Origin of the sequence: Arthrobacter cryoconiti (genome assembly GCF_020905375.1) — a bacterium.
GTDB classification, from domain to species: domain Bacteria; phylum Actinomycetota; class Actinomycetes; order Actinomycetales; family Micrococcaceae; genus Specibacter; species Specibacter cryoconiti.
On the sequence record NZ_JAJJBU010000003.1, the window covers coordinates 170471 to 228141 of the forward strand.

Consider the following 57671-nt stretch of genomic DNA (forward strand, 5'->3'; position numbering starts at 1 on the left):
GCTCCCGGACTAGCGCCAAAGCGAGAGAGATGAAGCTCGATCACTCCTTCAAGATCATTAGTGTCCAGATTGGTGTGGTGAATGACTACATCGGCAAAGACGAGGCCATGGTGGCTCGGGCCTTGGAGACCATTGACATCACTGCCTGCAATGGCCGGGGCATGATCAACCCGGACTGGGAAGCGCAAGAAGCAAAGATGGATGCGGCGATGGAGAAGAAGAACGCCGGGCGCAACGCCGGGCAAGCCTCTTCCCGGGAACCGAATGCTGGAGCGGGCGCCACCGCACCCGAGGAGCCCGTGTCCGGCGTCGTTCTTGACTAACGCTGGGAGTGAACTGGACGGGAAAAGGGTAAGGTGGAGCAAGTGAGCAATGCTACGAAAAATGGTCATCTGCGGATCGCCAGTGTCAATGTCAACGGCATCCGAGCCGCCTACAAGAACGGTATGGCGACTTGGCTTGCCGCGCGTGATGTGGACATTTTGTGTCTGCAGGAAGTCAGGGCGCCAGACGCGATCGTCGAAGGCTTCCTGGCTGACGACTGGCATTTAGTACATGCCGAGGCGGAAGCGAAAGGGCGGGCCGGGGTTCTTATCGCGACTCGCAAAGACTCGTTAGCGCCGGTGGCCACGCGTGTTGGCATTGGCGATGACTACTTCGCCACCACCGGACGCTGGGTCGAAGCCGACTACACTCTAAACGGCGCCGACGGCAAGGCAACCACGCTGACCGTTGTCAGTGCCTATGTGCACTCCGGCGAAGTAGGCACGCCGAAACAGGATGATAAATTCCGGTTCTTAGACACCATGATGACCAAACTGCCGCAGCTGGCCACCAGCAGCGAGCACGCATTGGTGGTTGGTGATTTGAATGTAGGGCACACCACCTTGGACATCAAAAACTGGAAAGGCAACGTCAAACGCGCAGGTTTCCTGCCCGAAGAACGTGCCTATTTTGACAAGTTCTTCAGCGAGGAGATCGGCTTCAAGGACGTTGCCCGGGAAATGGCAGGGGACGTCGAAGGGCCGTATACATGGTGGTCCAACCGCGGCCAGGCGTTCACGAACGACACTGGTTGGCGAATTGATTACCACATGGCAACCCCGGCTCTGGCTGCTTTGGCTCAGAGCTGCGTGGTAGACCGCGCGGACTCCTACGAAGCCCGTTTCTCCGATCACGCACCGCTGGTCGTCGACTACAAGTTCTAAAGGACTCTTGATTCCCCATGAGTGAGACCACTTCCCGTCCCCGCGTTCTCTCTGGCATGCAGCCTTCGGGGAACTCCCTGCATCTTGGCAACTATCTGGGCGCGCTGGTTAATTGGGTCAAAACGCAACACGACTACCAGACGCTGTTCTTCATCCCGGATATGCACGCCATCACAGTAGCTCAGGACCCTGCACAGTTGCGGGAACGAACACGCAAGACTGCCGCGCAGTACATTGCTGGTGGTATCGACGTTGATAAATCCATCCTATTTGTCCAGTCGCATGTCCCTGAGCACGCTCAATTAGCTTGGGTCCTGAACTGCATCACAGGCTTCGGTGAGGCATCTCGGATGACTCAGTTTAAGGATAAATCCGCTAAGGGCGGTGCGGAGGCGGCCAGCGTTGGATTGTTTACGTACCCCGTGCTGATGGCGGCCGACATTCTTTTGTACCGCCCACAGGGCGTTCCTGTTGGCGACGATCAGCGCCAACATGTAGAACTTGCCCGCGATCTGGCGAAGCGTTTTAACCACCGTTTTGGTGAGACGTTCACGGTGCCAGAAGCCTTCATCCAGAAGGAAGGGGCCCGCATCTATGATTTGCAAAATCCAACAGCCAAAATGTCCAAATCAGCATCTGGGCCCAACGGGTTGATCAACTTGATGGACGACCCAAAGGTGACCGCCAAACGCATTAAGTCTGCGGTGACAGACGCGGACACGGTGATTGCGCACGACCGTGAGAACAAGCCAGGAGTGACAAACTTACTGGAAATCCTCTCGACGCTGACCGAAAAACCAATTCAGTCCTTGGTAGCGGACTACGAGGGCAAGATGTACGGGCACCTCAAAGCCGATGTTTCCGAGGCTGTGGTGGCGCGGATCGAGCCGATTCGTTCTCGTACTCTGGAACTGCTGGATGATCCGGGCGAGCTTGACCGTCTGCTGGCTCAGGGGGCTGCGAAGGCCCGCGGCATTGCCGCTGAGACGCTAGCAGACGTCTACGCAAAGGTAGGGTTCCTTCCTCCCATGGGGACGGTCGTCTAACGATGCCGGGCATTGGACAGAGCGGGGCGTCTCCTGCGCCCCAGCACGACAGCGTGGGAGTCATCATCACGATGCCCCCTGACTTGGCTGATGAGCTGGGCCGTTGGCGCAGCCGCTACGCGAAGCAAGATGCCGTCGCCGTCCCTGCCCACATCACGCTCGTGTCCGGTCGGGCGCTTGCGCACTGGGCGGATGCTGCGCACCACGTCCGCGAAGTTGCTCGCAGTACCACCCCGTTCAACGTTTCACTGCGGGGTACTGGGACTTTTCTGCCGGTGTCACCCGTAGTGTTCTTGAACTTGGTGGATGGCGTACAGGAGTGCCGGGACCTCCATGAGATGCTGCTGGAAGGGCCGGTGGAGCATCTACTGGATTTCGGCTTCTATCCGCATCTGACGATTGCCCATGATCTAGACGCTGAGACTATGGCGCGCGCCCAAATTGAAATGGCGGCCTTCGCGGCAGACTTCGAGGTAGATAGCATTGGGCTTTACGATTATGCCGACGACGGCTGGGTATTGCGTGAGGAGCTGAGTCTTGGGGGAGGAACCAAACCAAAAGGGTAGGCGCGAGCACGGCCACTCTCTCGGCGCCGGGCCAGTCGGAATTCGTGCCCAGAGGCCGCTTGCCGCCCCGCCCAAGCCGCCACCTAGTCCGCTGGATCGCGCGGCTCTGAAGAAGTGGTCGGGGGCTCAGCATGCCGCTTTCGTGGCAGCGAACGACGGCGGCAGCGTTGTTGGGCGTGTATCTGCTGGCTTCGTCTGGGCGAATGCATGGCTCGGGACACTGCTGCCCATACGCGTTTGGAATCTCTACACACGTCGTCGTGGCCCCTTGATGGCCGCCGGTAACGCTTACCTGATGTTTTTCTCCGTGGGCGCGATGTTGGTGGCGGGTTTCGCCATTTTCACCATGACGACTGCGGATAATGCAGTATTGCGTGAAGCCGTTATTAACACTGTTGCTGAAAGCACCCCGGGTCTGATCGACACCGGCAATGGGGGGCTGGCGTCACCTGAACAGCTCCTGGGTGGGAGCGACTTCGGGCTGACTCTGATCATCTCCCTCTTAGCACTATTGGTGACTGCCATGGGGTGGATCAACGGACTCCGTGAGGGGATCCGGTCTGTTGTGGGTCTATCCCGGGACCGGACCAACCCCGTCTTGTCGAAGGTGCGCGACGCCGGCACACTGCTCGTCCTAGCCGTGGCCTTAGTGCTGACCAGCGCCTTGGGTGTGTTGAACACGGCCGCCCTAGCGAGTATTGGTAGTGCTTTCGGGTGGGGTGAGTTCTGGACTGGCATAACTGCGCGTATTGGTTCGATCGTGGTGATGTTCTTGTTGGACACTGCGGTGGCCATGGTCATGTTCAGCATTGCCGCGCGGGTTCGGATGCCGATTCGGGTGCTGCTGTTTGCAGCTATATTCTCCGGAGCGGGGGCCACCGTGCTCCGCTTCTTCAGTACGGTGCTGCTCAACGGGATCACGAATAACGCTCTGCTAGCGCCGTTTGCAGTCATCCTGGGCTTGTTCGTGTGGTTCTTCCTCCTAAGCCAGGTGTACTTGGTTGCAGCGGCGATAGCCGCCGTCCGGGCGGCGGATCTGCGCGCCTAGGCTGCGCCGTCGAGCCTTCCGAGGCCGACGGAGCGTTTCGAGATAGCCGCTGCGCCTCGTCTGTGTCGGCGGTTTCCGTCAGACTCGGCGCAGGAGCGTCGTCATTTCGCCAGCGCAGCGAGGATGCGTAACTTAAAGCCAGCTTCATTGAAGAGGTCTTTCCATTGCACACGGATGAGCGTCCATCCCGCCTCAATGAGTGCGGTCTCACGCTTACGCTCTTGAAAAAGGGCTTCGTCGGTGGGCCTGTAGTTGAAGTATTTGCCTTTGCCATCAAATTCAAGCACTACGCGCTTTGCAATCCAGGCGAAGTCCACCCGATGGCGGCCAACGCGGGTGGCAATCCACACTTGGGGCGTGGGAGGCTCGATTAACAGTTTCCGCATTAAGTCTCGGGTCAACGTTTCGCCGGGCGATTCCGAGCGGGGATCAGCATTGAGGAGCACCTTGCGCAGGGTTCGAATCCCGCGATGGGAAGAGAGCCGATCAGCCGCTGCCATCAAGGTGGGCAGTGAAACGCCCATGCGGAGGGCATGATCGGCAATGATGAGCGCTTGTCTGTACGGCAGCGTTAAGGCGCAATCGATCACGGTGCGCAGGAGCGAGGTGACTCGTAGACGGCGAATGACAACGATGTCCTCATCATCGAGGGGGCTGCGATGAATCCTCGTGTCCGGGCCGGCGCCTATGCTAGAGGGCTTCTTCGGCTGCGTAATGTGAATAAAGTCATCCACATTCCATAGGAATAGGCCGTGGAGGATTGCGGCAGAGGTGTGGCTGTAAACAAATCCCGTGGCAGAGGACGTGAGAGTCGCAAATGCATGCAGGAGCACCCTATTGAGGCGGCGGGCATCCAACGACAAACCATTCCACCACGCGGCCCGTACGTAGCAGCCATACCGGAGTCGTGCCAAGATTCCCTGCTCTAAAAGACGGCGGATGGCACGGTCGCCGAAACCCGCCTCACGCAGTTGGGCCGTCCGCCACACAATCCGCTTCACCGCGAATGCTGCTTCGAAGCGCGCGACCAGAGGGCGGAAACTCGCTGCCTTGCTGTTGCCGGGTCCAGTGTCATGGAGCAGTGCGCTCGAGGATGCTGCGCCGTCGTGCTCGGAAAATGCGTTCATCCCTCAATCGTGGAACAGAAATGGGGGAACGGACGGGGCATAACTGTATCTGTGGATAACTAGCGGGCTACCGAATGTGCCGAGGAAGACGGAACGTTGCGAGAGAGTCGTTGCGCTACGTCTGCGTGGGCGCGCTCCGTCAGACTCGGCGGAAAGAAGGCGCCGCACCCCAAGGGGGAGCGGCGCCTTCGAAAGTGCTAGAACCTAGACCTGACGGGACAAAATGGCCTGCTTGACTTCAGCGATGGCCTGCGTGATCTGGATGCCGCGGGGGCATGCCTCGGTGCAGTTGAAGGTAGTGCGGCAACGCCACACACCCTCTTTATCGTTGAGGATCTCCAGGCGCATATCTCCAGCGTCATCGCGCGAATCAAAGATGAATCGGTGGGCGTTGACGATGGCTGCGGGACCGAAGTACTGGCCGTCGGTCCAGAACACGGGGCAAGATGACGTGCACGCAGCGCAGAGGATGCACTTGGTGGTGTCGTCAAAACGCGCGCGCTCTTCAGCGGACTGCAGACGCTCCTTTGAAGGGGAGTGGCCTCGGTTGATCAAAAACGGCATGACTTCTCGGTAGGACTGGAAGAACGGCTCCATGTCCACGATCAAGTCCTTCTCCACCGGCAAACCCTTCAGGGGTTCGACGAGAATGGGCTTTGACGTGTCCAAATCCTTGAGCAGCGTCTTGCAGGCCAAACGATTGCGGCCATTGATGCGCATGGCATCCGAGCCACACACGCCGTGTGCACAAGAGCGGCGGAAGGACAGCGAACCGTCCTGCTCCCATTTGACCTTGTGTAGGGCGTCGAGCACACGGTCGGTGCCGTACATGGTCATGGTGAAGTCTTCCCACTTCGATTCCTCGGAAAACTCAGGATCGTAGCGGCGCACACGCAAGGTGACGTCAAAGGTGGGTATTTCGCCGCCGCCGCCCAAATGGGCGGGCAGTTCAATCTTTGATGCCGGCTCCGGAGCGGTTTCGGCAGTTTCTATGGGACTCATTAGTACTTCCTTACCATCGGCTGGTAGCGCGTGACGACAACAGGCTTGGTGCCTAGACGGATGCCAGCAATGTGTTCCTGCGAGCTATCAGCCGTAACCTCAGCGTCTTTGTAAGCCATGGAGTGCTTCATGAAATTCTCGTCATCACGCTCCGGGAAGTCTTCGCGGTAGTGTCCGCCGCGAGATTCCTGGCGGTGAAGGGCTGCAACTGTCATGACCTTGGCGAGTTCCAGCAAGAAGCCCAATTCAACGGCTTCGAGCAGATCCAAATTGAAGCGCTTGCCCTTGTCCTGGACGGTGATGCGTGAATAGCGTTCCTCGAAGGATGCGATGTCCGCGAGGACCTTATCGATCGACTCGGCCGTGCGGAACACCTGCATGTTGGCATCCATGGTGTCCTGGAGTTCCTTGCGGATCGCCGCCACCTTTTCGCCGCCGTCGGAGATACGGACGTGCTCCAAGAGGGCTATGGTGCCAGCTTCAGGGTTTTCCGGAAGGTCGACAAAATCGGCGCGCTGGGCATACGCGGCAGCGGCAACCCCGGCACGTTTGCCGAATACGTTGATGTCCAGCAATGAGTTGGTACCCAAACGGTTGGAACCATGGACGGAGACACAGGCAACTTCACCGGCCGCGAACAGGCCAGGAATGATGGTGTCGTTGTCCTGGAGTACCTCGGTTGAGACGTTGGTGGGTACTCCACCCATTGCGTAGTGAGCCGTCGGGAAGACCGGTACCGGTTCCGTGTACGGTTCCACACCCAAATACGTGCGAGCGAACTCGGTGATATCCGGGAGTTTGGCATCAATATGAGCTGGTTCCAGGTGAGTCAAATCCAGAAGGACGTAGTCCTTGTTCGGGCCACAACCGCGGCCCTCACGGACCTCATTCGCCATGGAGCGGGCCACGATGTCACGAGGCGCCAAGTCCTTGATCGTGGGGGCGTAACGCTCCATGAAGCGTTCGCCCTCGGAGTTACGCAAAATGGCACCTTCACCGCGGGCGGCTTCGGAAAGCAGAATGCCCAAACCGGCCAGTCCCGTTGGATGGAACTGGAAGAATTCCATGTCTTCTAGGGGTATGCCGCGGCGGAACGCGATGCCCATGCCATCACCGGTCAGGGTGTGTGCGTTGGACGTGGTTTTGAAAACCTTGCCAGCCCCACCCGTTGCCAAGATCACGGATTTAGCCTGGAATACGTGCAGTTCGCCAGTGGCCAGATCATAGGAGACGACGCCGGCAATGCGCTTTTGCTTGTACGGGGTGCCATCCTCGCGGGTGGCGTCCTCCTCAACAGTGAGTAGATCTAAAACGTAGTACTCGTTGTAGAACTCAACGTTGTGCTTGACGCAGTTCTGATACAGGGTCTGCAAAATCATATGGCCCGTGCGGTCAGCGGCGTAGCAGGACCGGCGAACCGGTGCCTTGCCGTGGTCACGGGTGTGCCCGCCAAAGCGGCGCTGGTCAATACGGCCTTCGGGTGTGCGGTTGAACGGCAAACCCATCTTTTCCAGGTCGATCACGGCATCGATGGCTTCCTTAGCCATAATCTCTGCCGCGTCCTGGTCAACTAGGTAGTCACCGCCCTTGACGGTGTCAAAGGTGTGCCACTCCCAGTTGTCTTCCTCCACGTTGGCCAAAGCGGCGCACATGCCGCCCTGGGCTGCACCCGTGTGTGAGCGGGTGGGGTAGAGCTTGGTCAGCACTGCCGTACGGACATTCTGGCCGGCTTCAATGGCGGCACGCATTCCTGCGCCACCGGCCCCGACGATAATGACGTCGTATTTGTGGACCTGCATACTGGATGCTCTTTCTCTCTTTACTGCATTCAAATTGCCTGTGTTCACTTCAGTTCCCGGGCGGATGGTACCGGGAATTAGCCGATCCTTAGGGAACGGGACAGAAGGAGGGAAGGTCGATGACTGCACCGGCCGGGCACGGATCAAAGGTGAAAATCACCAAGGTACCTAGAACAATGATGACGCCGGCGGCAACGTACAGAACCGTCTTGAGCGTCATACGGGTCCCGTTACGCTCCGCGTAGTCGTTGATGATGGTGCGGACACCGTTGGTGCCGTGCAACATAGCCAGCCACAGCATGGCCAGGTCCCAGACCTGCCAGAACGGACTGGACCATTTGCCTGCAACGAAACCGAAGTCGATGGCGTGGATGCCCTCGCCAACTAGGAGGTTGACGAACAGGTGCCCGAAGATCAGGACAATGAGCACCACTCCGGAGAGGCGCATGAATAACCAGGCGAACATCTCAAAGCTGGAGTGTGATGCCTTGTTGCGCTTGTATTGCGGAGACTGCGCGCTGTTGGAGCGAGGCGATGCGATCATGTTGGAACTCATTTAGTGCCCCCCGAAGAAATTTGAGAAGACAATGGTGAGGTGGCGGATCAAGAACGGAATCATGACCACAACCCAAGCGATCAAAACGGTCCAGAGCATTTGGCGCTGGTACTTGGGGCCTTTCTTCCAGAAGTCAATGGCAATGATGCGCAAGCCATTAAAGGCGTGGAACACGATTGCGGCAACTAGGGCTGCTTCACCCAAGCCCATGATGGGGTTCTTATATGCCCCAATAACTGCTGTGTACGCTTCCGGGGACACTCGCACCAAGGAGGTGTCCAGAACGTGCACCAACAGGAAAACGAAAATCACTACACCGGTAATCCGATGTCCCACCCAGGACCACATGCCTTCTCGGCCGCGGTACAGAGTGCCAGCTGGTTTTGTCGGCACTGAATAAACCTTCCTGCATCACCGTGACGCTGGCGTGGTTCCACGCGGGGAAACGCACACGGCGTGAGCACTCATAACTCAGCCTAAACTTAGGCTTCGCTTACAGCATATTCAACTTAGGCACTCCTTGCCCTATGGGACAAATCACAGTCTTGTCACAAAGTTCCCTTATGGGCGGGAGAAATCGCTGAGGTAGTCCATGGGCAATAGTTGTCGGGTTACACAGTCAGCGGTCATCCCCAAGGCTGATCTTTGCCCGTTTCAAGCCCAGAAGCCCGGGTTCAAGAGGTCAATCGTTTAGAGTTGAGGCGATGAACACTGAAAATTTGGCCCATGTAGCCCCCGCCGGGCGAGGCCCTCTGGAGAAATTCTTTGCGGTTATTCCTGCCGGGGGTGTCGGCACCCGCTTGTGGCCGCTATCCCGGGCCGCTGCGCCAAAGTTTTTACATGATCTTACTGGCAGTGGCAGCACGCTTATCCGCGCCACGTATGACCGTCTGGAACCGATTAGCGGCAACCGTATCCTCCTTGTTACGGGCGAAGCGCATCGCGACGCCGTCTGTCGCCAACTTCCGGAGCTAGCGGACGACGATCTGGTGTTGGAATCAGAGCCTAAGGATTCCGGTGCTGCGATCGGCCTTGCGGCAGCCATCTTGTTCACCCGCGATCCGGAAACCATCATGGGCTCCTTCGCCGCTGATCAAGTGATCAGCCCGGACGAAAAATTCCAAGAGGCCGTTCGCGAGGCTATCTACACTGCAGCAACGGGCAAGATCGTCACCATCGGCATCAAGCCCACACATCCTTCCACCGGGTTTGGGTATATCAAGATGGGTGCCGCGTTGGAGATTGAGGGCGCCCCGCATGCCTGTGACGTCGCCGAGTTTGTGGAAAAGCCCAGCGAAGAGGTTGCTGAAAAGTATTTGGAAAGCGGCGCCTACAGCTGGAACGCAGGGATGTTCGTGGCCCCCGTTGAGCTGATGTTGCGTCACCTGAAGGCCAACGAGCCGCTTCTCTACGACGGGCTTATGGAAATTGCGTTGGCTTGGGACACCCCGGAACGCGTGGCGGTGAAGAAGCGGGTGTGGCCCACTTTGCCCAAGATCGCGATCGACTACGCTGTGGCCGAACCCGCTGCCGCCGCGGGTGATGTGGCGATGATCCCCGCTGACTTTAGCTGGGACGACGTCGGCGATTTCGCGGCGATCGCCCGTCTGAGCAGTGCCAAAGAAGTTAAAGATGTGAAGGTCATCGGTGAGTCTCCACGGGTCTTCACTGAGGACAGCACCGGAATAGTGGTCACCGACACCAAACGGGTCATTGCCTTAATTGGTATCCAGGACGTGGTGGTCGTGGATACCCCGGATGCGCTTCTGGTGACCACGAGGGCCCATGCCCAGCTGGTCAAGAAGGCGGTTGATGGCTTGAAGCTCAACGGAGACCTCGACGTCTTGTAGCAGCAACCGCTTGAAGCAACCCGGTGTAATGTGCCGTTGCTAATTCCGTGCGGGAGCAACGACGTGGTTAGAGTTTGAACTGTGCGCAATTACTCACTGGAAATAGAACCAACCGAACTGGTGGGCCCCTGGCTGGAACCTTTACTGGCGGAACTCATCGAGTTTCGCCGGGACCTGCATGCCCATCCCGAGTTATCTTTCCAAGAGCACCGCACCACCGCGAAGATTTATGACCGGCTGATAGCGGCAGGGTTATCGCCGCGTCGCTTAGAGGGCACCGGCGTCATCGTTGATATTGGGGACGGCCCTATCGCCACGGCCCTGCGCGGTGACATCGACGCCCTGCCGATCGTTGAGGAGACGGGACTGCCGTTCGCTTCCCATAACCATGGCGTCACGCATGGTTGTGGCCATGACTTCCACACGGCCAGCATGCTGGGCATTGCCCTGGTATTGGCCCGCATGCACGCGCATACACCGCTTGGTGGGAGCGTGCGCATCATCTTTCAACCGGCGGAAGAAACCCTCCCCGGGGGAGCGTTGGCCTGCATTGACCAGGGTGCATTGGACGGGGTGCCTCGCATCATGGCGCTGCATTGCGATCCGCGTATAGAGGTGGGGTCGATCGGAACACGGATCGGTCCCATAACGAGCGCCTCGGACACCATCAGAATTGAACTTTCCGGCCGGGGCGGGCACAGTTCCCGACCTCATCTGACCGAAGATCTGGTTTTTGCGTTGGCCCAGATTGCCATCAACGTGCCCGCAGTCCTCTCCCGCCGTGTTGACGTGCGTAGCGGGGTATCCATGGTGTGGGGTCAGATCAGCGCTGGGCAGGCACCCAATGCCATCCCTAGCCACGGCGTTATGAGTGGGACAATGCGTTGCCTGGATCGGGAAGCTTGGCATGCGGCCGGGGAATTGCTTGATGACGTGGTCTCGCAAGTGGCGGCGCCCTACGGCGTCGACGTCCACCTTGAACACACCCGGGGGGTCCCTCCCGTGGTCAACGCGGAACACGAAACGGCTCTGATCGAGGCGGCCGCCCGCGCGGAGCTGGGAGAATCTTCAGTGGTCCTGGCCCCGCAATCCATGGGTGGAGAAGACTTTGCGTGGTTCCTGCAAGGGGTGCCAGGCTCGCTGATGCGGCTTGGTACGCATGTTCCCGGTGGTGAGGAATTTGATCTGCACCGCGGCGATTACGTGGTGGATGAACGGGCGCTTTCCGTGGGTATCCGCGTGCTGTGTGCTGCAGCTCTCCGCGCCCTCCGTACTCTCTGACCCTGCAGGTAGAAATGGCTGAACTCCAAATACTTGGCGAAGTTCAATCCAAAAGATTGTGCACAATGAAGTTGCGAACAATTTAAAAGAGGGCTAGGCTCTTTCCATGGGTGATCGAACTATTCTCAAGCACCAAGTGTGTTTCTCCTTGTACGCGGCGTCCCGAGCGGCAACGGCGGTCTACCGTCCGCTGCTGGCACAGCTGGGCCTGACGTATCCGCAATATCTGCTCATGCTCCTCCTCTGGGAGCGCGACGGCGTGTCCGTCAAGGAGCTAGGGGAAGAGTTGGAGTTGGATTCGGGTACCTTGTCCCCACTGCTCAAGCGCCTTGAAGCTGCGGGTTTCCTAGAACGACGGCGTCAGCTTGAGGACGAACGAAAACTTCAAGTACACCTCACTGCGCGCGGGGAAGAACTCCGGAGCCAAGCGGAGCAAATCCCACAACAAATAGCTCGAGCGGCTGGCTTGAGCGCGGCCGATTTAGCACAGTTGAACGAAACGTTGGCTAAGGTCACCGGCGCCCTGCATGCAGCGCTGACCCCTAATGCAGCGCTGACCCCTAATGCAGCGCCAAATTCATTAACAGCATCTATGAAGGAGCATTCATGAAGGTCCTCTACACCGCATCCGCGACAGCAACCGGCGATGGCCGGGACGGCTCGGCACGCAGCGACGATGGAAAACTCGTTGTTGATTTGGCCTCACCCGTTGAAATGGGTGGGGACGGTAATGGCACCAACCCGGAGCAATTGTTTGCCGCCGGTTATGCTGCCTGCTTCCATTCGGCACTGCGAATCGTCGCTCGCCGAGCCAAGGCGGACGTTACGGGCTCTGTCGTGAGTGCCGAAGTTGACCTCGGCGCCGTCGGCGATGGTGCCTTCGGGATAGGCGTGCGCTTAGAGATCTCACTGCCGCAGCTGGGAGCCCAAGAGGCGAAGGAGCTAGTGGATGCAGCTCATCTGGTCTGCCCCTACTCCAACGCCACGCGCGGCAACGTGGACGTCCAGCTTACGCTCGCCCCTACGGAGGTTGCGGCATGAGTGAGGAATTGATAGCACGCGAAATTCAGTTGGTCTCGCGGCCTCAGGGCTGGCCTGTTCCGGAGAATTTCCGGCTGGTCGAAAATCCTGTGCCGGAGCTGGCTGAAGGGGAAATCCTGGTCCGCAATCTGGCCATGAGCGTTGACCCATATATGCGCGGGCGGATGAATGATGTGAAGTCTTACAGCGCGCCCTTTGCTCTGGATGCAGCGCTCGACGGCGGTGCCGTCGGTGAGGTGGTCTCCTCCCGCAGCGCTGAGCGCAAGGAGGGCGACGTCGTCGTGCATGGACTGGGATGGCGGGACTATGCCGTGTTGCCGGCGTCGTCTTCCAAAAAAGTCGATCCCTCCCTGGGGTCCCCCACGGCGTTCCTGGGAGCACTGGGTATGACGGGTCTGACGGCCTATGCCGGCCTGACGCGGGTGGCGGATTTCAAGCCGGGGGACACGGTTTTCGTATCTGGTGCCGCAGGTGCTGTGGGCTCACTGGTGGGTCAGATTGCCAAGGCGTTGGGGGCATCGCGTGTCATCGGCAGCGCTGGTTCACCGGAAAAGGTGGCTCATCTGCTGGAGCTCGGCTTTGACGCCGCCTTTAATTATCATGATGGTCCGGCGAAGGATTTGCTTCGTGCGGCATTGGGGGCAAGTTCTGGGATTGACGTCTACTTTGACAACGTGGGCGGAGAGCAGCTTGAGGCGGCCATCTCATTGGCCAACCCGTTTGCCCGCTTTGCCCTGTGTGGAGCAATTTCCGTCTACAACAGCACGCAAGCGCCCGTGGGGATCAGAAATCTCCCGCTGGCTATTGGCAAACAGCTCACGCTGCGCGGATTCCTGGTGGGTGCTCATCAAGATTTGAGCGATGAATTCGCCACCCGAATGAAGCGTTGGATGGCTGATGGAGACGTGCATTTTGATGAGACGGTGGTGGCGGGACTGGAAAATGCCCCTCAGGCATTCATCGATCTGATGCGTGGCGCCAATACCGGAAAAATGGTCGTCACCCTCCCGTAGCGAAGGGGTAAATGGTAACGGTTCCCCAACAATGCTCCGCGGGTAGGCCAATCCGGCTACCCGCGGGTAGCGTCCACCATTAGTGTGTTGTGTAACATCGTGATGCGGGAATGGGGATACCGCGCACGGATTGACACCTTATGGAGGAATCTTGAAAAACAACATCACGGGCACGTTCAAACGCGGGGCTACCGTAGGTACGGTGACCCTGGGGGCAATGGCGCTCCTGCTCACAGGCTGTGGCCAGGCCCCGGCCCCCTCAGGTGGCAACGCCAGCGGAAACGCTGGTGCGGCGGATTACCTGGGTTGCATCGTCTCTGACTCCGGTGGATTCGATGACCAGTCCTTCAACCAGTCTTCCTACGAAGGCTTGAAGAAGACTGTCGCGGATACGGGTATCAAGATGAAGGAAGCCCAGTCCACCACCAAGGCTGACTTTGAGCCGAACCTGAACCAGATGACCAACGCCGGATGTAACTTGACGTTCACCGTCGGTTTCTTGCTGGCAGATGCTACCAAGAAGGTGGCTACAGCGGACCCCAAGTCGCACTTTGCCATCATTGACGACAGCTCGATCGATCTGCCCAACGTCAAGCCGATAGTTTATGACACGGCGCAGGCTGCCTTCTTAGCCGGCTACACGGCCGCTTCCGCTTCCAAGACGGGCAAGGTAGGCACGTTCGGTGGCATCAACATCCCCACAGTGACCGTCTTCATGGACGGTTTCGCTGAGGGCGTGGCTTACTACAACGAAAAAAACAGCAAGGACGTCAAGGTTAGCGGTTGGGACGTAGCATCCCAGCAGGGCGTGTTCACCAACACCTTCGACATCATCCAAGAAGGTACCAAGGCGACCAATAACCTCATCAATGATGGCGCAGACGTCATCATGCCCGTTGCCGGACCGCTTGGTAAGGGTGCCGGCGACGCGATCCTGGCAGCGAACAAGAACGGCAAGGACGTCAAGCTCGTATGGGTTGACTCCGACGGCTACTTGACGGCCCCCACCTACAAGTCCATCCTGCTGACCTCGGTTATCAAGACCATGGGTGACGCAGTAGAATCGATCGTCAAGGACGACCTGGCGGGCAAGTACTCCGCGACGCCGTACATTGGTACTTTGGCAAATGGTGGCGTTGCACTAGCACCGTTCCACGACTTGGATTCGGCCGTTAGCGCGGACACCAAGACTCAGCTAGAAACCATCAAGAAGGGCATCATCGACGGTTCCATCAAGGTGGAGTCGAAGTCCAGCCCCAAGAAGTAAATTTTTTCGAACTCTGATGCGCCGTACCGCCAGCCTTCGGGCTGGCGGTGCGGCGCACAGTCGGTTAGGCACAAGTGCGGAGCGCAAAATCCGCACACTATTTCCACAAGACGGGTTAAAACCTTGAAACTTGAACTCAAGGGCATCACCAAAAGCTTTGGTGCCCTCGTAGCTAACGACCACATTGACCTGGTGGTTGAATCGGGTGAGATTCACAGCCTCCTCGGCGAAAACGGCGCCGGCAAGTCCACGCTCATGAATGTTCTCTACGGGCTGTATGAACCCACTTTCGGTGAAATCCTCATTGACGATCAACCCGTAAAGTTCTCCGGCCCCGCCGACGCAATGGCGGCCGGAATCGGCATGGTGCACCAACACTTCATGTTGGTTCCTGTGTTCACTGTGGCAGAGAATGTGGCCCTTGGCGGCGAAAGCACCACGTTTGGCGGCATCTTGAATCTCAATGACACCCGGGCTAAGGTGCGTGAGGTTTCCGCCCGCTTTGGTTTCAATGTGGACCCCGACGCGCTCGTTGAAGATCTTCCAGTGGGAGTTCAACAGCGCGTGGAAATCATTAAGGCTCTAGTGCGTGAAGCCAAGATCTTGATTCTGGACGAGCCCACGGCTGTGCTGACGCCGCAAGAAACGGATGAGCTCATGGAGATCATGCGCCAGCTCAAAGCCAATGGGACCTCCATTGTGTTCATTTCGCACAAGCTGCGCGAGGTCAAAGCCATCTCGGACACCATCACGGTGATTCGTCGTGGCAAAGTGGTGGGTTCGGCCGAACCGGGTACCTCCACCACGGAACTGGCCTCTTTGATGGTGGGCCGCGCCGTTAACCTGACTTTGGACAAGGCCGCGGCCACGCCCGGGGACCTCACGTTCAAGGTCAGCAATCTGACCGTTATGAGCGACGCCGGGCAGAGGCTGTTGGACGATATCTCCTTCTCCGTGGCAGACGGCGAGATTCTTGCCGTGGCAGGTGTTCAGGGCAACGGGCAGACCGAGCTGACCGAGGCCGTTCTGGGACTTCATAAGCACATCAGTGGCTCCATCATGCTCGATGGCAATGAACTCGTTGGCCGCAGTGTGCGTCAGGTCCTCGACGCCGGCGTCGGCTTTGTGCCCGAGGACCGTCAGGATGACGGTCTGGTGGGCGAATTCTCCATTGCCGAAAACCTTGTTCTGGACCTGTACACCAAGGAACCCTATTCGCGGTGGGGGTCCATGAACCGGGCAGTCATCGGCAAGAACGCCGAGGAAAAGGTTGCGGAGTTCGATGTACGCACGCAATCCGCACAAGACGCAGCCGACACCCTCTCCGGCGGAAACCAGCAAAAAGTTGTGCTGGCCCGTGAACTTTCGCGGCCGCTGAAGCTATTCATCGCCTCTCAGCCCACCCGCGGTGTGGACGTGGGTTCGATCGAGTTCTTACACAAACGCATTGTGGCCGAGCGTGACGCCGGCACACCCGTCATCATTGTCTCCACCGAGCTCGATGAGATTTTGGAACTTGGGGACCGTATTGCTGTCCTTTTCGCTGGCAAGCTCATGGGCATTGTGCCCGGAAAATCCAGCCGCGAACTGCTGGGCCTGATGATGGCTGGCCTGCCTGCCAACGAAGCACAGGCACAGCTTGACGGCAACGCAGCAACCATGGAAGGAGAGCGCTCATGAGTCAACAGATCGAAACCGCTAAAACCCCCAGCCCGCCGGCGAAGGAGAGCGAAGGAACACACCTAGTTCGAGAGATCATGAGCGGCAATGCTGTGATCTCCGTGCTCGCCGTCGTCGTGGCCTTGGTCATTGGTGGCATTCTGATCGCTGTCACAGACCCCCGTGTCAGCGCAGCGTCCGGCTATTTCTTTGCCGATCCCATGGCCACGCTGTCCGCCATCTGGTCTTCAATTTCTGAAGCGTACGGTGCCTTATGGCGCGGGGCGACTTACGACCCCACAGCCCGCACTTGGCAAGGACAGTTGGGAATCTTTGAAACGTTGACCTTCGCCACACCACTTATTTTCTCCGGGCTAGCCGTCACCTTGGCATTTCGTGCCGGGCTGTTCAACATCGGAGCACAGGGACAGATCATTCTTGGCGCCACGTTTGCTGGTGCCGTAGGGTTCGGGATGCACTTGCCTCCCGTCGTGCACTTGCTAGTCGTTATTTTGGCTGGGGCGCTTGGTGGCGCTATTTGGGGTGGGATTGCTGGATTCCTGAAGGCAAAAACAGGTGCGCACGAGGTGATCGTGACGATCATGCTCAACTACATCGCCATCTCATTAGTGCTGTACCTGCTGAAAAATCAGCTCAAGGACCCTAACAGCAGCAACCCCATCAGCCCGCAGATGGATGCCAACGCCCTGTTCCCGCTCTTGTTGGGTCCCAACTTCCGTGTCCACGCAGGCCTGATTTTGGCTATCTTGGCGGTAATCGGTGTTGCGTGGCTCTTGAACCGTTCTACTCTTGGGTTTGAATACCGGGCCATCGGGGCAAATCCAAAAGCGGCCCGCACCGCCGGTATGCTCGTCTCCCGCGGATACATCACCGTCATGTTGATTTCCGGTGCACTAGCCGGGTTGGCTGGCGTGGCACAGATCGCTGGTACGGAGAAGTCTTTGGACTCTGAGATTGCCGGGAGCATTGGCTTTGACGCGATCACAGTAGCGCTGCTGGGCCGCTCCAAACCCTGGGGGACGTTCTTTGCCGCGCTGTTGTTTGGCGCGTTCAAGGCCGGCGGTACTTCCATGGCCGTCAATGCCGACGTTTCCATTGACATCGTTGCGGTGGTGCAGTCACTGATTGTGCTGTTCATTGCCGCCCCACCCTTGATTCGGTCCATTTTTAGAATCAAGGAATCCCGCCGTGAAGGAGTCAGCGCATGAGCGTCACAGCAAAGCTTTCGCCGTCTATTGCGGCGGACCGTGTTGCCATACGTAGCTGGCGCACGCCCATTATGTTTGGCGTACTGGCAGTATTTGCCGTCGTCGTCTTCGTCCTGTTGGGCCCTGACGGGCATGCAACTTTCCGTCTCTCCCAAGACGGTGATGCCTGGCAGGTGCCCAATCTAGTGGTTCCGGCCAAAATATTTGGCATCGTCGTAGCCGTTGGAGCTCTGGCGTTGGCTGCCCGGTCTTACCAGCAGATGAAAAATGAGGGACGTATTTCCAAATGGGTGACGATGACGTTTGCGGTGCTTTTCGTCATGGGTTTGTTGGTGTGGATCATCGGCGGTACAAATACGCAGAACATCACGTTGGTAGGTCTGTTTACCGGCGCCATGCTGATCACCACTCCGCTGGTGTTCGGTTCGTTATCGGGTGTGCTGTGTGAGCGATCCGGTGTTGTCAACATCGCCATTGAGGGCCAGCTGTTGGCTGGCGCTTTCACGGCATCACTGGTCTCCTCCATCACACACAACGCGTTTGCCGGCCTATTTGCGGCCGCCGTCGCTGGTATGTTCGTCTCCTTCTTGCTGGCGGTCTTCAGCATCAAGTACGTGGTCAACCAGATCATCGTGGGAGTGGTCTTGAACGTGTTGATTTCCGGACTTACGGGCTTCCTGTTTGAAAAAATCATGAAGACCAAGGTCGACGGCGTTACGATTTTCAACCAGCCGACCCAACTGCCCAACCTGCCCATTCCAGTGCTCTCTGAGATCCCCGTGATCGGTCCGACTCTGTTCCGCCAGTCCATCATCGGCTACTTCATGCTGGTATTGATCGTTGTCATCTGGTTCGGGCTTTTCCGCACACGGTGGGGCTTGCGAATCCGGGCCGTGGGCGAGCACCCCAAGGCTGCCGACACTGTGGGTATCAACGTCAACCGGACTCGTTTTCTGAACGTGATCGCTGGCGGTGCAGTGGCTGGCGTGGGAGGTGCCTACTTCACTTTGGTGGCCGTGAGCAGTTTCAGCAAGGATATGACCGGCGGACTGGGCTTCATCGCCTTGGCAGCCCTGATCTTTGGACGTTGGAACCCGATTGGTGCGGCTCTGGCAGCTTTGCTGTTCGGTGTGGCAGGAAACTTGCAGAGCATCTTGTCTTTGGCCGGTACGCCGATCGATGGACAGTTCCTGGCCATGTTGCCTTATGCGCTGACGATCCTGGCGGTATCCGGTTTTGTTGGTAAATCCAGGGCGCCAGCCGCCGACGGTGAACCGTACATCAAGGGATAGGAAGTCTGTTGGAAAGCATTGATTGGGACGTCCTGCACGCTGCCGCCACGGCCGCGATGACTAACGCCTATGTACCTTACTCAAAGTTCCCGGTAGGGGCCGCTGCATTGCTCACCGATGGGCGGGTTGTGAGTGGCTGCAACGTGGAAAACGCCAGCTATGGGCTGACCTTGTGCGCCGAGTGCACCATGGTAGGAGCCATGGCCATGGGTGGCGGTGGGCGGATCCGCGCGTTTTACTGCGTCGATGCGGCTGGTTCCGTGCTGATGCCGTGCGGACGCTGCCGCCAACTGCTCTATGAGTTCCGTTCTGAAGAAATGGTCCTGATGACCAGCCACGGAATCAAAACCATAAATGATGTACTACCCGACGCCTTTGGTCCCGAAAATCTGGAGAAAAACCCATGAGTGGCTTTAGCGAGCGAGCCTTCGACGCCGTAGATATCATTGCGACCAAGCGTGATCGCGGAACGCTCAGCGCAGCACAAATTGCTTGGACGATCGATGCGTACACGCGAGGAATAATCGCTGACGAGCAGATGGCGGCCCTGAACATGGCGATCTTGCTCAATGGGATGGACCGGGCTGAGATCTCGCAGTGGACGACAGCCATGATTACCTCGGGGGAGCGGATGGACTTCTCCACTTTGCGAACCCCGGCAGGCGCGCCCATGGCTACCAGTGACAAGCACTCCACCGGCGGGGTTGGGGATAAAATCACGCTCCCGTTGGCTCCCCTCGTGGCCGTTTTTGGTGTCGCCGTACCCCAGCTTTCCGGTCGCGGGCTAGGCCATACCGGTGGCACATTGGACAAGCTCGAGTCCATTCCTGGGTGGCGTGCTGATCTCAGCAATGAAGCAATGATGCGCCAGCTCTCCGAGGTCGGCGCAGTTATTTGTGCCGCTGGCGCGGGCCTGGCGCCGGCTGATAAAAAGCTCTATGCCTTGCGCGATGTCACCGGCACTGTGGAGTCGATCGCGCTGATCGCCTCCTCCATCATGAGCAAGAAGATCGCCGAAGGCACCGGAGCATTAGTGCTGGATGTCAAAGTGGGCTCCGGTGCGTTTATGAAGAGTGTGGACATGGCCAGGGAATTGGCGCAGACCATGGTGGATCTGGGCAAGGACGCTGGGGTCAACACCGTTGCACTGCTGACGGATATGTCCACCCCATTGGGCCTGACGGCGGGGAACGCCATCGAGGTTCAAGAGTCGGTGGAGGTGCTGGCCGGAGGTGGCCCGAGCGACGTCGTCGAACTGACCGTGAAGCTTGCGCAGGAGATGCTCGTGTGCGCTGGCGTTCACGACGCCGACCCGGCCGCCGCGCTCAAGGATGGCAGGGCGATGGATGTGTGGCGGCGGATGATTCGCGCCCAGGGTGGAGACCCTGAGGCCACATTGCCGGTGGCACGGGAATCCGAGACCATCTACGCGGCGAAGGACGGCGTGCTGGTCGAACTGGATGCTCTGAGTGTGGGAATAGCCGCTTGGCGTTTGGGCGCCGGGAGGGCACGCAAGGAAGACGTGGTCCAGGCCGGGGCTGGGGTGCGTATGCACGCCAAACCGGGTGCCGTAGTGCGGGCCGGCGATCCACTGATGACGCTGCTAACGGATACCCCGGAACAGTTTGAGCGGGCCCGGGAAGCACTTGAGGGAGCCGTGCGGATTGCTCCACAGGGCTCCGCGCAGGGGAAGAAGCTCATCATTGACCGTATCTGCTAGCAACGCTCGGTTACTTTAGGGGCACTTTTGCACAACGCTCCCGCACCGAGCGTCGGTGAAATGGACCTAAAAGTCACCATAAGTATGGTGGGCTCATCCCATAGGTGGAGTAGCGCAGTGAAATGTCGGCCGCAAGGCGGATACCGACATGCGGGCCAGCGTGGGAAACTAATGAGTGACACCCCGCCAGAGGAGAGGAACCATCCCCGGTGGATTTTTTACACATCATCGATCAGATCAATGTCGGTATTGCCCATTCGTCAGCACAGTGGTGGATCATCCCACTGGTTGCTCTGTTTTGCCTGATCGACGGTTTCTTCCTGTTCCTGCCGAGTGAGACGGCCATTGTGGCGCTGTCTTCCATCTCTGCGCGCACAGGGTCCCCCAATATTTGGCTGCTGATTATGGGCGCCTCGATTGGCGCCATCATAGGCGATAACATTGCCTATTTTCTTGGCAGGAAACTTGGCACTGACAGATTCAAATGGATGCGCAAGCCAAAGGGTGCCAAGGCATTCGCCTGGGCGGGACGTGAGCTGGAAAAGCGCGGTGCCATCTTGATTTTCACTGCCCGCTACATCCCCGTGGGCAGAGTTGCGGTGAACTTCACAGCGGGGGCCACACATTTCCCTTGGCGACGATTCGTTGTCCTGGACGGGATAGCCGTAGTGACTTGGGCCGGCTATTCGGTGGCGATTGGCACCTTTGCGGGCCGATGGGTGCACCATAACCCGCTTCTGGGTGTCGGGATTGCCATTGCTTTTGCCATTGTGATCGGCTTCCTGGTGGACCACGCTATGAAGATTCTGCACCACCACTTGGAAAAGCGCGGAAAACTAGAACCGCGCCCGGAACCAGGTTTGAAGGCTGCCCAGCTCGCTGCAGAGGCCAGAAGGCGGGCGGCCGAACACGCGAACCATACCGGAGATGCGAGCCATTTTGGACACGCTGATACCGCTGTTCCCTCGGAGCAGCCAGATCACGCCGCTGAAACTACGCAGCTTCTGCAAGAAGCAGATGACTCGGCGCTTCCACCCAGCGATACGCCCATAGCGCACGGCACAGCCAAGAACTAGCGTAGGAACGCCCTGCTCCCTAGAGTGGAGCTTGTGACTAACCTAACGAAGGACCAATACACCGATTTCACTCCGGCAATTGGCATTAAAAATCTGCCGAAGGTCTCCTTGCACGACCACCTTGACGGAGGCCTGCGTCCGACAACCATCATTGAGCTGGCAGCGCAGATCGGCCATGAATTGCCAGCCACCGATCCTGATGAACTGCGCGCGTGGTTCCTAGATTCGGCGGATTCGGGCTCACTTGGGCGTTACCTGGAAACCTTTGAGCACACGGTTGCCGTGATGCAGACCCATGACGCTTTGGTACGGGTGGCTCGGGAATTTGTTGAAGACCTAGCCGATGACGGCGTGGTGTACGGCGAGGTGCGTTGGGCGCCGGAGCAGCACCTCACGGCCGGACTCTCTCTTGATGACGCCGTTGAAGCCATCCAGGAAGGCCTTGAGGCCGGAATGGACGACGTCGACGAGGCCGGCGGCTACATTGAGGTCAGCCAGATTCTCACAGCCATGCGCCATACGGACAATGGCGCCGAAATCGCACAGCTTGCCGTCCGTCATCGTGACAACGGTGTGGTGGGCTTCGACATTGCCGGAGCAGAAGAGGGCTTCCTGCCCTCGCGTTTCACTGAGGCGTTTACGTTTTTGGCAGAAAACAATTTCCCTACCACCGTCCATGCCGGAGAGGCCGCCGGACTTGAAAGCATCCAGGATGCGCTGGTTCACGGCCGTGCGCTTCGCCTGGGTCATGGGGTGCAGATCGCCGCGGACATCCACCTAGACGTTGCGCAGGAGGACGGGCACGACGTCGGAACTCTTACCTTGGGGGACCTGGCGCAGTGGGTGCGTGACCGGGAGATTCCGCTGGAACTGTGCCCATCGTCGAATCTTCAGACAGGTGCGATCGCCGCATTCGGCACCACGATTTCCGAGCACCCGATTGACCTGTTGCACCAGCTTGGTTTCAATGTCACCGTCAACACGGATAACCGACTCATGAGCGGTGTGACTCTCACCGGAGAGCTGGAACTACTCGCGGACACGTTCGGTTACGGACTTGAGACGATTCTGGAGCTTCAGCTCAACGCCGTGCATGCTGCCTTCTTGCCGATCGAGGCGCGCGAGCAGTTGGCCGATTACATCATCGAGTGCTTCGAGGACGTTATGGATGATCAAGAGGCCAGCGAGCTCGACGACTCCGACGACTCCGACGACTCTGATGACGAAGCTGGCAGTGCAGATGAGGACAATGCCGGGAGCTAACCTGGCCGACGGCGGCGCCCTTGAGCCAGTCGAAACTGGGGGAGCCGCCGTCGAACGCCTCGCTGAGGTCATCGCCGCACTGCGTGAACACTGTGCGTGGACTGCGGCTTTGACGCACGAGTCGCTGATCAGCTATCTCCTTGAAGAGGCCCATGAGCTGACCGGAGTCGTCGAGGCGCCTGGCCCACTGGACACGGCAGAACTGGTGGGGGAGCTAGGGGATGTTTTGTATCAGGTCATGCTCCACGCACTGTTGGCGCAAGAAGCTGGCGCCTTCACACTCGCCGACGTCGCACAGACCCTGCATGCAAAGCTGATCCGACGCAACCCGCATGTTTTTCATCCAGACGGCACACTGGCAGACCATTTTCCGGACAGCATCGCCGAAATTGAGCGGAGCTATGAGGCAGCAAAATCTGCTGAGCCGGCAGCTGCCATGGGTACCTTTGGCTCGATCCCTCCCACGCTGCCAGCGCTCTCGTTGGCGGCGAAGACTCTTGACCGGCTCTGGGGTCGCGGGGTGGAACAACCCCTGCCAGCCGGTCATCCGCAGACTGAAGAAGAGTTGGGAAAGGTGCTTTTCGACGTCGTTCGGGGAGCCCGCACCCAAGGTCTAGATGCCGAACGCGCCTTGCGCGCGGAGGTACGCCGCGTCCAAAACGGTTCGGGGACCGCCTAGCGACCGGGCGAGAATAAAGAGAATAACAAGGCACAGTCAGCTAACCGTTGCGGGCCGCTGGTGCATCATCGGTGCAAGTTCATGCAAACTTGCCCTACCCGCGCAAGTTCCGGACGTAGCAATGAGCATCCCGTCAGCGGAACCCGTTAGGATTGTGCCGACAGCGAGGTCGACTTTTATCCGCTCGAAGCTCAAAAAAGGAGCAATACGTGGCACTTATTGAAGCCATTCACGCACGCGAAATCTTGGATTCCCGGGGGAACCCAACCGTTGAGGTTGAGGTCCTCCTAGCTGACGGTTCCGTAGGCCGCGCAGGCGTCCCTTCCGGAGCCTCCACCGGAGCCTTTGAGGCAGTGGAGCGTCGGGACGGTGACAAATCCCGATACCAGGGCAAGGGAGTTTTGCAGGCAGTGGAAGCTGTCCTTGAAGCTATCGCCCCGGAGATCGAGGGAATCGATGCCACTGAGCAGCGCCTGATCGACTCCATGATGCTGGAATTGGATGGCACACCCAACAAGGCGAAACTGGGAGCAAACGCCATTTTGGGTGTCTCTCTGGCCGTTGCCAGTGCTGCTGCCGTCTCTGCAGACTTGCCGCTGTACCGCTACTTGGGTGGTCCGAATGCCCACGTTTTGCCGGTTCCGCTGATGAATATCCTCAACGGCGGCTCCCACGCTGACTCCGACGTCGACATCCAAGAATTCATGGTCGTCCCGTTGGGTGCCTCCACGTTCTCTGAGGGTCTGCGTTGGGGCGTTGAGGTCTATCACAACCTCAAAGCTGTGCTTGCGGAAAAGGGTCTTTCTACCGGTCTTGGCGACGAAGGCGGCTTCGCGCCGAATCTGCCCTCCAACCGAGCAGCGCTGGATCTGATCCTAGAAGCCATCAAGCGTGCCGGCTACGAGCCGGGCAAGGACGTGGCTTTGGCACTGGACGTTGCCTCCTCCGAGTTCTTCAAGGACGGCGCTTACCAGTTCGAAGGAAAAGCTCTTTCTGCGGCTCAGATGAGTGCCTACTACACCGAACTCGTCGCCGACTACCCGCTCGTCTCCATTGAGGATCCTTTAGACGAAGACGATTGGGAGGGCTGGAAGACCTTAACAGATGCACTGGGTGACAAGGTTCAGATCGTCGGCGATGATTTGTTCGTGACCAACCCCGAGCGTCTTTCCCGTGGCATCGAATCAAAGACTGCCAACTCACTGCTCGTGAAGGTGAACCAGATCGGTACACTGACCGAGACCTTGGACGCCGTCTCCATGGCCCAACGCGCCGGCTACACCACCATCACCTCGCACCGCTCTGGCGAGACTGAGGACACCACCATCGCTGACATCTGCGTGGCAACTAATGCCGGTCAGATCAAGACGGGAGCCCCGGCACGCTCGGAGCGCGTGGCCAAATACAACCAGCTCTTGCGCATCGAAGAAGACCTTGAAGATGCAGCACGCTATGCCGGACGCAGCGCTTTCCCGCGTTTCCAAGGCTAATCAGCGCGCCATTGGTGCCGAAGGGACCGGCGACTGGCTAAGGTGGAATACACCAAAGTCCGTTGTCGGTCCTTTCGGCGTTAGTTACGTCTTTTGGCTTCCAACGGCAGTAGCAGAGGTATCAGGAGAGTCATGGCAACGCGTCGTCCCAAAGTGCCACACGCACAGCACAACTCCGGGACTAAGACCGAGCCGGCTCCGCTTACCGTGGACACGCAAGATGGTACGGCTCCAACCCGCCAGCGCAAAGAACATCGCGTGCCTGTCTCATCAGCGGAAACAGCCCGCGGCCATGGAAAATCGCAGAACGCCCGAAGTGGCCAGGCGCGTCCTGGGGGCAGCACCAAGAACAATGGCACAGGCCCGGGAAAGAGTGAAGGGGTTATCCGTTCGGATAACGACGGCGTGGTTCCGGCCCGCACGTTCAACGGTCGTCTAGTGGTTATTGGCGTGGCCATGGCAACACTCACGCTGATTCTGGCACCCAATGTGCACACGTTCTTGGAGCAACGCGCCGAAATTTCTGCCTTGCAGGCGGACATTGCCGCCAAAACAAGTCAGCAGAGCACGTTTAAAACCGAGCTCGCTCGCTGGGATGACCCCGAATACGTCAAGCAGCAAGCCCGCGACCGTGTCAGTATGTTGCTGCCCGGGGAGACGGGCTACTGGGTGTATGGGGCCAACGCGAGTACGTCCGACGCCGGAAAGACGGCCGCAGCTGGGAATCCAGGATCGGTTGACTTATCTGCCAACAATGCCACCACAGTCACCGATAAACCATGGGTGGACGGACTGTGGCAATCAATCCAGAAGTCCGCCGACCCACAAGTCGCACCCGCCCCGGCTGACAAGACACCCGCTGTGCCAGCGCCCGCAGAGCAGCCTCCCGCAGAGCAGCCTCCCGCAGAGCAGCCTCCCGCAGTGCAGGCTCCCGCCGCTGGCAACTAAATCCATTGACGGACCCTGTCGCGGAAATGGGGCGAAGCCGGCTTCACGGTGAATTATTGAGTTAGCACCCAGTGCGGATCAGGCACTGTAAAATAGATGATTGAACCCAAGGTGCCTGCGCCTTGCAACCGTAATCGTACCGTTCACCGGAGGGACCGGAGCGGTATCGCGAAAAACCAAGGAAGGCCGTCGGTGCCAGCATCAACCAGCCCCGCGACAAGCGGACGCACCCCCACCCAACACGACCTGGATACTCTCAGCCGTCAGCTCAACCGTCCTGTACGCGACGTAGTCGAAATCCCCGCGCGTTGTGTCTGCGGGAATCCGCTCGTGGCGGCTACAGCCCCGCGGCTAAGTAACGGAATTCCCTTTCCCACAACGTTTTACCTGACACACCCGGTCATCACGGCAGCCGCATCCCGATTGGAAGCTGCTGGTCTGATGAACGAAATGAGTGAGCGGCTGACCACCGATGCGGCACTAGCCAGCGCTTATCAAGGATCCCACGAGGCCTATATTCGTGCCCGCGCCGAGATCGGGGAACGCTCTGGAACGGGACCAGTGCCCGAAATTGACGGTGTCTCCGCTGGTGGCATGCCCACCCGTGTGAAGTGTCTGCACGCCCTCGTCGGTCACGCACTTTCTGCCGGACCTGGCGTGAACCCATTGGGAGACGAGACGATTGCGGCCTTGGCTCCATGGTGGACGCCGGACGTATGCCATTGTGCTGGCGCGTGGGATGATTTTGCCCCGGTTCCCCATAAAGACCTCAGCCGCCACGTCAAGCATCTGAACCAAGCGTCTGAATCCAGCATCTGAACTAGGCTGGAGGAGTGCTCGTTGCGAGTCTGCCCACCAGTGGGTCTTCTTTTCGCTCTGCCAAAACCACCCCGTACCAGAAAGGCTTGACCATGCGCGTAGCCGCCATTGATTGCGGGACTAACTCAATCCGTCTGCTCATCGCAGATGTATCCAATTCCGCCGCGGGTGTGGCCACATTGACGGATGTTCACCGTGAAATGCGGGTGGTGCGATTAGGGCAAGGCGTCGATGCCACCGGCATGCTCGCTCCGGAAGCCTTGGCACGGACTTTTGCGGCAGCAGAGGATTACGCTGCGCTGATACGAGACTGCGCGCTGGACGGTACAGCCGTGGAGCGCATCAGGTTTGTTGCCACAAGCGCAACGCGCGACGCCGGTAACCGGGATGTGTTCGTTGCGGGCATCAAGGCCCGCCTTGGTGTGGAACCTGAAGTGGCCACCGGGGATCAAGAAGCCGCATTGTCCTTTACCGGAGCCACAAGTGTACTGCCCGCACTTGAAAACGAACTTGTCCTGGTCGTTGACCTAGGCGGTGGCAGCACCGAGTTCGTGGTGGGAAACGCCCACGGTGTGCAGGCTTCTGTGAGCACAGATATGGGCTGCGTACGATTCACCGAACGCTACCTGAAAAGCGACCCACCCACAGCCCTGGAAATCGCAACGGCAGAGGCTGCGGTGGAGGTCAAACTGGTCGAGGTACTTTCTACTGTGCCTCTCGCTAACGTGACGAAAGTAGTCGGGGTGGCTGGAACCGTCACGACCATCACAGCTCAGGCCTTGGGGCTTGAACGCTATGAGCCGGAGAAGATCCATGCCGCCGTCGTGCCCTTAGAAACTGCGGAAGCCGCAGCTAGCGCCCTACTGGGCATGAGTCGGGCAGAACGCGCCGAATTGGGCTTCATGCATCCGGGGCGTGTTGATGTCATTGGTGCCGGCTCACTGATCTGGCGCACCGTCTTACTGCGGCTCGCGGTGCTCACGGGAGGACGCATTGAATCGGAAACCACCAGTGAACACGATATTCTAGACGGAATCGCCCTTGGTACGGCTAGGGGAATCAGCTGACATTTTTTGGCCGCATCCACTGGAAACGAGTTTTTATGCCGGTATCGCCCCAGCCACTGCGCAGAAACCTGCGCAGATCGGCTGCCGCAGCGCTGGCGCTCGCCCTTTTTTCCGGGATAGCGTTAGCACCCGCTGCGTCCGCGGATGACATCCGCAACCGCGAATATTGGCTGGATCAATACGGCATCACGGCGGCTTGGGACACCTCCCAAGGTGAAGGTGTCAAGGTTGCCATCATCGACAGCGGTGTGGACTCCAGCCATAAGGATTTAGCCGGCGCGGTAGTCGGCGGGGTAGACATGTCCGGTTCCGGAAACGGAAACGGCACCAAGGGTGTCGGTTCCGAACCGGAGCACGGAACCCTTGTGGCGACTATGTTGGCTGGACGCGGACATACTGACCCCTCCTCCAGCCCAGTTGGCCCCTCAACGCCCCCTGGAGTGAAGGCCGGGGCTGGACCTGACGGAGTGGTGGGCGTTGCTCCCAAAGCAGAGCTGTTGAGTATCTCCGTCTGGCTCGGCAGCGAAAACCCGTCCGGGAAAACCGTGGACGATCAGATTCCTGCTGCCGTCAAATGGGCTGTGGACCACGGTGCAAGGGTCATCAACATGTCGCTGGGAAGCACTTCCACTGCCTGGCCGGAAAGTTGGGACGACGCATTTTCTTACGCTGAGTCCAAAGACGTCGTGATTGTAGCGGCCGCCGGAAACCGGGCCTCGGGAAGCGAGCAGGTGGGTGCTCCGGCGACCATTCCTGGTGTACTGGCAGTGGGTGGGCTGGATAAGAACGGTGCGGCCAGCAACGATTCTTCCTCACAGGGAATCAGCATTGGGGTCAGTGCTCCGGCCGAAGACTTGGCAGGCGGATTACCCGGAGGCGGTTACGCGCGGTGGAGCGGCACCAGTGGAGCCGCGCCGATCGTGGCAGGGGTCGCTGCGCTGATTAGATCAAAGTACCCGGACATGTCAGCAGCGCAGGTCATAAATAGAATTATTTCCTCCGCCAAGCCGAAGGGTGACGGCGTTCCCAACGCAATTTATGGCTATGGGCTTGTGGACGCAAACGCTGCGCTCACAGCTGACATCCCCGTCGTGGAGGCCAATCCTTTGGGTAGCATCGCCGATTGGATTCGTGTTCACCGCCGGGTGGCAGTATCCGCGCCCACGGCAGGCGCCACTGTCTCAGCAGAACCCGTGCCTGGTCCAACCGTCGCAGACCGGCCTGCCCCGCGCGCTGCGCGCGCGACTGAGCTTTCCGGCGCTGCGCCGACTGCGATTGTTTTTGGCTTTGGCGGACTCTTACTGCTCATCGTCGCGGCGGGCAGCACGCACTTACTTGTGGTGCGTCGAAAACTGAATATGCCTGGTTCCTCGAGTTCCACCGGCGTGGGTACCGCTGAGCCCATTGACTCAGATTCTGCTGAGCCTACCGACTTAGACACTGCGGACTCCAAGGACAGCTCGGTGCAGGTCAAAGGCAGCCACCAGCGCTGAGACGGGTTATAGCGGCGGCGGTGCCCGGCGTCGTACTGTGTCAAAAAAACGTGAGCTTGGGGTGCGTTACGCCATAGCGAGAAACGTATTAGTGAATATTTTCACAATCGTTGTATCATGGAGATATGGCACTCACACCCACATTTTCATCCCGTCCCCGCGTTCTGGTGGTTGGCGGCGGTTACGTTGGCCTCTACACTGCATTGAAACTTCAGAAGAAGATCGCCAAGTCCGGTGGCATTCTCACCCTGGTTGATCCGCTGCCGTACATGACGTACCAGCCGTTCCTTCCCGAAGTGGCCGGAGGCAATATTGAGCCCCGCCACGCGGTTGTTTCACACCGAAAGCACCTACAGGAAACTGAGCTGCTGCAGGGGTCAGTGACCAGCATTGACCACGCAAATCGCACAGCCATGGTCGCCCCGGCCGACGGCGGCGCACCGTTTGAACTGCCCTACCATGACGTAGTTCTGGCGGCAGGTGCCGTAACCCGCACGTTCCCCATCAAGGGCCTGGCGCAGTCCGGAATCGGACTCAAGTCCATCGAGGAGGCTGTCGCCCTGCGCGATCAGGTGCTCTCCCTTATTGAAGAAGCTGGCACCGAAAAAGATCCGGCGACCCGTAAGCGTGCGCTGACGTTTGTTGTAGTTGGTGGTGGTTTCGCAGGAATCGAAACCATCGCAGAGCTAGAGGACATGGCCCGTGCCGCAGTCAAGCTCAACCCGTTGGTGGACCAATCTGAACTGCGCTTTGTGCTCGTTGAAGCTATGGGACGCATCATGCCCGAAGTTACGCAGTCTCAAGCCCTCTGGGTTGTGGAGCACTTGCGCAGCCGTGGCGTTGAAGTCCTTCTTAATACGTCGTTGGACAACGCGGAAGAGCACAACCTCAAGCTCATCAACTTGCCCGATAAGTCTCTTGCTCAGCAGTTCGATGCAGATACTCTGATCTGGACCGCCGGTGTCATGGCGAACCCGATGGTTCGCTCCACAGACTTCCCGATCGAACCCCGTGGCCGCGTCTCCGTCAATACGAACCTGCAGATCACTGGCGAGTTCGGCGTCATCCCGAACGCCTGGGCTGCTGGCGACGTTGCAGCCGTGCCTGATGTTACCGGCGGCTTGCCCGACGGAACCTGTGTCCCTAATGCTCAGCACGCCCTGCGCCAAGCCAAACGCCTGGCCAAAAACCTGTGGGCCAGCCGTTTCAACAAGACGATGACCGGCTACAAGCACAAGAACTTGGGTGCGGTTGCCGGGTTTGGACAGTGGAAGGGTGTTGCCAAGATTATGGGCATCCAACTAAAGGGCGCACCGGCTTGGTTGGCGCACCGTGGCTACCATGGCCTGGCTATGCCGACAGTCGAACGCAAATACCGCGTCATCACTGACTGGTTTGTCGCCATGGTTGCTGGCCGCGACCTTTCCCAGCTGCTGAACTTGGACAACCCCCGCAAGACATTCGTCGAGGCTGCCACCCCGAAGCCGAAGCCCGCCGCTGCGGCTCCTGCGCAGGCGCCTGCGGAAGAAGCAAAAGCGCCAGAGTCAGCTGATGCTAAAGAAAAAGCGCCGGCTGCTAAGTAGTTCAAACTCGTAGTGTCAGTGCCTTAGCGTCGCTGAGTTTAGTGAGGCTGAGTTGAGTGGCACTGCCTCGACGTCTCACTGTGCGGCGGTGACCCTCCCACTGCGGGAGGATCGCCGTCGCACTTTATTGTGTACTTACCGCCTCCCCTGCGCGCATCCTCAAGGTAGTAGAGAAGGCGCGTCTGAGCTGCCCCATAGACTGGCCCCATGATCATTAGGCGCGAACGTGCTCCGGACCGGCCGGAGATCCAAGCCGTGATCGAGGCTGCGTTTTCGAGCAAAGTGGAAGCGCGGCTATTGCGTGAATTATTTGCCGCACGTGAATATCTGCCGGAGTACTCTTTGGTGGCTGAATCGGAGTCAGGCGAGATTCGCGGGTACGTCATCAGCACCCGTGGCCGGATCGGCACTGCGCCTGCATTGGGATTGGGGCCCATTGGTGTGCTGGAAAAATATCAGCGCCAAGGTATTGGAGCCATGCTGATAAATGCTACCGTCACGACCGCGAATGCGGCCGGGGAGAATGCCATAGTGCTCTTAGGGAGTGTGGATTATTTTCCGCGCCTTGGCTTCTTGCCGGCAGACTCCTTGGGTATTGCTTCACCGGATCGATCCTGGGGTTCGCACTTCATGGCGCTCCCGTTGTCCGGATACGGCGCTGATACACGCGGTCAGTTCCGCTATGCGGAACCTTTTAACCGTTTGTCAAAATAGTTTTGCGCGAATTTGCTGTCTCCACACTGAACACTGTGAGCTGGTTTATTTTGGGCGAGCATTATCCAGTAGTGTTAAGATCGCAATGCATTCGTAGATTTTTTACGCCCCAGTAGCCCAATGGCAGAGGCAGTGGACTTAAAATCCATTCAGTGTCGGTTCGAGTCCGACCTGGGGTACAAATTTTTTGCTTTTCATAGAGTCGTGCATCACGATACGGCTCCGCCGGGAACTTGTTGGCGTTCCTGCGCGTCTTACTTGGTAGACTTGAAACATAATTTACCCCCCTATTTCGGAGGAATCAGCGCCATGGCACTTGGTGGAAATCCGGTATTTGCCAATAACAAGAACTTCAAGGACGTGCCTGCTGGACAGCGCGGCTACGCCAATGGGGCCGCCACCATCGGTGCGCAGCAGACCCAGCTTTCCGCAGAGCAGCTTCAGCAGATGTACAGCAAGCCCTCAGCTACTGCTCAGCAGACTGGCCGGATGAGCTACGACGACGTCATCATGAAGACCGTGGGAACGTTGGCCATGGTCTTGGCCGGCGCCGCATTAGGCTGGATTTTCCCTATCCTGATGCTCCCGGGCATGATCGTCGGGCTCGTCCTGGGACTGGTCAACTCCTTCAAGAAGCAGCCTTCGCCAGCGTTGATCCTTTGCTACGCCGCATTTGAGGGAATGTTCCTCGGTGGTATCTCGCAGTTTCTCGAACAGGCTTACCCCGGGATTGTCGTTCAGGCAGTTCTTGGCACGCTCAGCGTGTTCGCAGTGACCTTGGTGCTGTTCCGCAATGCCAAGGTCCGCGCCACCCCGAAAATGACCCGGTTCTTCATCATCGCCTTGGCCGGGTATGCCTTGTTCTCTCTCATCAACTTGGGCTTGATGGTGTTCGGGGGAACGTCCAGTCCCTGGGGCATCAATAGCATGCACATCCCCGGCACCAATATTCCGTTCGGTTTAATCCTGGGCGTTTTTGCCATCGGCTTGGCCGCGTTCTCGCTGATTGTCGATTTCACGTCCATTGAGAAGGGTGTCCAGAACGGGCTCCCCGCAAAGTACTCATGGACAGCGGCCTTCGGGCTGACCGTCACCTTGGTCTGGCTCTATGTGGAGATCCTGCGCCTGCTAGCAATCCTGCGGGGCAACGACTAAGGCCAGCTGTCCCCGGTAAAAATCAACTCAGCACTCTCATATTTCAATAAAGCGTCCGCCCGGTCTTCGTAGGATCGGGCGGACGTTGCTGTTTCGTTCATCCGCTAACATCACGTGGTGCTCAGCGTCGCTATAGGTGGCAACGATCTGTCGCTCTCCGTGGATTCAATCCCTGCTCCTAGACGTTCTGCCGGTCCGGGACGAACCAGCTTCCCGGATCAGTTGCTTCAGTTGCTTCGGAGCTAAAGGATGCGGCGGGCTCCGGGACCGGGGGAGACGGTGAAGAAGTCCGGTGCTTGCCAGTTAGCCTTCGCAAACGCACGGTCGACGGCGTCGCGAACCTTTAGTTCTTCGGCTTCCGGGATGAGTGCGATCGCGCAGCCGCCAAAGCCGCCGCCCGTCATGCGCGCACCAAGGGCGCCATTCTCCAAGGCGGTGGCGACGGCTAGGTCCAGTTCGGCGCAGGAGATTTCAAAGTCATCGCGCATGGAGGAGTGGCTGGCGGTGAGAAGGGCACCAATCGCTGTGGGACCGGCGTCGTCCAGAACCACTACCGTGTCCAAAACTCGCTGATTCTCTGTGACAATGTGCCGCACCCGACGGTAGGTTACTGCGTCCAGGCGCAGAGCGGCCTCCGGCAACTGGGCCGCTGTGAGTTCACGCAGTGACGGGACGTCGAGCATTTGTGCACCCAGCTCGCAGGAAGCCCGCCGTTCGGCATAACCACCGGTCGCGTGGGCATGGGTGACTTTGGTGTCCACGACCAGAATCCGCAGAGCGGCACCGGAGAGATCCAAAGGAACCAAATGTGACTCGCGGGTGCGGCAATCCAAAAAAACGGCATGGCCGTCAGAGGCGAGCAAAGACGCCGATTGGTCCAAGATCCCGGTGGGAGCACCAACGACCTCATTCTCGGTGCGCTGGCCAATAAGTACCAGCTCCTTGGGCGAAAACTGGGCACCGTAAAGATCGTTAAGCGCTGTGGATACTGCGCACTCAATAGCTGCGGAGGAGGACAATCCAGCTCCTGACGGGACCGTGGAATGCAGATAGAGATCAAAACCGCCAACTTCCACGCCCATTTGGGCCAACACCCACACAACGCCGAGGGGATAAGCAGTCCACCCTGTCATGGTGCCGTGGGAGAGCGTGGAGATGTCAACTTCCACCATCTTTTTATCTCCGTAACTGGATATGAGCCGAGCGGTCTGGTCCGCACGCAGACGCACCGCCACCGTGGCCTCACGGTCAATGGCAAAAGGCAGCACGAACCCGTCGTTGTAGTCGGTATGCTCACCTATCAGGTTCACGCGGCCAGGAGCCACCCACACACCATCAGGGGGATAGCCAAACACTGTGGCGAAAGTGTCTGCCACGTTTTGTGCGCTGATGGGCTGGGTCGCGGATGCGTTCATAGTGCGTGGACTTTCGCGGTGGTGGGGACATTGAGGCCGCGCAGAACTGCTGCTGTTTGTTCGGGAGTTGTGTCATTGATGAAGGCGCCCATGGCTGCCTCTGACCCGGCCAGGAACTTTAGTTTGTCCGCTGCCCTGCGCGGTGAGGTCAATTGCAAATGTAGACGGCCCGCCGCACGCAGCGAAGGGACCAGAGGCGCCTGATGCCAGGCCGCAATGTAGGGCGTGGGGCTCTCATACAGGGCGTCCACACGGCGCAGCACATCAAGGTACATGACTGCCAGTTCGTCCCGTTCGGCGTCGTTCAGCGAGGCGAAATCAGGGACGTGGCGGTGTGGGGTTAGATGGATTTCAAGAGGCATGTGGGCGGCAAACGGAACATAGGCGCTAAAGTGTTCGCCTTGGGCTACCATTCGTTCACCCGATTTCACTTCGCTGGCAACAATGGAACCCAGAAGCGACTCGCGGCCGTCGTGCGCTTCATAGAACGCTTGTGCCGCATTAGCCATGACCGCGCTGCGGGGCGGAACATAGGAATACGCGTAAATCTGTCCGTGCGGATGATGAAGTGTCACTCCGATGTCCTGGCCGCGGTTTTCGAACGGGAACACTTGCTTGATGCCCGGTAGTGAGCTCAGGGCTTCTGTGCGGTGCGCCCAGGCATCAATTACTGTACGTGCGCGCTGGGGCGACAATCCGCCAAAGGACCCTGTGTGTTGGGAGGTGAAGGCCACTACTTCGCACCGGCCAAATGCCTTACCCGTACTTCCCCAGGCCGGGTGCTCGGGAGTTAGCCCCAAAGCGGGGCCCAAAGAAGGGAATCGGTTTTCAAAAACCGCTACGTCGTAGGCTGCGTCTGGGATTTCGGAAAGATTGGCGCCGGTGCTCGGACACAACGGGCACTGGTCTGCCGGGGGCAGATAGGTGCGGCTCTGCCGGTGCGCGGCGATGGCGACCCAGTCATTCGTGAGCGCATCGAAACGGAGTTCGCCGGTATCGGCATCCGAGCGGGGCTCCAAAGGACGGGTATCTGCGCCCGTGTGGTGGTGTGCCACAGGGCCTTCGTCAAAGTAGATCAGTTCCCGGCCGTCGGCCAAAAGAGTGCTGGTGGCGGTGGTCATGAGGACTTCCTGCTCTGTTTGGTGGGGGATTCGGGTATGGCAGGTGCCATCGTGAAGGTTGGCACCAGCGCCGCAAAAGCATCGCGCACGGCAGGCTCGAGACCGCCGTCGCTCAAAATGGTGTCCACTGCGGACAAAGGAGCGATCGTGGCGAGGGAGCGGACCCCAAACTTGCTGCTGTCCGCCAGCACCACCAATCGACTGGTTGATTCGATGAAGGCAGCGTTAGTTTCAGCTTCTAGGAGGTTCGGGCTACTCAGACCCCTTTTGGTATCCAGCCCGTGGACACCCATGAAACACATGTCTGTGTTGAGACTGTTAATGGCCAGGCGAGCAACGGGACCCACCAAAGCCTCCGACGGCGTCCGTTCTCCGCCCGTAACAATCACTTTGCAGTAGGAAGAACCGTGCCGCTGATAGAGCAGATCGGCAACCTTGAGCGAATTTGTCACAACCGTCAGGTTCTGAATTCGCTCTAGTTCCGCCGCGAGATGGACGGCAAACTGGTACGTTGTGGTGCCGCCTGTCAGCGCCAATGTCATGCCGGGCTGGACCAGGGCTACGCCCTGGATGGCGATAGAAATTTTGGCGTCCAGCTCCTTGTCCACATTGAGTAGAAAACCCGGTTCTAGGGCGCTAAGCCGGGCAAGCCGCATGGCGCCACCATGGATTTTACGTACCAGTCCACTGTGGTCCAGGGATTCGATGTCACGGCGGATAGTCATTTCGCTGACGTTCAAAACCGCGGCGACATCCACTACCCGGACGGCCTCATGGAGTTGGAGTTGTTTGAGAATACGTGCCTGGCGTTCAGGTGCCAGCATTGAGTCCCCGTCCTGTGCAGGAGAAAAACAAATAGTTTCAAACAAAATATTACATTATCGACTTAGTTTTCACAGAGCTAGTGACGAATTCGGAATATCCGGGCGGTCACGAGGTACCGTGGCTGCATGACTACACTCTCCGGAGAACGCTCCGCCGCCCCGGCCACGGGCCCTCAATACACTTTGCAGCGCGGGGGATCCCGGGCCGTCGTCGTCTCCTTGGCTGCGGGGCTTCGTGAGTATGTTCGCGATGGTGTGGAACTTGTGGAAAGCTACGGCGTTGGCTCAATCGCGCCCGGCGCGTCAGGCATCACTCTGGCACCCTTTGCCAACCGTATTGCTGATGGCCGCTGGATGCTCGACGGCGATCCCCAGCAGCTAGATATTACGGAAGTGGCTATGCACAATGCTATCCACGGATTGTTGCGTAATACCGGCTATACGGCACTTGAGTCCTCCTCGAGTCACGTGGTACTTGAAGCGCCCATTCACCCCCAGCATGGCTATCCGTTCCTGGCCCGCCACCGTGTCCATTACGAACTCACCGAAACAGGTGCGCTCCGGGTGCGACAAACGCTCATTAACGATTCCAGCCGCCTTGCCCCTTTCGTGCTCGGCGCACACCCGTATTTTCGATTGGGTAGCGCTGCGCCGCAGACGCTATCCGTCACCGTCAAAGCGGCCACTTATCTTGCCAGCGACGAACGTATGATCCCCACCCAGGCCCTTCCCGTGGATGGCCGCCACGACCTCCGCGAGGGCAGGCTATTAGGAGAGGGAGAGATGGATACGGCGTTCACGGATCTTCTCACTGACAACGGAGAAGCCCAGCACACGCTCTCCGCCCCCGACGGACGCAGTGTGTCGCTCTGGCATGACGGAAGTGTTTCTCATGTTCATGTGTTCATCACTTCGGCATTCCCCGGTAGGCCACTAGCGGTTGCCATGGAACCAATGACCGGACCGGCCAACGCTTTCAACTCCGGAGATGGCCTGCGGTGGCTGGAACCCGGAGCGGAATTTAGTATGAATTGGGGGATTGACGCCGTTCTCTAGCTACTGCGTGAGTTCCGCCCCTTCACAAAAATGGACGCCGGTTTACGTATTTTTGCTGGATAGGGAATTATTGGTCTATGACGCCCCTACAGCAACAACCAGAGCGCGATACCCACAGTGAAGACCCCACTGTCCCCTTTGCCCTGAAAGTTGCCGGCGACTGGGCTTGGCGCCTCGCCCTGGTCCTGATCGTGGGGGCCATGCTCATCTGGCTTCTGGGCAAGATCTCAATTCTGGTGATCCCTTTGATGGTCGCCACGCTTTTTGCCGCCCTATTACGCCCAGCGATGATGGGACTGCGCAAAATTGGTGTTCCCCGCGGTCTTTCCGTCGCCATCACGGAAGTTGGGCTTTTGGTTCTGGTGGTGGGTGGATTGTTCCTTGTGGGACGCCAGATGGTGAGCGGAATTGCCGAGCTCAGCAAACAGGCCGTCACTGGCCTAATCCAGATCCAGGCGTGGCTAACCACGGGACCGCTGTCGTTGAGCAACGACCAAATTGAGAATTATCTTCAAGACGCACTTGATGCCTTGCAAAATAATAGCTCTACCATTGCGAGTAAAGCACTGGGTATTGGTAGCGGATTTGGCCATTTCGCCGCCGGGCTGTTGCTGACTTTGTTCATTTTGATCTTCTTCTTGTTGGAAGGGGAGCGGATTTGGGCATTTTTGGTGCGGTTCTTTCCCCGACGCGCGCGGCCAGCCATTGATGGTGCCGGGCGTCGTGGATGGACCTCACTAGGAAGCTATGTTCGGGTCCAGATCCTGGTGGCAGCCGTGGACGCTGTAGGAATTGGTGCCGGTGCCGCCATCATCCAAGTTCCGCTGGCCCTGCCTCTGGGCGTACTGGTCTTTGTAGGATCATTTATCCCCGTGGTGGGTGCTCTTGTCACCGGAGCTGTGGCAGTCCTGCTGGCTCTGGTCGCTAACGGCTGGGTGAATGCGTTGATCATGCTGGCCATCGTGCTCGCTGTTCAGCAGCTTGAAAGTCACCTACTTCAGCCGTTCATTATGGGTCGGGCAGTCTCCTTGCACCCAGTTGCTGTGATTTTGGCTGTGGCCGCGGGGTCCAGCGTCTCAGGAATCCTTGGGGCCTTGTTTGCCGTGCCGCTTCTGGCTGTTGCGAACTCCAGCATCCGCTACATTGCCGAACGGGCCTGGGAGAGGGATCCTGCCCTCGCAGCGGAGTACGGCTACGTCACCGCAGAGATACCCGCGTCCATAGCGAGTGGTGGGCAAGGCCAAGGACCCGGCACGACGGCGTCCACGCTCACGGAGCAACAGCAAGATCCCGGCCGCAGCCCGGAGGAACCTGGCCCGATCCTCTAGATTCGTAAATCACATAGATTTTAAACGCACTGATCACCCTGAGAAAGAGATAAGCACCGTGAACGCAAGCAGCGATTTGCCCGTAACCCTCGCCGATGTTCAAGCCGCACGGGAATTGCTGCAGGAAATTATTGCCAACACTCCCATTGAAAGCTCCCGTGCCCTGGGACGAATGACCGGCTCCGAGGTTTTCCTCAAGTGTGAAAATTTGCAGCGAGCGGGTTCCTTCAAAGTCCGTGGGGCCTATACGCGCATGGCTCGTCTCTCCGCTGAAGAACGGGCACGCGGAGTGGTGGCGGCATCGGCAGGAAACCATGCCCAAGGCGTGGCGGTCGCTGCTAAGGCGCTCGGTATCAAGTCGCGTATTTATATGCCCGTCGGGGTAGCGCTACCGAAGCTGGCGGCCACGCGCGGCCATGGAGCCGAGGTAGTGCTGCACGGCTATAACGTGGATGAGTCATTAGCGGAGGCTGAAAAGTATGCCACTGAAACGGGCGCAGTCTTTGTCCACCCCTTTAACAACAAGGACGTCATCTCCGGGCAGGGGACCATAGGTCTGGAGATTCTAGATCAGGTCCCCAACGTCGACACCATCATTATGGGTGTTGGCGGTGGGGGGCTGCTGGCCGGGGTATCCGTGGCCGTTAAAGCGAGGGCCAAAGAACTGGGCCGGGAAATCAGGGTCATTGGTGTTCAGGCGGAGAATGCCGCAGCCTACCCGCCTTCTCTGGCAGCCGATGCCTTGGTTCCGCTGAAGAAACTGTCCACAATGGCTGACGGAATAGCTGTGGGCCGGCCCGGTCAACTGCCATTCTCGATCATCCGCGAACTTGTGGACGACGTCGTCACAGTGAGTGAAGACGCGTTGGCACGCGCACTGATCTTCCTCTTAGAACGTTCCAAGATGGTGGTTGAACCGGCAGGAGCCGTGGGCGTTGCGGCGCTCATGGAAGGTAAAATTGAGAATCCCGGCACCACAGTTGTGGTGTTGACGGGAGGCAACATTGACCCGATGCTCATGCTTAAGGTCATCCAGCGAGGCCTGTCTGCGGCCGGGCGTTTCCTCACGGTACGGATCATGCTTAACGACCGCCCTGGCGCTCTGGCAACCATTTCACGCATCATCGCCGAAAACGACGCCAACGTTACTGGCGTGGACCATACCCGCGTAGGTGGGTCTATCTCCATGGGCGATGTTTCCATCACAGTTAATTTGGAAACCAAGGGCCACGAGCATTGTGAACTGGTTCTGACGGCGCTGCGTACCGAGGGCTTCCAACCGATCGTGGTCCACTAGCCCGCGCAAACGGGCAGCCCTCATCGACTGTATTAAAACAACTAACCCGCAGTAGTTGCACAAAAACGGACGTTTTCGTGCAACTACTGCGGGTTAGTTGCTGGGTGCACTAAATTGTTGGGTGCACTGCGCTGGCAGGCGTGCTGTGTCTATCCTTGGTATGGCTTGGCGGAGATGATCTCCACCTCAATCGTTTTGCCATTGGGTGCCAAGTAGCTGACGGACTCGCCCATTTTATGACCCATGATGGAGGCACCAAGCGGAGAGCGTTCACTAAACACTTCAACCTTGGCGGTGCCAACTTCACGGCTACCCAGCAAGAATGTGGTCTCTTCGCCGCCAATGATTGCTACCACGAGCATGCCCTGTTCGACGATGCCGTCGTCGGCAGGTGCATCACCCACATGGGCGTAGCGCAGAAGTTCACTGAGCTGGCGAATACGGGCTTCAATCTTGCCTTGTTCGTCCTTAGCTGCGTGGTAGCCGCCGTTTTCCTTCAGGTCGCCTTCCTGGCGGGCCTGCTCAATCTTGCTGACGATTTCGGCGCGTCCCGGACCGGAGAGCTGAGTCAGCTCTGCTTGGAGGCGGTCAAAAGCTTCCTGAGTCAGCCAGGCAGCAGGGGCGCTGTTAGTGGTAGGCACGAGTTTCTCCTTGAATGTACAAAAAGCAAAGACCCCGCGTGGGCCGTTTCCATGGTGGTTTACGGCTGGCACAGTCACTGGTTAGTGAACGCACCAAGGCACGGAATCAAACAACTGAATCAACCATGGATGACCTAGCGGGGCAAAGGTATTATTCCCAGTTTAGTCAATGAGCCAGATAAACCCAAGAATGGCGCGCGGGCCAGTCATCAGACAGTCTTCAAAGTGGGCTTTACGACACGATCCAACAATTATCTACCACGCCCGTCACGGCTAGCGAGTCGGTGCGAACTTCTCCTCGAACCGTGGTGGTCCGGCCATTTTCACTACCGACGTCGGTGCTGTTTGGGCCGACAGTAATGACGTTCCAGCCCACTATCGCGAACGTGGAATTCAGTGCTTTGACAGCGCATCGGGCAGTGTCCGCAGAGTCTTTAGTGACAGCGATATCCACGGTGACCTGCGTGGAGTCCACCACGTTGTAGCTGAGGATCTTTTGTGTCACGGTCGGTCCGCCGCCGAAGACGACCCACAGTATCCACACTAAGGCTAGGGTGCTGGCAATAACTGTGAGAAGCAGCTTTGCTCTTTTAGACAGTGCTCGCTTGGGTGAGCCATAGCGGTTCGTTACGCTAGAAGCTACTGGAGAATCAGATTTTGTCACTGCATCCACTGGTGTCTTGATCCGCGGTTGCGCCGCGGGCCGGCTGCCCCGCTAGGGGCGTAAGGACATCACAAGTTTAGCGTTTATTCTGGTACTAGATTCCTCTACTTAAATTGCATCAAGAATCGAAGGTAACCACCGTGAGTACTCCTGAAGGGCAGCGAGCCGAGCCTCTGCGTTTGCTGGCCATCCACGCCCACCCCGACGACGAAGCTAGCAAGGGTGCCGCCACAATGGCCTCCTATGCGGCATCGGGTGTGCGCGTCATGGTGGCCACGTGCACAGGGGGTGAACTCGGTGGGATTCAAAATCCTGCAATGATCGGTGACGCGCATTCCGGGCGTGACATGGGAGGTGCCCGCCGAATTGAAATGGCGCGAGCTGCCGCCATTTTGGGAATCGAGCACCAATGGCTCGGTTTTACTGACTCTGGTTTGCCTGAAGGTGACCCACTGCCGGAGCTGCCAGCAAATTGCTTTGCCCTGAAGCCGCTGGAAATTGCAGCAGCACCCCTGGTGCGTTTGGTGCGTCGCTTCCGGCCGCACGTGATTGTGTCCTATGACGAGAACGGTGGTTATCCACACCCGGATCACATCATGGCGCACAAGGTCAGTGTGGAGGCATTCAACGCGGCAGGGGACCCTGCCGCGTACCCCGGCACGGGGGAGGCCTGGACGCCGCAGAAGCTCTACTACGACTTAGCCTTCAACCCCCAGCGATTCAGGGCTCTGCATTACGCTCTTGAGGAAGCGGGCCTAGCCTCACCTTACGCACAACGATTGGCGGCTTGGCTGGAAGCGGACACGGAAGGCCACACGCCGCCAGCAGCAACGAACCCGGCAACCACCAGGGTGGACTGCGGGGACTTCTTTGAAAAGCGCGACGACGCCCTGCGCGCGCACGCAACTCAGGTGGACCCTGAAGGCTTCTTCTTTGCCGTCAGCCCGCAAATGCAACGTAAAGTATGGCCGTGGGAGGACTACTCGTTGGTGAAGTCACACGTTCCCATGAATGTCCCAGAGAACGATCTGTTTGCTGGCCTACGATAGCTAGTGAAAGTCTCCCGCGTGCACCTGGCCCGCGGGGATGAAATGAAAGACGAATTGTGCACTCTTTGATTTTGCTTGCCGAGACGGTTTCCCCGAATCCGCAAATACCTACGCTGCGCCCCGGGCTTTCCGAGGACCAGATCACCCCCGGGCTTTTGGGCTTCGTGATCACGTTTTCCATTGTGATCGTGATGTTCTTTTTGATCCGCGACATGATCAGGCGCGTCCGCCGGGTCCGCTACCGTGCACAGGTGAGCGACGGCGGCGGATCGCACGGCCCACGCGCTGACTATATAGACATCCCGATTATGTCTGATGAGGCAGTGCGAGCCGCGGGTTTCGCGGTTGAAGAAAATTCTCTCCCGAGCAGTAAAAAGCAGGCAGACGCGGGGGATCAGCCAAGCGGGCAAGAGAATGCTAGGCCGACAACCACCGGAACGGGCGCCTCGTCCGGGGACGCCACGCAGAAGAACTAGGGGTTCTTAGATGAATCGGCTTGCTAGCGAACCCAGTGCGTACCTGCGCCAACACGCCAGCAACCCGGTGGACTGGCACCCTTTCGGTGCGGCTGCTTTCGCGCAAGCGCGCGAACGCAATGTCCCCGTCTTCCTTTCAATTGGCTACGCCGCCTGCCATTGGTGCCATGTCATGGCCCGCGAATCCTTTGAAGACCCGCAGGTCGGCGCCTACCTGAGGGAGCACTTTGTCTCCATCAAGGTAGATCGGGAAGAACGCCCCGATGTGGACGACGCGTACATGGCTGCGACCCAGGCCCTGACCGGCCAAGGCGGCTGGCCCATGAGCGTTTTTTTGACCCCATCCGGCCAAGCCTTTTATGCGGGTACTTACTTTCCGCCCCAAGCGAGTCCCGCCAGACCGTCGTTTAGGCAGGTGCTGGCGGCAGTGACCGAGGCTTGGACGGAACGCCCGGAAGAGGTCATGAGCACCGCGAATGCCGTATCGGCAGCGCTTGCGAACCCTGTGTGGAGAGTTCAAAGCGGACACGGACTGACACCCAAGGCCGATCCGGTCATCGATTTTTCCGCGGGTTTAGGTGCCGGGCTTGCCTCGTGTACCAGTGCGGCAGTGCTCGCCATGGCTGATGCCGAGGATCGCCTGCACGGAGGTTTAGGCACTGCCCCGAAATTCCCTCCGACCCCGGCGCTTGAATTCCTAATCCGTCATGCCGCGACGCAGGCGCCGACCGCAGCGGTGGCTCGTGGCCTGGCTGGCAGGACTCTTGGCGCCATGGTGGGCTCAGCATTGTTTGACCAAGTAGCCGGTGGTTTCGCCCGTTACAGCGTCAGCGCGGATTGGTCCTTGCCGCACTACGAAAAGATGCTGTACGACAACGCTGGGCTGTTGCGGGCACTTGTACATTGGGTGCGACTTGTAGAAAGCTCTCCCGGCAGCGTGAATGTAGCGGAGGAGCCCTCATCCGTCTCCAGCGGCACAAGTGCTCTCCGTGCCACACTTTCCGTCGAAGATGCTCGGCGCGCCGCTAAAGAAACCATCGCGTGGCTCTTGGCTGAGCTCAGGCTGCCGGGAGGCGGCTTTGCTTCCTCGCTGGACGCAGACACCGTCATCGATGGCGTACATCACGAGGGGGCAAGTTATCAGTGGACGCGCGAGGAACTAATTTCCGCCGCCTCTGACGCCGCCTCTGATGTCGCGTCTGATTTGGCTGCACTCGGGACAGACGCAGAGCAGGCCGCGTCCGCCGTCGGCGATTTCATGCATATTCCTGCGGCGGGCGCCGGAGCCTTGCACCCGGGCCGGGAGTTGAGCCGAACGGAACGAGCTATATGGAAGACGGTACTTCCGGGGCTGAAGTCACTGCGGGCAAAACGCACGATGCCTGCCCGCGACGAGAAAGTGGTGGCCGCGTGGAACGGGATGCTGTTGAGTGCCCTCGCCGAGGCGGCAATGATTTTAGAGGAGCCGCAGGCGTTGGATGCCGCCCTGGAATTAGCGCACTATCTATGTCAGGTGCATTGGGACGGCAGCGTTTTACTACGAGTCTCGCACGAGGGTCTGGCGCGCGGCATTGAAGGCATGTTGGAGGATTACGCTGCCTGTGCTGATGGTTTTATGGCACTGTATGCGGCCACCGGAGATATGGCATGGTTTGACAGTGCGGGGGCACTTCTGGAGTCCGCTCGGCGCTTTGCCGTGGAGGGGACTCTTATGAACACCGCCGTCGTGGGTGCCGGTCTGGCCCAGGCTCCGGCCGGGGCCCGATTCGCTGATCCATTCGATAATGCCACGGCGAGCCCTGTAGCTATGCTGGCTGGCGCCTTGGTTAGCCATGGCGCCTACACAGGAGCCAGGGAAGACCGTGTCTGGGTTGAGCAACTACTGGGATCCGTGCGGGAGCTAGCTCAGCGGGCGCCTCGTTCTGCTGGTGGGTTGCTGTCGGTCGTTGAAGCGTTGCTGGCAGGGCCCGTGGAAGTTGCGATTGTGGGTGTTCCGGGGGGCGCGTGTGATGCCTTAGTGTCGCAGGCTTGGAAGTCTCCCTCTCCAGGGTTGGTTATTGCTGTGTGGGAGGGCGACGGCGAGGCCCCCGTTGCGCTGATGGAGGGCCGGGGTATCGGATCGGGGAGCAACGAGCAGCCGCTCGCGTACGTTTGCTACAACACGGCCTGCCAGCGTCCCGTGTCTACTGCACCGGAACTGGCAGCACTTTTGGGCTACGACTCGGAGCTCACGTACGATCCCACCGGCCCCGACCGCGGAGCCGAGGACGTCACGTAGCTCCCCACGGGCCCTGTGGTCAGGGCGTCTGTCGTCACGTATGTGCCCGCATGAGCCGAACGCTGCGCCTGGGTGCTCACATACGATCCCGCGGGCGGGACGTTGACCGGAGCCAAGCCCTGTGGGGTGGTGGCTTCAGCTGAGTCGGCGACTAAGAACCGGATGTTCGGATGCGTGAGCGAAAGCGAAAAGCGTTTCAAGAAAATTCCTTAGGATTTAGCGGATCAGGGCAGCACTAATAGCGCCACGTCTGGTGGTGATGAGTGGGTGGATGTTTGTTTCTCACTCCGGCAACGGTGTTGCTAGAGGTGGGTTGCAGGCTAGAGTCGCGCGCCTAGCTGGCGTCGGGGCTTAGTTGACACTTGGAGCACAGTCCCCAGAAGGTAATCTCCGCCGATTGAATTGCGAACCCCTGCAAGTTAGACGGCGTTAGGCACGGGCTTGCACCAATGATGCAGTCAACGTCTTCAACATTTTTGCAGTTGAGGCAAATCACATGATGGTGGTTATCTCCCACCCGTGCCTCATACAGTGCGCTGGAGGCTGCTGGTTCGATTTTTCGGATCAAACCCGCCGTAACCAACGCGCCCAACACGCCGTAAACGGCCTGCAGGGAAGTTTTCGGCAGTGACGTCGCCACAAGCGAAAACACGGTTTCCGCATCAAGGTGTCCACGCTTGGAGAGAACACCAAGAACAGCGACGCGCGGCGCTGTCACTTTCAGCTGGGCGGACCGAAGTCTGCCCTCTAGAACTGCTTGTTGCTCGTCTGCGGCCATGATCCAACACTAACAGTTGTTTTTAGTTATTCAAAACAACTCGTATCTTTGAGATGAGCTGAGCTCCGGTAGCCCCGGAGAGCCTCGGCGAGCCGAGCAAGGTGGGATACGAAGGCAGGCGTTGACATGGCGTACAGCCCGTAGTCGTGCGCCAGTACTTCTAATTAGGCGAAAATCACCAGGATGACGGCGGCAAAGTGCGTTGCGAAGCCAGCTACTGTCAGTGCGTGGAACAGTTCGTGGAAGGCGAAGTGGCGAGCACTAAAATTGGGTCTTTTGATCCCGTAAATGACTGCCCCGGCAATGTAGAAAACGCCGCCTGCGCAGATGAGCAAGGTGGGCAGTGGCCCGGCCTCCCAGAACTGGGGTAAGAAGAAGAGAGCGGTCACGCCCAGCAGAACATATAGGGGGACGTAAAGCCATCGCGGGGCACCCACCCACAGCACTCGGAACAAGACCCCGAGCACGGCTCCAGTCCAGATGAGCCACAGCAGCAACACGGCGGTTGGTCGCGGCAGCATCAGCCAGGACAGTGGAGTGTAGGAGCCGGCAATGACCAGCATGATGTTGCTGTGATCCAACCGCTTCAGGAGCTTTTTGGTGCGCGGCTGCCAGTCAATGCGGTGATAAAGCGCACTGGTGCCAAATAGCATGACGCCGGTGAGGGTGTAAATAGCGACTGTGACTTTGGCGCCAACACCCTCAGCAAGTGAGAGCACAAGCAACCCACCCACAAGTACTAAGGGCGCCATGACAGTGTGAAGCCAGCCTCGCCAGGTGGGTTTTTCCTGGGCTGCCAATGAGCTTGTCATGGCAAAATCATAACGCGCGGACGCCGAGGTTACTCACTGGTAACCATGATCTGGAATCGACAGGACTCCGCTCTGGCGTCGAAGGAGGGCCCCTGAGGGTAACCTAGGACTAGAAAGTTTCCTTCGGCCGTTTGGCCCTGTCCGCAAAGGTTCGGTGCACAGTCATGCGGTTGTTGACCGGGCCCTTGCGGATGCCTAAGTTCCTTTACAGCTACTATGAGCGCAGTCTGAGTAAGTCTCTTGACCTGAGTAGCGTACCGCGGCACATCGGCGTCATGGTCGATGGCAACCGGCGTTGGGCCAAGCAATTCAATGCTCCCACCGGCCACGGACATCAAGCCGGTGCGGATAAAATCCTGGAATTTTTGGGCTGGTGTCAGATCGTTGGTATCAAGGTTGTTACTTTGTACATGCTCTCCACGGATAATATGAGCCGGTCCCCTGAAGAACTTGACGAGCTCATGGGCATCATCGCCAACACCCTTGATCTCTTGGACGCCGACGCCGACATCAGCGTCCACGCCATGGGAGCCCCGGAGTTACTGCCGGAGTATCTGGCCCAGCGGGTATCTTCGCTGACAGCCCGCGTCCCGGCAAAAGAGCGCATCCACGTGAACTTAGCCATTGGCTACGGTGGGCGGCGCGAGATCGTGGACGCAGTGCGGGAACTTTTGCATGATGCCCACTCGGAGGGTCGTACGATCTTGGACGTGGCCGATTCACTCAGTGTCGATGACATCTCCAAGTTCCTGTATACACGCGGCCAGCCAGATCCTGACTTGGTCATCCGGACCTCCGGAGAGCAGCGGCTCTCCGGGTTCCTTATGTGGCAAAGCGCTTACAGCGAGTTTTACTTCTGCGAGGCACTGTGGCCCGCGTTCCGGCGCATCGATTTCCTTCGCGCACTGCGTGACTACGCCGGCCGCAGCCGCCGCTTTGGGGCATAGGCAACATCCTTATGCAGAACCACCGCCGCTCCGAAATGGTCTTGGCAGCAGTTCTTTCTTGCGCTGCCGGATTCGTGGACGCCGTAGGTTTTATCCATCTGGGCGGATATTTTGTCTCCTTCATGAGCGGCAACTCAACCCGGGGCGGAACAGCACTCGCTGAAGGCAATTGGGGCGGGTTCGTGATTGCGTTTGGACTCGTCGGAGCTTTCCTGCTGGGAGTCGTCAGCGCCTCGATCCTGCGCAAGTTCGTCCCGTCCCGCAAACGCATGGCAGTCCTGCTGTACGTCAGCGCGGCCTTGACCGGCGCCGTCGTACTTTTTGATCTGGGTGTCGGCGTCTGGCTGGCACCAGCGGTCATGGCGTTAGCGATGGGCGCCGAAAACGTCATTTTTGAGCGGGACGGCGAAGTTAGCATCGGGCTGACCTACATGACTGGAACGCTGGTGAAGATGGGCCAGCATATGGCCAACGCCATGACCGGCGGTGAAAAGCTGCTTTGGCTTCGGTACGCCGTGTTGTGGGCTTCGCTCACCACAGGCTCAATTGTCGGCGGCTTCGCGTACTTTGCGCTAGATCTGAACGCACTGTGGATCGCAGTGGGCGTTTTGATCTTGGCGGTAGTTTTCAACAACTACGGGCACAGATCCAGCCCACGTCATCCAGCGGTGCGGGTAATTCTCTAACGCCCGCACCGAACCCCAAAATGTTCCCTGGAGTTAATCTTCAGCCATGGCGTGGCGTCACTAAAGCGTTGATATTCGGCGTAGTTTGGGCACAACGGCGGGTAACCCGCCCGGCCGCCATGAACCGAACACCGGGCAGGCAGCAAGCCCGGGGGACTGGAGCTACCATGCTTGAGACCACCAAGACCATCCACGGCCCGAGCGACGCGGATGCCCCTCTTGCCGTTAGGGGAGCACGCGCTTCCGTGCAGGCTTTGCGCAGTTACATCATTGATACCTCGGTCCTGCTCTCAGATCCGCGAGCTATTTTGCGTTTCGCCGAGCATGAAGTGATAGTGCCCATCGTTGTGATCTCAGAACTGGAGTCCAAGCGGCACGACCCCGAACTAGGGTATTTCGCCCGGACAGCCCTGCGCTTGTTGGATGAGTTGCGTGAACTCCACGGCGGTCTAGGTGAGCCTATTGCAATAGGAGAACTCGGTGGAAGTTTCCGGGTGGAGCTCAACCATGTCAGTGCAGATGTGCTGCCTGCGGGGATTCGCGGGAGCGATAATGACTCACGCATCTTGGCGGTCGCGAAAAACCTCGCCAATGAAGGCCGCCAGGTAACGGTGGTGTCCAAAGATCTGCCCATGCGCGTCAAGGCTTCGGCGATGGGTCTAGTCGCCGAAGAGTACCGCAACGAACTGGTCAAAGATTCGGGGTGGACAGGGATTGCCGAACTCGTCATCGCCGAAGCCGAGATGGCTGAGCTATACCAGGGACGTGAGGTCTTGGTGCCGGAAGCATCCATTCTGCCCACCAACACCGGTCTTGTTCTTTCCAGCAGCCGCGGATCAGCTTTGGGCCGGGTGGGCGCCGATCAGCAAGTACGTCTAGTCAAAGGTGACCGTGAGGTCTTTGGCCTGCATGGACGCTCAGCGGAACAACGCCTGGCCCTTGACTTGCTCATGGATCCGGACGTAGGAATCGTTTCCCTCGGCGGGCGTGCCGGGACGGGTAAGAGCGCTTTGGCTTTGTGCGCCGGACTGGAAGCGGTGCTCGAACGCAACGAACACCGCAAGGTAGTGGTCTTTCGGCCCCTGTATGCCGTGGGGGGTCAGGAACTTGGTTATCTGCCGGGTTCTGAATCCGAGAAGATGAATCCGTGGGCTCAGGCAGTCTTTGACACGCTGGGGTCAGTAGTATCCAGCCAGATGATAGACGAGATCATTGAACGTGGATTGTTGGAGGTGCTGCCGCTGACGCACATCCGTGGCCGCTCCCTGCACGATTCCTTTGTGATCGTGGACGAGGCCCAGTCGTTGGAGAAGAACGTACTGCTCACCGTGATGAGCCGAATAGGGCAGAACTCCAAGATTGTACTCACCCACGACGTCGCCCAGCGAGACAACTTGCGTGTGGGACGTCACGACGGTATTGCCGCGGTCGTAGAGACACTCAAGGGGCATCCGCTCTTCGGACATGTGACCCTGACCCGCTCGGAGCGCTCGCCGATTGCCGCGCTCGTGACCGAAATGCTTGAGCGCGCGGAGATCTGAGAACTCTCACCGTTGGTGCGTCTGAACCAATCTCAGGCCGAGGACCGCGTTCTAGTTTCCCAAGTCCCAGGGAATATGAGAGCGCACGTCCGTCAGGCCCATGCTGACCTCGTCGAAAAGGTCGTCAAGCATGTATTCGTCAATCCCTGCCAGCACCATCCAATGTCCTGCCCCGGAGGTGTCGCCGTCAAGGGACTGGCTGGCGACGCACACAGCGGTCTCGAGGTCGATCCGCACGGCTGTGCGCCCCGGGAATAGCAGCGGTGCGGCAGGGAAAAGGGGTTTGTAGGAGGGATTGGTGGTGAGAATGGCCTCGACGGCGGGGCGTCCATGATGCTCGGTCATGGCGACCCCGTCAATCTCGGCCACGTTGGCGTACGGTTTCTCAAACGGAACTGGCCGTTCCCCGGCCAGTTCCACAGGGTCCAGGGCCGAGGCAAAGCGTCCAGAGCCGTAAGCCGGTTCCCCGTAGAGGGCCTCGGGACGGCGCACCACAAAGCCATCGGAGTCCCGCACCGGATTGGCCATAGTTGGCGGGAGCAGCCACGGTTTACGGTTCCCGCTCAAGAAGAGGGAATCCTTTGAATCGTTGATCTTGGTGGTGCTCGCTAGCAACGTGCCATCGAGCGTTTCCACGCGTAGGGCACCAGGACGGCGCACCCAACAGTTCATGTCCATCGCTTCCAAGTCCGACGTCGGGATCCCGGCACCCGTGCGCGCCGCTCGTTGCGCGGTTGAATCCATCCGGTGAAGTTCGAAGCGCAGAGTTTGCCAGCGCCACGGCGAAGACCGGCACAAGTGGCGAAAAGTTGCAGCAGTGAGAGGTTGCCCATTCATATCCACAGCCTACGCTCGGAAGAGCCGAAAGAGGCTGCGCGGCGGACTGCCATGACGTAGCATCACGCTATGGTGACACGGCTGTTGGATCTGTTGGAGGCAGGGATCGTGCCGTTCCTGTGTGCCCTGGCGGCGTTCGTGTATTTGCTATTCATTTCGGTACAGCTAAGCGTCATCGACATCCGCAGCCACACCCTGCCCAACCGGATCGTGCTACCCGCCTACCCTTTCGCCGGTGTGCTACTGGCAGTGTCTGCCATATTGGCGGGATCCTGCGGTCACCTGTGGCGGGCAATGCTCGGAGCATGCGTAGTAGGCGCCCTGTACTGGGTGCTCTGGGCCATCTATCCAGCCGGGATGGGCTTTGGCGACGTCAAGCTGGCCGGTGTTCTGGGACTCTATCTAGGCTTTGTGGGGTGGACCCACGTATTGCTTGGGGTTGCGGGCGGATTCGTTGTCGGCGGACTATGGGGAGTTGCTGTGATCGCTACCCGGCGTGGAACGGTGCGCACACATATTCCATTCGGGCCATCCATGTTGGTGGGGGCATGGGCGGTTTTACTTCTGCTCCCGGCCTGAGGTCTGGCGGCGGATTGGCTCGGCCACGTGGCGGAACCAGGGAGGTAGGCTGGCCGCATGGGATCACCGGAATTCATCGTCAATGTCCGCAAAAAAATCGGCCACGATCCGCTCTGGCTTCCGGGCGTGCGTGGCGTGGTCTTTGACGAAGATTCGCGTGTGCTGCTGGGCAAACGCTCCGACACCGGCGATTGGGCTCTCATCACTGGCATCTTGGAACCTGGGGAAGAGCCCGGCCCCGGGTTGGTCCGCGAAATTTTCGAGGAGACGGCAGTGGTGGCGAGGATCGAACACTTGCTCGGCATCGCCGCCGTCGGACCGGTGACTTTCCCCAATGGCGACGTCTGCGACTTTCTGAATATCGAATTCATCGCCCGGCATATCAGCGGCACCGCATGTGTCAACGACGACGAATCAACGGCAGTGGGTTGGTTCGCGATCGCTGATCTTCCACCACTGCGGCCGGGGCACCTTGACTGTATCCAGCGCGCATTGATGTTCGACGGCGAACCCCGCTTCCAACGCTGACTTGCGGTGAGCGCGGGGCGCGGAGCCGAGCTACATCAGCCAGGTACGCCAGCTCAGCAGCGGGCACTGGCTATGAGTGTGGCGGGGCCGTGGTGCCGTGCCGACGCCGCGCGATCGCCGCCTGTTGCCACCTGCTGATCTGAAGGATGGCTGGCATGAGCCGAACCGACAGGCCAGGTAGCTGATCGAGCAGGCGGACCTGTACACCCCGCCACGCGGGGAGAGCTGTTACCGCTCGTGGCTTGTGCACTACGTCAAGCACCCGCTCCGCAACATCTTCCGGTTTCAGCAGTGCCCCGGAAAAGGAGAGCGACGCGTGAGGGTCCTCGAGCTTGTCATAAAGCATGGGCGTCCACATTCCGTCTGGACACACGCAGCTGATGTTGATGTGGCGGAAGCCGGCGGCACGGAGATCTCCTAGAGCGGAAATACTAAATCCCAGAACGGCGTGCTTGGTTGCAGAATATAAACCTTCACCGGGCACACCCACCAACCCGGCCAGCGAGGCGATATTGACGACATGGCCGTGGGTTGCGGGACGCATGGTTTCCAGAGCAGCCAAGGAACCATTGATAGTTCCATGGGCATTCACCTCGAACATCAGTTGGCGTTGCTCGGGGGTGACGTCCCAGACCGGTCCGGTGTAGAAGACTCCGGCGTTGTTGACCCAGACCTCCAAAGTTCCTGTCCGCTCCACTGTGGAGGCTGCCGCAGCCCGGCATGCTGCTGCGTCCCGGACGTCAAGAGTGGATGCGAAAGCACTGCATGGGCGTCCGTAATGCCCTGGGCTTAGCTGCTCAATCTCGTAGGCCACTGCGGCCGCACGGGCACCATCCACGTCGGTAACATGGACCGTGAACCCATCCAGGGCGAGCCGTATGGCGATCTCCCGCCCGAGCCCCTGACCGGCACCCGTGACTACCGCGCCACCTCGTTCAACGCTGTCTCCAGCTCTCCGGTCCTTCAACAAGCGCATCACTTGGACACCGCCTGGCCTGCTACGAATCGGCGCAGTCCACCGCGCTTTCGTGACCTTGCGCGGGCCCGCCCGCGACGCCGCTCGCGCGCCACTTCCCAGAGGTAACTATCGAAGTCGACCTCCATCGTGTGGCGAGGGGAGGCATAGAACCGGGCAGTGTTCAGCTCTTCCTCCCGTTTCATCAGCTGCCGAATTTGAGCAGCCGCAGGTAGCTCGTAGTGCCCCGAGAGTAGCTCAGCTACCCAGCGCGACTGAACCTCCGCCAGCGGCATCACGGCACCGATTGGCTGGAGCAATCCAATGAAGAAGAGCCCTGGTAATTCCGGGTGAATCGTGCGTTTCCACAAAGGAAGCGCATTGTCCTCAGGTTCCACAAGATGTGGGTCCAGGAATGGAAAGCGGACTCGGTAGCCGGTGGCCCACACGACAAGATCGGCCCGCACCCTTGTTCCGTCAGTAAACACCACCTGCTCGCCGTCGAATCGTTCGATCCCGGGCTTGGGCGTTACGCGCCCGGCACGAAGCGCCGGACGGATCTGTTCGGATTGGACCGGATGAGATTCACCCGGGCGGTGCGCGGGACGGGGGAGGCCGAGTTTAGCGGTGCTGCCGGAGGCCAGGGCGGCCAGTCGCAAGCGCGCCCGGATGGACCACCAAGGCAGCCAGCCCGGTAGCCCAATCTGGTCAGCGGCCCGGCCGAAAAGGATTTTGCGCAGCACCCACTGCCCTCGTCGCTGTGACAGGACAGCACTGTGCGCCACCCAGCCAGCCTCTGAAGCGATGTCGAGAGCTGAGTTTCCTGAGCCGACCACCACGACGTCGAGCCCGCGCAGTTGCTCCCCGGAACGGTAGTCATGGGCATGGATCTGCCAGCCACTAAAACTGCCCGGATACGCCGGCTCAGGCCAGCGAGGGTCCCAGTGGTGCCCGTTGGCGACCATGACGGCGTCGTAATGCAGTCTCCGTAAACCCTCGGGACCGGCGATGGAAACGTCCCATCCACCACTTGCGGGTGACACGGACACCACACGTGTGTTGAAAGTTATCTTGTCCCGGAAACCGAAATGCTCCACGTACGACTCGAAGTAGGCCGCCACCTGGTGGTGCTTGGCATAAGGGGGGCTGTCCGCGGGCATGGGGAAATCGGAGAAGGCCATCCGTGGACAGGAGGTGTTGATCTCGAGCGTCTCGTAGCATGCGGATTGCCCATTTGGGTTTTGATAGACCCAGTTGCCACCGACTACGGAGCCCTGTTCAAAGCAATCGACGGCGAACCCGGCCTGGTAGAGCGTCTTGGTTGCGGTGAGACCAGAGGATCCTGCTCCGATAACGCACACAAGGGGAAGCCCCGGATTGGTGGGGATGGTGGTGGTTGCGGCCAGGGCTAAGTCCCGTTGCCTGACAAGATAGGGCATGTGATGATAATTACATTGAAAATGAATATTTTCAATAGTTAACAGAAACCGTGCGCAGCCGGCGTAGAAGGGTGGGGAGGGAAACGTGGATAGCGCGGAGGTAACCATGGAATCAATGCGTAAACCAGAGGCGGGAAGCCTTTGGCGCGGAACCTCACTGCCCGCACGCGACGCTGCACGGCGGGAGAAGCTGCTGGCAGCTGGACTGGAACTTTTCGGCACAGTTGGCTATCCCGCGACAACTGTTCAGGGACTGTGCCGGGAAGCAGGGGTCTCCTCCCGGTCTTTCTACGACTGCTTCCAAGGCCGTGAGGACGTTCTGCGCGCGCTCTACATCCAGGCCACCGAACAGATGCGGTCCCAGGTGGCTGGATTGTCGGTCAACGACAGCGCGAGCGTGTCTGATCTCCTGCGCCGGGGCGTCCTTGCGGGCGTGGGAGGAATGCTCGAGGATGAACGCCTCGGCCGGGTTTGTGAGATCGAGGCGGTCGGGGTCTCGCCCGGGCTCGAATCGTGCCGACGGGAGCAGAATGCCGGTATCGCCGCGGCCATTGAGGATCTTCTGGCTGAGTCGATGCGGCGGGGCCTCATTCCGTTTTTTGATACGACACTGGTGGGCCTGATGGTTGTCGGCGGGATGAGTGAGGTCCTTCTGGCACATTTGAGCATGCCGGAGGATCAGCGGCGCTCGGGAGAAGAACTTGTTGTGGCAATGGCTCGTGTCATTGGACTCATGATCGCGTCGTAACACGCACTGCATTTTCGTGTGGCGCCGAACCCCCCGGGGGTTTTGCGCATAGTGCACCTGGCGCAAATCTCGGCGCGAGTCTGGCGCCCCGGGAGACAAAAAGTGCCCGGGAGCCCGCGGATCGAGAAAAAACCGAATCCGTTGCTCCCGGGCACCGTTCTTGGCCCAGTTGTGCCTGCTTGTATGGGTGCTTATTTAGGCGCGCGGGTCATGGCCATGACATCCAAACCCGAATCGAGCTGCTCCATGGTCAGTTCTCCGCGCTCCACGAATCCGAGGGCCAGCACTGCCTCGCGGATAGTCAAGCCCTCTTTGATCGCGTGCTTGGCGATCTTGGAGCCGTTCTCGTAACCGATGTACTTATTCAACGGGGTCACGATGGACGGGGATGCCTCGGCCAGGAATCGTGCGCGCTCCACATTCGCAGTGAGCCCGTCAATCATCTTGTCCGCCATGACGTGGGAGGTGTTGGAGAGCAACCGGATGGACTGGAGCAAGTTCGCTGCCATGACAGGGATACCTACGTTGAGCTCAAAGGCCCCATTGGTGGAGGAAAGAGCAATGGTGGTGTCATTGCCAATGACCTGCGCTGCGACCATGATCGCTGCCTCAGAGATCACCGGATTGACCTTACCTGGCATGATCGAAGAACCGGGCTGTAGGTCAGGGATGGAGATTTCGCCCAGTCCGGTGTTTGGACCTGAGCCCAACCAGCGAAGATCGTTGGCGATCTTCATAATCGAATAGGCGATGTTGCGAAGCTGCCCGGAGGCCTCGATCAAACCGTCGCGGTTGGCCTGAGCTTCGAAGTGATTGCGAGCCTCGGTCAACGGCAGCCCGGTGTCCTGAGCCAGCAAGGCAATGACACGCTGCGGGAATCCGGCAGGGGTATTGATGCCGGTGCCCACAGCCGTTCCACCCAAGGGAACCTCAGCAACACGAGGTAGGCAAGATTCAATGCGCTCGATGCCATAGCGTACCTGTGCGGCGTATCCGCCAAATTCTTGTCCCAGGGTGACAGGAGTGGCATCCATGAGATGTGTGCGCCCGGACTTGACCACGTCGGCGAATTCCGCAGCCTTCGCTTCCAGCGAAGTGGCCAGGTGAGCCAGCGCCGGGATCAGGTTGTTGATCAGCGCTGACGTTGCAGCTACGTGCACTGACGTCGGAAAGACGTCGTTGGAAGACTGCGAGGCGTTGACGTGGTCGTTCGGGTGGACGATTTTCGCTGAGCCAGCCGAAGCTAAAGCCTTGTTGGCCAGTGAAGCCAGAACTTCGTTCATGTTCATGTTGGAAGACGTGCCAGAACCGGTCTGGAAAACGTCGATCGGGAAGTCGCCGTCAAACTTTCCGGCAATAACCAGGTCAGCGGCGGCTTCAATGGCGCCAGCCAACTCGGCATCCAAAACACCCAACTCGGCGTTGGTGGTAGCCGCAGCTTTCTTGATGCGGGCCAGCGCCTCAATGTGTGCTGACTCCAGCGTCATACCGGAAATCGGGAAGTTCTCAACAGCGCGCTGCGTCTGTGCGCTATAGAGGGCGTTGCGGGGAACCCGGACCTCGCCCATGGTGTCGTGTTCAATACGGAACTCTTGTGCGGCGTCCGCGGCAGTATCAGTCATGCTTCCACCATATCGCCGCCATGCGCGCACCCAAAAACGTGTGTTTTCAAAACGTGCCGCGGAACAAACAGAAGTTCGACGCCGAAACGGGGGTTCCGGCGTCGAACTTGCCTCTTTGTCTGGCTCGCCTCAGGAGAAGCGCAGCGAGCTACCTTTGCTGGGTTAGCTCCTAGCTGTTAGGCGCTATTCGTTAGGCGGTTATGGAACCGTTGCTGTACACGAGATCGGCGCGACCGTCGTTGAGTCGATATGTCAGACCGACCACCGCAGTTTTCTGCCTGGCCACGGCACTGGCAATGATGGGTGAGTTCTCCACGAGTCTGGCGGCAGTCTGCTTCACGTGCTCTTCCACCATGTCGCCGATGTCGCTGTCCTTGTTCTCGCGCAGGGACGTCAGGACGGACGGGGTGATGCGTTCCACCAGGTCGCGCACAAAGCCAACTGGCATTTCTCCGGTAGCGACAGCGTTCTTTGTGGCCGTCACTGCACCGCAGGAGTCATGGCCCAAGACCACGATGAGGGGAACGTTGAGGTATTCCACCCCGTATTCGATAGAACCCAGGGCGGTGTTATCAATGACGTGTCCTGCAGTTCGCACCACAAAGGCGTCGCCTAAACCAAGGTCAAAGATAATTTCTGCGGCCAGACGGGAGTCCGAGCAGCCGAAAATGATGGCAAACGGGTGCTGGGTGGACAGTAGCGAGGTGCGCCTAGTTGCGTCCTGATTGGGATGCGAGGCACTGCTTTCAACGAAACGGCGGTTGCCCTCCATGAGGGTCTTCCATGCTTCAGTGGGGCTTTGGGGATGATCTAACACTGCATTGATGTTGCCGTCTTCGCCGCCAGTCATTATGGTGTTCCTTTCGTTGTGGACGTGGTGGGGTCTTGCCCCAGTTTCTTGCTCGCGGCGGCCGCAAGGACATCAAATTCCTTGAAATCGGCTGTCCCGGTCAAAATTATGGTGGTTTTGCCGCTGATCAAAATCAGGCTGCGATCCTCTTTAGGTTTATCACGCAGTTCCCATGTAAGCCCTGCAATATTGCGGGTTCCCGTCACAGG

57 protein-coding genes and 1 tRNA gene (2 of these 58 running past the window's edge) are annotated in these 57671 nt (G+C 58.9%); 40 read left to right on the forward strand and 18 right to left on the reverse strand.

Annotated features, from left to right (window positions below; all coding sequences use genetic code 11):
• The 5 genes in view from LOH53_RS01010 to LOH53_RS01030 are tightly spaced (at most 42 nt apart) and all read left to right on the forward strand, a layout consistent with a single transcriptional unit that may run on beyond the window.
• Positions 1-323 carry the 3' portion of a hypothetical protein gene (locus LOH53_RS01010; protein WP_230065856.1) on the forward strand. 307 nt of this gene lie to the left of the window's left edge, so the window shows 323 of its 630 coding nt (coding positions 308-630); the start codon falls outside the window, past its left edge; the stop codon is at positions 321-323.
• Between the two features lie 42 nt (positions 324-365).
• Complete coding sequence (locus LOH53_RS01015) at positions 366-1208, forward strand: exodeoxyribonuclease III (RefSeq protein WP_230065857.1); 843 nt, start codon at positions 366-368, stop codon at positions 1206-1208.
• A 17-nt stretch (positions 1209-1225) separates the two neighbouring features.
• Positions 1226-2254, forward strand: coding sequence for a tryptophan--tRNA ligase (gene trpS / locus LOH53_RS01020; protein WP_230065858.1), 1029 nt, complete (start codon positions 1226-1228; stop codon positions 2252-2254).
• Positions 2255-2256: 2 nt separating this feature from the next.
• Positions 2257-2820 (forward strand): 2'-5' RNA ligase family protein, encoded by a 564-nt coding sequence (locus LOH53_RS01025; protein WP_230065859.1) that lies wholly within the window; start codon positions 2257-2259, stop codon positions 2818-2820.
• Positions 2792-3868, forward strand: coding sequence for a YihY/virulence factor BrkB family protein (locus LOH53_RS01030; RefSeq protein ID WP_230065860.1), 1077 nt, complete (start codon positions 2792-2794; stop codon positions 3866-3868). The genes LOH53_RS01025 and LOH53_RS01030 overlap by 29 nt, the downstream gene beginning before the upstream one ends.
• 101 nt (positions 3869-3969) lie before the next feature.
• Here the strand turns inward: LOH53_RS01030 and LOH53_RS01035 are convergent, their stop codons facing one another.
• The 5 genes from LOH53_RS01035 to sdhC form a co-directional block, all read right to left on the reverse strand.
• Positions 3970-4995: a type IV toxin-antitoxin system AbiEi family antitoxin domain-containing protein gene (locus tag LOH53_RS01035; RefSeq protein ID WP_230065861.1), complete on the reverse strand. Its 1026-nt coding sequence runs from the start codon at positions 4993-4995 to the stop codon at positions 3970-3972.
• 204 nt (positions 4996-5199) lie between these two features.
• Positions 5200-5997, reverse strand: a complete 798-nt coding sequence (locus LOH53_RS01040) for a succinate dehydrogenase iron-sulfur subunit (RefSeq protein ID WP_230065862.1) — start codon at positions 5995-5997, stop codon at positions 5200-5202.
• Positions 5997-7796, reverse strand: a complete 1800-nt coding sequence (gene sdhA, locus LOH53_RS01045; RefSeq protein WP_230065863.1) for a succinate dehydrogenase flavoprotein subunit — start codon at positions 7794-7796, stop codon at positions 5997-5999. Before sdhA ends, LOH53_RS01040 begins: the two co-directional genes overlap by 1 nt.
• An 88-nt stretch (positions 7797-7884) precedes the next feature.
• A complete protein-coding gene (locus tag LOH53_RS01050; protein ID WP_230065864.1) occupies positions 7885-8352 on the reverse strand; it encodes a succinate dehydrogenase hydrophobic membrane anchor subunit in 468 nt (155 codons plus the stop codon).
• The gene (gene sdhC / locus LOH53_RS01055; RefSeq protein WP_230065865.1) at positions 8353-8745 is read right to left on the reverse strand and encodes a succinate dehydrogenase, cytochrome b556 subunit; all 393 of its coding nucleotides are present in this window, start codon (positions 8743-8745) and stop codon (positions 8353-8355) included.
• Positions 8746-9056: 311 nt separating this feature from the next.
• Here sdhC and LOH53_RS01060 point away from each other — a divergent pair, with 311 nt between their 5' ends.
• The 23 genes from LOH53_RS01060 (at position 9057) to LOH53_RS01170 (ending at position 32991) form a co-directional block, all read left to right on the forward strand.
• Positions 9057-10202 (forward strand): mannose-1-phosphate guanylyltransferase, encoded by a 1146-nt coding sequence (locus tag LOH53_RS01060; RefSeq protein ID WP_230065866.1) that lies wholly within the window; start codon positions 9057-9059, stop codon positions 10200-10202.
• 81 nt (positions 10203-10283) lie between these two features.
• Positions 10284-11483, forward strand: a complete 1200-nt coding sequence (locus LOH53_RS01065; protein WP_230065867.1) for an amidohydrolase — start codon at positions 10284-10286, stop codon at positions 11481-11483.
• A 106-nt stretch (positions 11484-11589) separates the two neighbouring features.
• Positions 11590-12093, forward strand: a complete 504-nt coding sequence (locus LOH53_RS01070) for a MarR family winged helix-turn-helix transcriptional regulator (protein ID WP_230065868.1) — start codon at positions 11590-11592, stop codon at positions 12091-12093.
• Complete coding sequence (locus LOH53_RS01075) at positions 12090-12524, forward strand: organic hydroperoxide resistance protein (RefSeq protein ID WP_230065869.1); 435 nt, start codon at positions 12090-12092, stop codon at positions 12522-12524. The genes LOH53_RS01070 and LOH53_RS01075 overlap by 4 nt, the downstream gene beginning before the upstream one ends.
• Entirely contained in the window at positions 12521-13537 is a 1017-nt protein-coding gene (locus LOH53_RS01080) for an NADP-dependent oxidoreductase (protein ID WP_230065870.1), read from the forward strand. Before LOH53_RS01075 ends, LOH53_RS01080 begins: the two co-directional genes overlap by 4 nt.
• 151 nt (positions 13538-13688) lie before the next feature.
• Positions 13689-14804 (forward strand): BMP family lipoprotein, encoded by a 1116-nt coding sequence (locus tag LOH53_RS01085; RefSeq protein ID WP_230065871.1) that lies wholly within the window; start codon positions 13689-13691, stop codon positions 14802-14804.
• A gap of 123 nt (positions 14805-14927) precedes the next feature.
• The gene (locus tag LOH53_RS01090; RefSeq protein WP_230065872.1) at positions 14928-16484 is read left to right on the forward strand and encodes an ABC transporter ATP-binding protein; all 1557 of its coding nucleotides are present in this window, start codon (positions 14928-14930) and stop codon (positions 16482-16484) included.
• Positions 16481-17692, forward strand: coding sequence for an ABC transporter permease (locus LOH53_RS01095; protein WP_230065873.1), 1212 nt, complete (start codon positions 16481-16483; stop codon positions 17690-17692). Before LOH53_RS01090 ends, LOH53_RS01095 begins: the two co-directional genes overlap by 4 nt.
• Complete coding sequence (locus LOH53_RS01100) at positions 17689-18984, forward strand: ABC transporter permease (RefSeq protein WP_230065874.1); 1296 nt, start codon at positions 17689-17691, stop codon at positions 18982-18984. Before LOH53_RS01095 ends, LOH53_RS01100 begins: the two co-directional genes overlap by 4 nt.
• 8 nt (positions 18985-18992) lie before the next feature.
• Positions 18993-19391 carry a cytidine deaminase gene (locus LOH53_RS01105; protein ID WP_376991928.1) on the forward strand — a complete coding sequence of 133 codons (399 nt, stop codon included), beginning with the start codon at positions 18993-18995 and terminating at the stop codon, positions 19389-19391.
• A complete protein-coding gene (locus tag LOH53_RS01110; protein ID WP_230065875.1) occupies positions 19388-20704 on the forward strand; it encodes a thymidine phosphorylase in 1317 nt (438 codons plus the stop codon). Before LOH53_RS01105 ends, LOH53_RS01110 begins: the two co-directional genes overlap by 4 nt.
• Before the next feature lie 209 nt (positions 20705-20913).
• A complete protein-coding gene (locus LOH53_RS01115; protein ID WP_230065876.1) occupies positions 20914-21780 on the forward strand; it encodes a DedA family protein in 867 nt (288 codons plus the stop codon).
• Between the two features lie 33 nt (positions 21781-21813).
• Complete coding sequence (locus LOH53_RS01120) at positions 21814-23043, forward strand: adenosine deaminase (protein ID WP_230065877.1); 1230 nt, start codon at positions 21814-21816, stop codon at positions 23041-23043.
• Complete coding sequence (locus LOH53_RS01125; protein ID WP_230065878.1) at positions 23030-23722, forward strand: MazG nucleotide pyrophosphohydrolase domain-containing protein; 693 nt, start codon at positions 23030-23032, stop codon at positions 23720-23722. The genes LOH53_RS01120 and LOH53_RS01125 overlap by 14 nt, the downstream gene beginning before the upstream one ends.
• 209 nt (positions 23723-23931) lie before the next feature.
• Positions 23932-25212, forward strand: coding sequence for a phosphopyruvate hydratase (eno, locus tag LOH53_RS01130; RefSeq protein WP_230065879.1), 1281 nt, complete (start codon positions 23932-23934; stop codon positions 25210-25212).
• A 132-nt stretch (positions 25213-25344) separates the two neighbouring features.
• The gene (locus LOH53_RS01135; protein ID WP_230065880.1) at positions 25345-26160 is read left to right on the forward strand and encodes an FtsB family cell division protein; all 816 of its coding nucleotides are present in this window, start codon (positions 25345-25347) and stop codon (positions 26158-26160) included.
• Between the two features lie 192 nt (positions 26161-26352).
• Positions 26353-26979 (forward strand): DUF501 domain-containing protein, encoded by a 627-nt coding sequence (locus LOH53_RS01140; RefSeq protein ID WP_230065881.1) that lies wholly within the window; start codon positions 26353-26355, stop codon positions 26977-26979.
• Between the two features lie 92 nt (positions 26980-27071).
• Entirely contained in the window at positions 27072-28046 is a 975-nt protein-coding gene (locus tag LOH53_RS01145) for a Ppx/GppA phosphatase family protein (RefSeq protein WP_230065882.1), read from the forward strand.
• Positions 28047-28081: 35 nt separating this feature from the next.
• On the forward strand, positions 28082-29539 hold the full coding sequence (locus LOH53_RS01150; protein WP_230065883.1) for a S8 family serine peptidase: 1458 nt from the start codon (positions 28082-28084) through the stop codon (positions 29537-29539).
• Between the two features lie 125 nt (positions 29540-29664).
• Positions 29665-31122, forward strand: a complete 1458-nt coding sequence (locus LOH53_RS01155; protein ID WP_230065884.1) for an NAD(P)/FAD-dependent oxidoreductase — start codon at positions 29665-29667, stop codon at positions 31120-31122.
• 207 nt (positions 31123-31329) lie between these two features.
• Positions 31330-31836, forward strand: a complete 507-nt coding sequence (locus LOH53_RS01160; protein WP_230065885.1) for a GNAT family N-acetyltransferase — start codon at positions 31330-31332, stop codon at positions 31834-31836.
• A 106-nt stretch (positions 31837-31942) separates the two neighbouring features.
• A tRNA-Leu gene (locus LOH53_RS01165) sits at positions 31943-32015 on the forward strand.
• A 130-nt stretch (positions 32016-32145) separates the two neighbouring features.
• On the forward strand, positions 32146-32991 hold the full coding sequence (locus tag LOH53_RS01170) for a Bax inhibitor-1/YccA family protein (protein WP_230065886.1): 846 nt from the start codon (positions 32146-32148) through the stop codon (positions 32989-32991).
• A 242-nt stretch (positions 32992-33233) separates the two neighbouring features.
• Here LOH53_RS01170 and galK read toward each other — a convergent pair whose 3' ends face one another.
• From galK to LOH53_RS01185, 3 genes are read right to left on the reverse strand one after another with little or no spacing between them, the layout of a single operon-like run.
• Complete coding sequence (galK, locus tag LOH53_RS01175) at positions 33234-34406, reverse strand: galactokinase (protein ID WP_230065887.1); 1173 nt, start codon at positions 34404-34406, stop codon at positions 33234-33236.
• Positions 34403-35527 (reverse strand): galactose-1-phosphate uridylyltransferase, encoded by a 1125-nt coding sequence (galT, locus tag LOH53_RS01180; protein WP_230065888.1) that lies wholly within the window; start codon positions 35525-35527, stop codon positions 34403-34405. The genes galK and galT overlap by 4 nt, the downstream gene beginning before the upstream one ends.
• Positions 35524-36396 (reverse strand): DeoR/GlpR family DNA-binding transcription regulator, encoded by an 873-nt coding sequence (locus LOH53_RS01185; protein WP_230065889.1) that lies wholly within the window; start codon positions 36394-36396, stop codon positions 35524-35526. The genes galT and LOH53_RS01185 overlap by 4 nt, the downstream gene beginning before the upstream one ends.
• A gap of 81 nt (positions 36397-36477) precedes the next feature.
• On the opposite strand from LOH53_RS01185, the gene LOH53_RS01190 reads away from it, so the two are divergent.
• The 3 genes from LOH53_RS01190 (at position 36478) to ilvA (ending at position 40032) form a co-directional block, all read left to right on the forward strand.
• Positions 36478-37407: an aldose 1-epimerase family protein gene (locus tag LOH53_RS01190; RefSeq protein ID WP_230065890.1), complete on the forward strand. Its 930-nt coding sequence runs from the start codon at positions 36478-36480 to the stop codon at positions 37405-37407.
• A 77-nt stretch (positions 37408-37484) separates the two neighbouring features.
• Positions 37485-38735, forward strand: coding sequence for an AI-2E family transporter (locus LOH53_RS01195; protein WP_230065891.1), 1251 nt, complete (start codon positions 37485-37487; stop codon positions 38733-38735).
• Positions 38736-38793: 58 nt separating this feature from the next.
• A complete protein-coding gene (gene ilvA, locus LOH53_RS01200) occupies positions 38794-40032 on the forward strand; it encodes a threonine ammonia-lyase (RefSeq protein WP_230065892.1) in 1239 nt (412 codons plus the stop codon).
• Positions 40033-40181: 149 nt separating this feature from the next.
• On the opposite strand, the gene greA is transcribed toward ilvA, so the two are convergent.
• Positions 40182-40673 (reverse strand): transcription elongation factor GreA, encoded by a 492-nt coding sequence (gene greA, locus LOH53_RS01205; protein WP_230065893.1) that lies wholly within the window; start codon positions 40671-40673, stop codon positions 40182-40184.
• A 232-nt stretch (positions 40674-40905) separates the two neighbouring features.
• Positions 40906-41337 carry a DUF4307 domain-containing protein gene (locus LOH53_RS01210; protein WP_230065894.1) on the reverse strand — a complete coding sequence of 144 codons (432 nt, stop codon included), beginning with the start codon at positions 41335-41337 and terminating at the stop codon, positions 40906-40908.
• Positions 41338-41477: 140 nt separating this feature from the next.
• Here LOH53_RS01210 and mca point away from each other — a divergent pair, with 140 nt between their 5' ends.
• The 3 genes from mca to LOH53_RS01225 are packed head-to-tail and all read left to right on the forward strand — an operon-like array spanning position 41478 to position 45140.
• Entirely contained in the window at positions 41478-42386 is a 909-nt protein-coding gene (gene mca / locus LOH53_RS01215) for a mycothiol conjugate amidase Mca (protein ID WP_230065895.1), read from the forward strand.
• Between the two features lie 56 nt (positions 42387-42442).
• Positions 42443-42862, forward strand: a complete 420-nt coding sequence (locus LOH53_RS16750; protein ID WP_326832718.1) for a hypothetical protein — start codon at positions 42443-42445, stop codon at positions 42860-42862.
• A gap of 10 nt (positions 42863-42872) precedes the next feature.
• Positions 42873-45140: a thioredoxin domain-containing protein gene (locus LOH53_RS01225; protein ID WP_230065896.1), complete on the forward strand. Its 2268-nt coding sequence runs from the start codon at positions 42873-42875 to the stop codon at positions 45138-45140.
• A 334-nt stretch (positions 45141-45474) separates the two neighbouring features.
• Here LOH53_RS01225 and LOH53_RS01230 read toward each other — a convergent pair whose 3' ends face one another.
• Positions 45475-45918: a Fur family transcriptional regulator gene (locus LOH53_RS01230; protein WP_230065897.1), complete on the reverse strand. Its 444-nt coding sequence runs from the start codon at positions 45916-45918 to the stop codon at positions 45475-45477.
• A 164-nt stretch (positions 45919-46082) separates the two neighbouring features.
• Positions 46083-46730 carry a PAQR family membrane homeostasis protein TrhA gene (gene trhA / locus LOH53_RS01235; RefSeq protein WP_230065898.1) on the reverse strand — a complete coding sequence of 216 codons (648 nt, stop codon included), beginning with the start codon at positions 46728-46730 and terminating at the stop codon, positions 46083-46085.
• 164 nt (positions 46731-46894) lie between these two features.
• Here trhA and LOH53_RS01240 point away from each other — a divergent pair, with 164 nt between their 5' ends.
• From LOH53_RS01240 to LOH53_RS01250, 3 genes are all read left to right on the forward strand, one after another.
• Entirely contained in the window at positions 46895-47677 is a 783-nt protein-coding gene (locus tag LOH53_RS01240; RefSeq protein ID WP_230065899.1) for an isoprenyl transferase, read from the forward strand.
• 11 nt (positions 47678-47688) lie between these two features.
• On the forward strand, positions 47689-48363 hold the full coding sequence (locus LOH53_RS01245; RefSeq protein ID WP_230065900.1) for a YoaK family protein: 675 nt from the start codon (positions 47689-47691) through the stop codon (positions 48361-48363).
• A 167-nt stretch (positions 48364-48530) separates the two neighbouring features.
• Entirely contained in the window at positions 48531-49904 is a 1374-nt protein-coding gene (locus LOH53_RS01250; RefSeq protein WP_230065901.1) for a PhoH family protein, read from the forward strand.
• Between the two features lie 51 nt (positions 49905-49955).
• Here LOH53_RS01250 and LOH53_RS01255 read toward each other — a convergent pair whose 3' ends face one another.
• Positions 49956-50741, reverse strand: a complete 786-nt coding sequence (locus LOH53_RS01255; protein ID WP_230065902.1) for a hypothetical protein — start codon at positions 50739-50741, stop codon at positions 49956-49958.
• 69 nt (positions 50742-50810) lie between these two features.
• On the opposite strand from LOH53_RS01255, the gene LOH53_RS01260 reads away from it, so the two are divergent.
• Both LOH53_RS01260 and LOH53_RS01265 read left to right on the forward strand, forming a co-directional pair.
• Positions 50811-51320 (forward strand): prepilin peptidase, encoded by a 510-nt coding sequence (locus LOH53_RS01260; RefSeq protein ID WP_230065903.1) that lies wholly within the window; start codon positions 50811-50813, stop codon positions 51318-51320.
• Positions 51321-51377: 57 nt separating this feature from the next.
• On the forward strand, positions 51378-51848 hold the full coding sequence (locus tag LOH53_RS01265; protein ID WP_230065904.1) for an NUDIX hydrolase: 471 nt from the start codon (positions 51378-51380) through the stop codon (positions 51846-51848).
• Between the two features lie 70 nt (positions 51849-51918).
• Here LOH53_RS01265 and LOH53_RS01270 read toward each other — a convergent pair whose 3' ends face one another.
• Positions 51919-52824 carry an SDR family NAD(P)-dependent oxidoreductase gene (locus LOH53_RS01270; RefSeq protein WP_230066216.1) on the reverse strand — a complete coding sequence of 302 codons (906 nt, stop codon included), beginning with the start codon at positions 52822-52824 and terminating at the stop codon, positions 51919-51921.
• Entirely contained in the window at positions 52824-54242 is a 1419-nt protein-coding gene (locus LOH53_RS01275) for a flavin-containing monooxygenase (RefSeq protein WP_230065905.1), read from the reverse strand. Before LOH53_RS01275 ends, LOH53_RS01270 begins: the two co-directional genes overlap by 1 nt.
• Before the next feature lie 85 nt (positions 54243-54327).
• Here LOH53_RS01275 and LOH53_RS01280 point away from each other — a divergent pair, with 85 nt between their 5' ends.
• Entirely contained in the window at positions 54328-54990 is a 663-nt protein-coding gene (locus LOH53_RS01280; RefSeq protein WP_230065906.1) for a TetR/AcrR family transcriptional regulator, read from the forward strand.
• 191 nt (positions 54991-55181) lie between these two features.
• Here the strand turns inward: LOH53_RS01280 and LOH53_RS01285 are convergent, their stop codons facing one another.
• The 3 genes from LOH53_RS01285 to LOH53_RS01295 form a co-directional block, all read right to left on the reverse strand.
• Positions 55182-56612 carry a class II fumarate hydratase gene (locus LOH53_RS01285; protein ID WP_230065907.1) on the reverse strand — a complete coding sequence of 477 codons (1431 nt, stop codon included), beginning with the start codon at positions 56610-56612 and terminating at the stop codon, positions 55182-55184.
• Between the two features lie 190 nt (positions 56613-56802).
• Complete coding sequence (locus tag LOH53_RS01290) at positions 56803-57462, reverse strand: carbonic anhydrase (RefSeq protein ID WP_230065908.1); 660 nt, start codon at positions 57460-57462, stop codon at positions 56803-56805.
• Positions 57462-57671 carry the 3' end of a DUF4245 domain-containing protein gene (locus LOH53_RS01295; protein WP_230065909.1) on the reverse strand. It continues 405 nt past the right edge of the window, so the window shows 210 of its 615 coding nt (coding positions 406-615); its start codon lies beyond the right edge, outside the window; the stop codon is at positions 57462-57464. The genes LOH53_RS01290 and LOH53_RS01295 overlap by 1 nt, the downstream gene beginning before the upstream one ends.

Coding starts and splice junctions, on each gene's coding strand:
- LOH53_RS01285 (WP_230065907.1), bottom strand. CDS start 56,612: ATGACTGATACTGCCGCGGACGCCGCACAAGAGTTCCGTATTGAACAC.
- LOH53_RS01230 (WP_230065897.1), bottom strand. CDS start 45,918: ATGGCCGCAGACGAGCAACAAGCAGTTCTAGAGGGCAGACTTCGGTCC.
- LOH53_RS01250 (WP_230065901.1), top strand. CDS start 48,531: ATGCTTGAGACCACCAAGACCATCCACGGCCCGAGCGACGCGGATGCC.
- LOH53_RS01155 (WP_230065884.1), top strand. CDS start 29,665: ATGGCACTCACACCCACATTTTCATCCCGTCCCCGCGTTCTGGTGGTT.
- LOH53_RS01135 (WP_230065880.1), top strand. CDS start 25,345: ATGGCAACGCGTCGTCCCAAAGTGCCACACGCACAGCACAACTCCGGG.
- LOH53_RS01035 (WP_230065861.1), bottom strand. CDS start 4,995: ATGAACGCATTTTCCGAGCACGACGGCGCAGCATCCTCGAGCGCACTG.
- LOH53_RS01225 (WP_230065896.1), top strand. CDS start 42,873: ATGAATCGGCTTGCTAGCGAACCCAGTGCGTACCTGCGCCAACACGCC.
- LOH53_RS01150 (WP_230065883.1), top strand. CDS start 28,082: ATGCCGGTATCGCCCCAGCCACTGCGCAGAAACCTGCGCAGATCGGCT.
- LOH53_RS01195 (WP_230065891.1), top strand. CDS start 37,485: ATGACGCCCCTACAGCAACAACCAGAGCGCGATACCCACAGTGAAGAC.
- LOH53_RS01255 (WP_230065902.1), bottom strand. CDS start 50,741: ATGAATGGGCAACCTCTCACTGCTGCAACTTTTCGCCACTTGTGCCGG.
- LOH53_RS01245 (WP_230065900.1), top strand. CDS start 47,689: ATGCAGAACCACCGCCGCTCCGAAATGGTCTTGGCAGCAGTTCTTTCT.
- LOH53_RS01160 (WP_230065885.1), top strand. CDS start 31,330: ATGATCATTAGGCGCGAACGTGCTCCGGACCGGCCGGAGATCCAAGCC.
- LOH53_RS01080 (WP_230065870.1), top strand. CDS start 12,521: ATGAGTGAGGAATTGATAGCACGCGAAATTCAGTTGGTCTCGCGGCCT.
- galK (WP_230065887.1), bottom strand. CDS start 34,406: ATGAACGCATCCGCGACCCAGCCCATCAGCGCACAAAACGTGGCAGAC.
- trhA (WP_230065898.1), bottom strand. CDS start 46,730: ATGACAAGCTCATTGGCAGCCCAGGAAAAACCCACCTGGCGAGGCTGG.
- LOH53_RS01100 (WP_230065874.1), top strand. CDS start 17,689: ATGAGCGTCACAGCAAAGCTTTCGCCGTCTATTGCGGCGGACCGTGTT.
- LOH53_RS01290 (WP_230065908.1), bottom strand. CDS start 57,462: ATGACTGGCGGCGAAGACGGCAACATCAATGCAGTGTTAGATCATCCC.
- LOH53_RS01145 (WP_230065882.1), top strand. CDS start 27,072: ATGCGCGTAGCCGCCATTGATTGCGGGACTAACTCAATCCGTCTGCTC.
- LOH53_RS01270 (WP_230066216.1), bottom strand. CDS start 52,824: ATGCGCTTGTTGAAGGACCGGAGAGCTGGAGACAGCGTTGAACGAGGT.
- sdhA (WP_230065863.1), bottom strand. CDS start 7,796: ATGCAGGTCCACAAATACGACGTCATTATCGTCGGGGCCGGTGGCGCA.
- LOH53_RS01070 (WP_230065868.1), top strand. CDS start 11,590: ATGGGTGATCGAACTATTCTCAAGCACCAAGTGTGTTTCTCCTTGTAC.
- LOH53_RS01025 (WP_230065859.1), top strand. CDS start 2,257: ATGCCGGGCATTGGACAGAGCGGGGCGTCTCCTGCGCCCCAGCACGAC.
- LOH53_RS01075 (WP_230065869.1), top strand. CDS start 12,090: ATGAAGGTCCTCTACACCGCATCCGCGACAGCAACCGGCGATGGCCGG.
- LOH53_RS01040 (WP_230065862.1), bottom strand. CDS start 5,997: ATGAGTCCCATAGAAACTGCCGAAACCGCTCCGGAGCCGGCATCAAAG.
- LOH53_RS01050 (WP_230065864.1), bottom strand. CDS start 8,352: ATGAGTTCCAACATGATCGCATCGCCTCGCTCCAACAGCGCGCAGTCT.
- LOH53_RS01190 (WP_230065890.1), top strand. CDS start 36,478: ATGACTACACTCTCCGGAGAACGCTCCGCCGCCCCGGCCACGGGCCCT.
- LOH53_RS01240 (WP_230065899.1), top strand. CDS start 46,895: ATGCGGTTGTTGACCGGGCCCTTGCGGATGCCTAAGTTCCTTTACAGC.
- LOH53_RS01265 (WP_230065904.1), top strand. CDS start 51,378: ATGGGATCACCGGAATTCATCGTCAATGTCCGCAAAAAAATCGGCCAC.
- LOH53_RS01060 (WP_230065866.1), top strand. CDS start 9,057: ATGAACACTGAAAATTTGGCCCATGTAGCCCCCGCCGGGCGAGGCCCT.
- LOH53_RS01110 (WP_230065875.1), top strand. CDS start 19,388: ATGAGTGGCTTTAGCGAGCGAGCCTTCGACGCCGTAGATATCATTGCG.
- LOH53_RS01095 (WP_230065873.1), top strand. CDS start 16,481: ATGAGTCAACAGATCGAAACCGCTAAAACCCCCAGCCCGCCGGCGAAG.
- LOH53_RS01125 (WP_230065878.1), top strand. CDS start 23,030: ATGCCGGGAGCTAACCTGGCCGACGGCGGCGCCCTTGAGCCAGTCGAA.
- LOH53_RS01170 (WP_230065886.1), top strand. CDS start 32,146: ATGGCACTTGGTGGAAATCCGGTATTTGCCAATAACAAGAACTTCAAG.
- LOH53_RS01260 (WP_230065903.1), top strand. CDS start 50,811: ATGGTGACACGGCTGTTGGATCTGTTGGAGGCAGGGATCGTGCCGTTC.
- LOH53_RS01275 (WP_230065905.1), bottom strand. CDS start 54,242: ATGCCCTATCTTGTCAGGCAACGGGACTTAGCCCTGGCCGCAACCACC.
- galT (WP_230065888.1), bottom strand. CDS start 35,527: ATGACCACCGCCACCAGCACTCTTTTGGCCGACGGCCGGGAACTGATC.
- trpS (WP_230065858.1), top strand. CDS start 1,226: ATGAGTGAGACCACTTCCCGTCCCCGCGTTCTCTCTGGCATGCAGCCT.